The sequence below is a fragment of the Vibrio injensis genome (assembly GCF_001895205.1).
In the GTDB taxonomy this organism is placed as follows: Bacteria; Pseudomonadota; Gammaproteobacteria; order Enterobacterales; family Vibrionaceae; genus Vibrio; species Vibrio injensis.
In genome coordinates this window covers 1-57,671 of the sequence record NZ_BDJF01000022.1, presented here as the reverse complement: position 1 = coordinate 57,671, position 57,671 = coordinate 1, and the positions used below count along the sequence as shown (strand labels likewise).

59 protein-coding genes and 1 riboswitch (1 of these 60 running past the window's edge) are annotated in these 57,671 nt (G+C 45.6%); of the genes, 29 read left to right on the top strand and 30 right to left on the bottom strand.

Features of this window, described 5'->3' with window-relative positions:
• The 19 genes from atpD to BSR11_RS17295 form a co-directional block, all read right to left on the bottom strand.
• On the bottom strand, positions 1-682 hold the 5' portion of the coding sequence (gene atpD / locus BSR11_RS10045) for a F0F1 ATP synthase subunit beta (RefSeq protein WP_072670271.1). The gene continues 722 nt to the left of window position 1, outside the view; only the first 682 of its 1,404 coding nucleotides appear in the window; it begins with the start codon at positions 680-682; its stop codon lies off the left edge, out of view.
• 31 nt (positions 683-713) lie between these two features.
• Positions 714-1,580 (bottom strand): F0F1 ATP synthase subunit gamma, encoded by an 867-nt coding sequence (atpG, locus tag BSR11_RS10040; RefSeq protein ID WP_072670270.1) that lies wholly within the window; start codon positions 1,578-1,580, stop codon positions 714-716.
• A 34-nt stretch (positions 1,581-1,614) separates the two neighbouring features.
• Positions 1,615-3,156 (bottom strand): F0F1 ATP synthase subunit alpha, encoded by a 1,542-nt coding sequence (atpA, locus tag BSR11_RS10035; protein ID WP_072670269.1) that lies wholly within the window; start codon positions 3,154-3,156, stop codon positions 1,615-1,617.
• A gap of 17 nt (positions 3,157-3,173) precedes the next feature.
• The gene (locus BSR11_RS10030) at positions 3,174-3,704 is read right to left on the bottom strand and encodes a F0F1 ATP synthase subunit delta (RefSeq protein ID WP_072670268.1); all 531 of its coding nucleotides are present in this window, start codon (positions 3,702-3,704) and stop codon (positions 3,174-3,176) included.
• Positions 3,705-3,718: 14 nt separating this feature from the next.
• Positions 3,719-4,189: a F0F1 ATP synthase subunit B gene (gene atpF / locus BSR11_RS10025; protein WP_004397535.1), complete on the bottom strand. Its 471-nt coding sequence runs from the start codon at positions 4,187-4,189 to the stop codon at positions 3,719-3,721.
• Between the two features lie 70 nt (positions 4,190-4,259).
• On the bottom strand, positions 4,260-4,490 hold the full coding sequence (atpE, locus tag BSR11_RS10020) for a F0F1 ATP synthase subunit C (protein WP_040905771.1): 231 nt from the start codon (positions 4,488-4,490) through the stop codon (positions 4,260-4,262).
• 27 nt (positions 4,491-4,517) lie between these two features.
• The gene (gene atpB, locus BSR11_RS10015; RefSeq protein ID WP_004397537.1) at positions 4,518-5,342 is read right to left on the bottom strand and encodes a F0F1 ATP synthase subunit A; all 825 of its coding nucleotides are present in this window, start codon (positions 5,340-5,342) and stop codon (positions 4,518-4,520) included.
• Positions 5,335-5,739, bottom strand: a complete 405-nt coding sequence (locus BSR11_RS10010) for an ATP synthase subunit I (protein WP_072670267.1) — start codon at positions 5,737-5,739, stop codon at positions 5,335-5,337. The genes atpB and BSR11_RS10010 overlap by 8 nt, the downstream gene beginning before the upstream one ends.
• A gap of 158 nt (positions 5,740-5,897) precedes the next feature.
• Positions 5,898-6,791 (bottom strand): ParB/RepB/Spo0J family partition protein, encoded by an 894-nt coding sequence (locus tag BSR11_RS10005; RefSeq protein ID WP_072670266.1) that lies wholly within the window; start codon positions 6,789-6,791, stop codon positions 5,898-5,900.
• 22 nt (positions 6,792-6,813) lie between these two features.
• On the bottom strand, positions 6,814-7,587 hold the full coding sequence (locus BSR11_RS10000; RefSeq protein ID WP_072670265.1) for a ParA family protein: 774 nt from the start codon (positions 7,585-7,587) through the stop codon (positions 6,814-6,816).
• Positions 7,588-7,601: 14 nt separating this feature from the next.
• On the bottom strand, positions 7,602-8,234 hold the full coding sequence (gene rsmG / locus BSR11_RS09995; RefSeq protein ID WP_072670264.1) for a 16S rRNA (guanine(527)-N(7))-methyltransferase RsmG: 633 nt from the start codon (positions 8,232-8,234) through the stop codon (positions 7,602-7,604).
• Positions 8,234-10,129 carry a tRNA uridine-5-carboxymethylaminomethyl(34) synthesis enzyme MnmG gene (mnmG, locus tag BSR11_RS09990; RefSeq protein ID WP_072670263.1) on the bottom strand — a complete coding sequence of 632 codons (1,896 nt, stop codon included), beginning with the start codon at positions 10,127-10,129 and terminating at the stop codon, positions 8,234-8,236. Before mnmG ends, rsmG begins: the two co-directional genes overlap by 1 nt.
• Before the next feature lie 477 nt (positions 10,130-10,606).
• Positions 10,607-11,044, bottom strand: coding sequence for an Hsp20 family protein (locus BSR11_RS09985; RefSeq protein ID WP_072670262.1), 438 nt, complete (start codon positions 11,042-11,044; stop codon positions 10,607-10,609).
• 405 nt (positions 11,045-11,449) lie between these two features.
• Positions 11,450-11,875, bottom strand: coding sequence for a GreA/GreB family elongation factor (locus tag BSR11_RS09980; RefSeq protein WP_072670261.1), 426 nt, complete (start codon positions 11,873-11,875; stop codon positions 11,450-11,452).
• 380 nt (positions 11,876-12,255) lie between these two features.
• On the bottom strand, positions 12,256-14,673 hold the full coding sequence (gene gyrB / locus BSR11_RS09975) for a DNA topoisomerase (ATP-hydrolyzing) subunit B (protein WP_072670260.1): 2,418 nt from the start codon (positions 14,671-14,673) through the stop codon (positions 12,256-12,258).
• A gap of 18 nt (positions 14,674-14,691) precedes the next feature.
• Positions 14,692-15,771, bottom strand: a complete 1,080-nt coding sequence (gene recF, locus BSR11_RS09970; protein WP_072670259.1) for a DNA replication/repair protein RecF — start codon at positions 15,769-15,771, stop codon at positions 14,692-14,694.
• A 21-nt stretch (positions 15,772-15,792) separates the two neighbouring features.
• Entirely contained in the window at positions 15,793-16,893 is a 1,101-nt protein-coding gene (dnaN, locus tag BSR11_RS09965) for a DNA polymerase III subunit beta (RefSeq protein WP_072670258.1), read from the bottom strand.
• A gap of 68 nt (positions 16,894-16,961) precedes the next feature.
• Positions 16,962-18,374 carry a chromosomal replication initiator protein DnaA gene (gene dnaA / locus BSR11_RS09960; protein ID WP_072670257.1) on the bottom strand — a complete coding sequence of 471 codons (1,413 nt, stop codon included), beginning with the start codon at positions 18,372-18,374 and terminating at the stop codon, positions 16,962-16,964.
• Between the two features lie 226 nt (positions 18,375-18,600).
• Positions 18,601-18,747 carry a hypothetical protein gene (locus BSR11_RS17295; protein ID WP_167363657.1) on the bottom strand — a complete coding sequence of 49 codons (147 nt, stop codon included), beginning with the start codon at positions 18,745-18,747 and terminating at the stop codon, positions 18,601-18,603.
• Between the two features lie 218 nt (positions 18,748-18,965).
• Here BSR11_RS17295 and rpmH point away from each other — a divergent pair, with 218 nt between their 5' ends.
• From rpmH to mioC, 6 genes are all read left to right on the top strand, one after another.
• The gene (gene rpmH / locus BSR11_RS09955; protein ID WP_072670256.1) at positions 18,966-19,103 is read left to right on the top strand and encodes a 50S ribosomal protein L34; all 138 of its coding nucleotides are present in this window, start codon (positions 18,966-18,968) and stop codon (positions 19,101-19,103) included.
• A gap of 46 nt (positions 19,104-19,149) precedes the next feature.
• The gene (gene rnpA / locus BSR11_RS09950; RefSeq protein WP_233268204.1) at positions 19,150-19,473 is read left to right on the top strand and encodes a ribonuclease P protein component; all 324 of its coding nucleotides are present in this window, start codon (positions 19,150-19,152) and stop codon (positions 19,471-19,473) included.
• A complete protein-coding gene (gene yidD, locus BSR11_RS09945; RefSeq protein WP_072670255.1) occupies positions 19,440-19,697 on the top strand; it encodes a membrane protein insertion efficiency factor YidD in 258 nt (85 codons plus the stop codon). The genes rnpA and yidD overlap by 34 nt, the downstream gene beginning before the upstream one ends.
• Before the next feature lie 2 nt (positions 19,698-19,699).
• Positions 19,700-21,322, top strand: a complete 1,623-nt coding sequence (yidC, locus tag BSR11_RS09940) for a membrane protein insertase YidC (RefSeq protein ID WP_072670254.1) — start codon at positions 19,700-19,702, stop codon at positions 21,320-21,322.
• Positions 21,323-21,416: 94 nt separating this feature from the next.
• Positions 21,417-22,778 carry a tRNA uridine-5-carboxymethylaminomethyl(34) synthesis GTPase MnmE gene (gene mnmE / locus BSR11_RS09935; RefSeq protein ID WP_072670253.1) on the top strand — a complete coding sequence of 454 codons (1,362 nt, stop codon included), beginning with the start codon at positions 21,417-21,419 and terminating at the stop codon, positions 22,776-22,778.
• Between the two features lie 107 nt (positions 22,779-22,885).
• Positions 22,886-23,326 carry an FMN-binding protein MioC gene (mioC, locus tag BSR11_RS09930; protein ID WP_072670252.1) on the top strand — a complete coding sequence of 147 codons (441 nt, stop codon included), beginning with the start codon at positions 22,886-22,888 and terminating at the stop codon, positions 23,324-23,326.
• A 17-nt stretch (positions 23,327-23,343) separates the two neighbouring features.
• On the opposite strand, the gene BSR11_RS09925 is transcribed toward mioC, so the two are convergent.
• From BSR11_RS09925 to BSR11_RS09910, 4 genes are read right to left on the bottom strand one after another with little or no spacing between them, the layout of a single operon-like run.
• Positions 23,344-23,916: a DNA topoisomerase family protein gene (locus BSR11_RS09925; RefSeq protein WP_072670251.1), complete on the bottom strand. Its 573-nt coding sequence runs from the start codon at positions 23,914-23,916 to the stop codon at positions 23,344-23,346.
• A 6-nt stretch (positions 23,917-23,922) separates the two neighbouring features.
• Entirely contained in the window at positions 23,923-24,399 is a 477-nt protein-coding gene (locus tag BSR11_RS09920) for a DUF494 family protein (RefSeq protein ID WP_072670250.1), read from the bottom strand.
• The gene (gene dprA / locus BSR11_RS09915) at positions 24,396-25,529 is read right to left on the bottom strand and encodes a DNA-processing protein DprA (protein ID WP_072670249.1); all 1,134 of its coding nucleotides are present in this window, start codon (positions 25,527-25,529) and stop codon (positions 24,396-24,398) included. Before dprA ends, BSR11_RS09920 begins: the two co-directional genes overlap by 4 nt.
• Positions 25,530-25,533: 4 nt before the next feature.
• The gene (locus BSR11_RS09910; protein WP_240004062.1) at positions 25,534-26,649 is read right to left on the bottom strand and encodes a LysM peptidoglycan-binding domain-containing protein; all 1,116 of its coding nucleotides are present in this window, start codon (positions 26,647-26,649) and stop codon (positions 25,534-25,536) included.
• A 137-nt stretch (positions 26,650-26,786) separates the two neighbouring features.
• On the opposite strand from BSR11_RS09910, the gene def reads away from it, so the two are divergent.
• The 5 genes from def to BSR11_RS09885 all read left to right on the top strand — a co-directional run bounded on the left by def (position 26,787) and on the right by BSR11_RS09885 (position 32,527).
• Positions 26,787-27,299: a peptide deformylase gene (def, locus tag BSR11_RS09905; protein WP_208604781.1), complete on the top strand. Its 513-nt coding sequence runs from the start codon at positions 26,787-26,789 to the stop codon at positions 27,297-27,299.
• Positions 27,300-27,315: 16 nt separating this feature from the next.
• On the top strand, positions 27,316-28,263 hold the full coding sequence (gene fmt / locus BSR11_RS09900) for a methionyl-tRNA formyltransferase (protein ID WP_072670247.1): 948 nt from the start codon (positions 27,316-27,318) through the stop codon (positions 28,261-28,263).
• A gap of 56 nt (positions 28,264-28,319) precedes the next feature.
• The gene (rsmB, locus tag BSR11_RS09895; protein WP_072670246.1) at positions 28,320-29,600 is read left to right on the top strand and encodes a 16S rRNA (cytosine(967)-C(5))-methyltransferase RsmB; all 1,281 of its coding nucleotides are present in this window, start codon (positions 28,320-28,322) and stop codon (positions 29,598-29,600) included.
• An 86-nt stretch (positions 29,601-29,686) separates the two neighbouring features.
• Positions 29,687-31,063 (top strand): Trk system potassium transporter TrkA, encoded by a 1,377-nt coding sequence (gene trkA / locus BSR11_RS09890; RefSeq protein ID WP_004397573.1) that lies wholly within the window; start codon positions 29,687-29,689, stop codon positions 31,061-31,063.
• A gap of 18 nt (positions 31,064-31,081) precedes the next feature.
• Positions 31,082-32,527 carry a TrkH family potassium uptake protein gene (locus tag BSR11_RS09885; protein WP_072670245.1) on the top strand — a complete coding sequence of 482 codons (1,446 nt, stop codon included), beginning with the start codon at positions 31,082-31,084 and terminating at the stop codon, positions 32,525-32,527.
• Positions 32,528-32,555: 28 nt separating this feature from the next.
• Here BSR11_RS09885 and trhA read toward each other — a convergent pair whose 3' ends face one another.
• Positions 32,556-33,200: a PAQR family membrane homeostasis protein TrhA gene (gene trhA, locus BSR11_RS09880; RefSeq protein WP_072670244.1), complete on the bottom strand. Its 645-nt coding sequence runs from the start codon at positions 33,198-33,200 to the stop codon at positions 32,556-32,558.
• A 282-nt stretch (positions 33,201-33,482) separates the two neighbouring features.
• On the opposite strand from trhA, the gene BSR11_RS17155 reads away from it, so the two are divergent.
• The 4 genes from BSR11_RS17155 to BSR11_RS09865 all read left to right on the top strand — a co-directional run bounded on the left by BSR11_RS17155 (position 33,483) and on the right by BSR11_RS09865 (position 35,870).
• Positions 33,483-33,650, top strand: a complete 168-nt coding sequence (locus BSR11_RS17155) for a hypothetical protein (protein WP_110168332.1) — start codon at positions 33,483-33,485, stop codon at positions 33,648-33,650.
• Between the two features lie 225 nt (positions 33,651-33,875).
• Positions 33,876-34,145 carry a YihD family protein gene (locus tag BSR11_RS09875; RefSeq protein ID WP_072670243.1) on the top strand — a complete coding sequence of 90 codons (270 nt, stop codon included), beginning with the start codon at positions 33,876-33,878 and terminating at the stop codon, positions 34,143-34,145.
• Between the two features lie 105 nt (positions 34,146-34,250).
• Positions 34,251-35,237, top strand: coding sequence for a serine/threonine protein kinase (locus BSR11_RS09870; RefSeq protein WP_072670242.1), 987 nt, complete (start codon positions 34,251-34,253; stop codon positions 35,235-35,237).
• 33 nt (positions 35,238-35,270) lie between these two features.
• Positions 35,271-35,870, top strand: a complete 600-nt coding sequence (locus BSR11_RS09865; protein ID WP_072670241.1) for a thiol:disulfide interchange protein DsbA/DsbL — start codon at positions 35,271-35,273, stop codon at positions 35,868-35,870.
• 145 nt (positions 35,871-36,015) lie between these two features.
• On the opposite strand, the gene BSR11_RS09860 is transcribed toward BSR11_RS09865, so the two are convergent.
• Positions 36,016-37,539, bottom strand: a complete 1,524-nt coding sequence (locus BSR11_RS09860; RefSeq protein WP_072670240.1) for a YifB family Mg chelatase-like AAA ATPase — start codon at positions 37,537-37,539, stop codon at positions 36,016-36,018.
• Positions 37,540-38,042: 503 nt separating this feature from the next.
• Here BSR11_RS09860 and ilvG point away from each other — a divergent pair.
• The 7 genes from ilvG to tusA all read left to right on the top strand — a co-directional run bounded on the left by ilvG (position 38,043) and on the right by tusA (position 46,142).
• Positions 38,043-39,689 (top strand): acetolactate synthase 2 catalytic subunit, encoded by a 1,647-nt coding sequence (ilvG, locus tag BSR11_RS09855; RefSeq protein ID WP_072670239.1) that lies wholly within the window; start codon positions 38,043-38,045, stop codon positions 39,687-39,689.
• Positions 39,689-39,973, top strand: a complete 285-nt coding sequence (gene ilvM / locus BSR11_RS09850; RefSeq protein WP_072670238.1) for an acetolactate synthase 2 small subunit — start codon at positions 39,689-39,691, stop codon at positions 39,971-39,973. Before ilvG ends, ilvM begins: the two co-directional genes overlap by 1 nt.
• A 12-nt stretch (positions 39,974-39,985) precedes the next feature.
• On the top strand, positions 39,986-40,927 hold the full coding sequence (gene ilvE / locus BSR11_RS09845; RefSeq protein WP_072670237.1) for a branched-chain-amino-acid transaminase: 942 nt from the start codon (positions 39,986-39,988) through the stop codon (positions 40,925-40,927).
• A 13-nt stretch (positions 40,928-40,940) separates the two neighbouring features.
• The gene (gene ilvD, locus BSR11_RS09840; RefSeq protein WP_072670236.1) at positions 40,941-42,782 is read left to right on the top strand and encodes a dihydroxy-acid dehydratase; all 1,842 of its coding nucleotides are present in this window, start codon (positions 40,941-40,943) and stop codon (positions 42,780-42,782) included.
• Positions 42,783-42,785: 3 nt separating this feature from the next.
• Positions 42,786-44,315: a threonine ammonia-lyase, biosynthetic gene (gene ilvA / locus BSR11_RS09835; protein WP_072670235.1), complete on the top strand. Its 1,530-nt coding sequence runs from the start codon at positions 42,786-42,788 to the stop codon at positions 44,313-44,315.
• Positions 44,316-44,555: 240 nt separating this feature from the next.
• A complete protein-coding gene (gene acuI, locus BSR11_RS09830) occupies positions 44,556-45,536 on the top strand; it encodes an acrylyl-CoA reductase (NADPH) (RefSeq protein ID WP_072670234.1) in 981 nt (326 codons plus the stop codon).
• A gap of 357 nt (positions 45,537-45,893) precedes the next feature.
• Complete coding sequence (gene tusA, locus BSR11_RS09825; protein WP_072670233.1) at positions 45,894-46,142, top strand: sulfurtransferase TusA; 249 nt, start codon at positions 45,894-45,896, stop codon at positions 46,140-46,142.
• 141 nt (positions 46,143-46,283) lie between these two features.
• Here tusA and BSR11_RS09820 read toward each other — a convergent pair whose 3' ends face one another.
• Positions 46,284-46,544 (bottom strand): hypothetical protein, encoded by a 261-nt coding sequence (locus tag BSR11_RS09820; protein WP_072670232.1) that lies wholly within the window; start codon positions 46,542-46,544, stop codon positions 46,284-46,286.
• Between the two features lie 144 nt (positions 46,545-46,688).
• Positions 46,689-47,243: a TMEM165/GDT1 family protein gene (locus BSR11_RS09815; protein ID WP_072670231.1), complete on the bottom strand. Its 555-nt coding sequence runs from the start codon at positions 47,241-47,243 to the stop codon at positions 46,689-46,691.
• 89 nt (positions 47,244-47,332) lie between these two features.
• Positions 47,333-47,447, bottom strand: a riboswitch (yybP-ykoY riboswitch).
• Between the two features lie 212 nt (positions 47,448-47,659).
• On the opposite strand from BSR11_RS09815, the gene glyQ reads away from it, so the two are divergent.
• The 3 genes from glyQ to BSR11_RS09800 all read left to right on the top strand — a co-directional run bounded on the left by glyQ (position 47,660) and on the right by BSR11_RS09800 (position 52,117).
• A complete protein-coding gene (gene glyQ, locus BSR11_RS09810; RefSeq protein ID WP_072670230.1) occupies positions 47,660-48,577 on the top strand; it encodes a glycine--tRNA ligase subunit alpha in 918 nt (305 codons plus the stop codon).
• A gap of 1 nt (position 48,578) precedes the next feature.
• Entirely contained in the window at positions 48,579-50,645 is a 2,067-nt protein-coding gene (gene glyS, locus BSR11_RS09805) for a glycine--tRNA ligase subunit beta (protein ID WP_072670229.1), read from the top strand.
• Positions 50,646-50,848: 203 nt separating this feature from the next.
• Positions 50,849-52,117, top strand: a complete 1,269-nt coding sequence (locus BSR11_RS09800; RefSeq protein ID WP_072670228.1) for a valine--pyruvate transaminase — start codon at positions 50,849-50,851, stop codon at positions 52,115-52,117.
• A gap of 73 nt (positions 52,118-52,190) precedes the next feature.
• Here the strand turns inward: BSR11_RS09800 and BSR11_RS09795 are convergent, their stop codons facing one another.
• Complete coding sequence (locus BSR11_RS09795) at positions 52,191-53,309, bottom strand: 5-(carboxyamino)imidazole ribonucleotide synthase (protein WP_072670227.1); 1,119 nt, start codon at positions 53,307-53,309, stop codon at positions 52,191-52,193.
• Positions 53,310-53,313: 4 nt separating this feature from the next.
• Positions 53,314-53,799 carry a 5-(carboxyamino)imidazole ribonucleotide mutase gene (purE, locus tag BSR11_RS09790; protein ID WP_072670226.1) on the bottom strand — a complete coding sequence of 162 codons (486 nt, stop codon included), beginning with the start codon at positions 53,797-53,799 and terminating at the stop codon, positions 53,314-53,316.
• Between the two features lie 198 nt (positions 53,800-53,997).
• On the opposite strand from purE, the gene tsaC reads away from it, so the two are divergent.
• From tsaC to BSR11_RS09770, 4 genes are read left to right on the top strand one after another with little or no spacing between them, the layout of a single operon-like run.
• A complete protein-coding gene (tsaC, locus tag BSR11_RS09785; RefSeq protein ID WP_072670225.1) occupies positions 53,998-54,555 on the top strand; it encodes an L-threonylcarbamoyladenylate synthase type 1 TsaC in 558 nt (185 codons plus the stop codon).
• Between the two features lie 15 nt (positions 54,556-54,570).
• Entirely contained in the window at positions 54,571-55,485 is a 915-nt protein-coding gene (hemF, locus tag BSR11_RS09780) for an oxygen-dependent coproporphyrinogen oxidase (protein WP_072670224.1), read from the top strand.
• Positions 55,486-55,545: 60 nt separating this feature from the next.
• Positions 55,546-56,382, top strand: coding sequence for a shikimate dehydrogenase (gene aroE, locus BSR11_RS09775; protein WP_072670223.1), 837 nt, complete (start codon positions 55,546-55,548; stop codon positions 56,380-56,382).
• Complete coding sequence (locus tag BSR11_RS09770; RefSeq protein ID WP_072670222.1) at positions 56,379-56,648, top strand: DUF1488 family protein; 270 nt, start codon at positions 56,379-56,381, stop codon at positions 56,646-56,648. The genes aroE and BSR11_RS09770 overlap by 4 nt, the downstream gene beginning before the upstream one ends.
• 51 nt (positions 56,649-56,699) lie before the next feature.
• Here the strand turns inward: BSR11_RS09770 and BSR11_RS09765 are convergent, their stop codons facing one another.
• Positions 56,700-57,245, bottom strand: coding sequence for a gamma carbonic anhydrase family protein (locus BSR11_RS09765; protein WP_072670278.1), 546 nt, complete (start codon positions 57,243-57,245; stop codon positions 56,700-56,702).
• Between the last annotated feature and the right edge of the window lie 426 nt (positions 57,246-57,671).

The following is a 57,671-nucleotide window of genomic DNA, read 5'->3' as shown; positions in this document are numbered from 1 at the left end:
CAACACGTAGACGGTTACCTGGTGGCTCGTTCATCTGGCCATAAACCATTGCTACTTTTGATTCTTCTGGCTTTTCGATGTTAACAACACCCGCTTCCTGCATTTCGTGGTAGAAGTCGTTACCCTCACGAGTACGCTCACCTACCCCTGCAAATACCGAAAGGCCTGAGTGTTGTAGTGCGATGTTATTGATAAGCTCCATCATGTTAACGGTCTTACCTACACCAGCACCACCAAAGAGACCGATTTTACCGCCTTTAGCAAACGGACAAATCAAATCAATTACTTTTACACCAGTTTCAAGTAGCTCTGTCGAGTTAGATTGCTCTTCATAGCTTGGCGCTAAACGGTGAATAGAGTAAGTCTCTTCTGCACCAATTTCTCCGCGCTCGTCAATCGCATCACCGAGTACGTTCATGATACGACCAAGGGTTTTCATCCCTACTGGTACTGATATTGGACCGCCAGTATTTTCAACTGTCATTCCACGACGTAAACCATCTGAGCTGCCCATTACAATACAGCGAATGATACCACCGCCTAACTGTTGTTGAACCTCAAGAACAAGACGCTCTTTTGAGTCTTGAACGTTAAGTGCATCATAAACGCTAGGCACTGAGCTCTGTGGAAACTCTACGTCGACTACCGCACCGATGATCTGTACGATCTTACCTGTAGCCATCGTTAATCCTCTAGTCTGTTAATTACCTTTGTTAAACCGCTGCTGCGCCGCTAACAATCTCTGACAATTCTTGGGTGATGGCTGCTTGGCGAGCCTTGTTATACACCAGTTGTAAATCATCAATCAGATTACCTGCGTTATCCGATGCTGCTCTCATCGCAACCATTCGGGCAGACATTTCACACGCTAAGTTTTCCACTACGGATTGATATACTTGTGCTTCGATATAACGAGTCATCAAAGTATTCAGTAGTTTGTTCTGATCAGATTCAAACATGTAACTCCAAGCATGCTTGCGACCTGAATCATCCTCTTGCGTTTTCGGCAAAGGTAACAATTGTTCCATCTTTGGTTGTTGAGTCATCGAGTTAACAAACTCGTTGTACACTAGGAACAAACGATCGATTTCACCTTCTTTGTACTTAGTCAGCATAACGCTGATAGAACCGATCAAATCATCTAACTGTGGCTCATCACCGATACCGGTTTTCTGAGCGACAATTTTTGCTCCTATGCCTCGGAAATAAGAACTACCTTTACTTCCAATCATCGCGATTTCAATCGCACTGCCACGGCTTGAATATTCATTCATATGCGCAACGGCTTTTTTAAACATATTGATGTTTAAACCACCACACAAACCGCGATCGGTGGATACGACGATATACCCAACACGTTTAGCTTCACGTTCTTCTAAGTAAGGATGAGTAAACTCCAAAGTACCGTTTGCTAAATGACCAATGACTTTACGAATTGTTTTTGAATATGGACGAGGCCCTTCCATCGCATCTTGAGTTCGACGCATTTTAGAAGCCGCAACCATTTCCATTGCTTTAGTAATTTTTTGAGTGCTTTTAACACTCCCAATCTTACTGCGAATCTCTTTTGTATTGGCCATCGTTACTCTCCGTTAATTACAATGTGGCTTGTAATTACCAAGTCTGAGTTGCTTTAAAATCTTCCACTAACTTTTTCAACTTAGCTTCAATTTCATCGTTGTAAGCACCCGTCTTGTCAATTTCCGTTTTAAAATCGGCATATTGAGAATGAGCATACGACAGAAGTGCAGATTCAAAATCCAACACTTTATTCAATTCGACATCGCTTAAGTAACCGCGCTCAGCAGCAAAAATAACCAACGCCTGATCAAAAACTGACATCGGCGCATATTGCTTTTGCTTCATCAATTCAGTCACTTTTTGACCATGATTAAGCTGACGTTTCGTCGCTTCATCCAGATCAGAAGCAAACTGCGCAAACGCTGCAAGTTCACGGTAGGCCGCTAGAGCAGTACGAATACCGCCAGAGAGCTTTTTGATAATTTTTGTCTGTGCAGCACCACCTACCCGAGAAACCGAGATACCGGGATCGACCGCAGGACGAACACCAGCATTAAACAACTCAGTTTGTAGGAAGATCTGACCATCGGTAATCGAGATTACGTTGGTTGGTACGAAAGCTGAAACGTCACCCGCTTGAGTTTCAATGATCGGTAATGCCGTTAAAGAACCAGTTTTACCTTTCACTTCACCATTAGTGAAACGTTCTACATAGACTTCACTCACTCGAGCAGCACGCTCTAGGAGACGAGAGTGGAGGTAAAAAACGTCACCAGGGAAAGCTTCACGACCCGGTGGACGACGTAACAATAGCGAGATTTGACGATAAGCCACCGCTTGCTTTGATAAGTCATCATAAACAATCAGGGCATCTTCACCACGGTCACGGAAGTATTCACCCATAGCACAGCCAGAATAAGGCGCTAGATATTGTAGTGCTGCTGATTCAGAAGCAGAAGCAACCACAACGATGGTGTTTTTCAATGCACCATGCTCTTCCAATTTACGCACCACGTTCGCGATAGTTGACGCTTTTTGGCCAATCGCTACGTAGATAGAATAGATACCTGAATCTTTCTGGTTAATGATCGCATCAATCGCCAACGCAGTTTTACCTGTCTGACGGTCACCGATAATTAGCTCACGCTGACCACGACCGATAGGAATCATCGCATCAACCGATTTATAGCCTGTTTGTACTGGTTGATCGACCGACTTACGATCGATAACTCCAGGAGCAATAACTTCTACTGGAGAAGTTAATTTTGCTTCAATCGGACCTTTACCATCAATTGGCACACCTAACGTGTTCACCACACGACCCAAAAGCTCAGGGCCGACTGGGACTTCAAGAATACGCCCAGTACTGGTCACTTTCATACCCTCACTGAGATCAGTGTAAGGGCCCATGACAACAGCACCTACCGAATCACGTTCGAGGTTAAGTGCGAGAGCAAAATTGCCGCCCGGCAGTTCAATCATTTCACCTTGCATCACGTCCGCTAGGCCGTGAATACGGATGATACCATCGCTTACTGATACGATAGTACCTTCATTGCGAGCATCAGAAACAACGTTGAAACCTTCAATTCGCTTTCTGATGATTTCGCTGATTTCCGTGGAATTAAGTTGCATTGCTCCAATTCCCCTAATTAAGACTTCATCACGTCTTTCAGACGATTAATACGACCCAGTAACGAGTTATCAAGGATATTATCCTCTACTCGAATAACGGCTCCGCCAATAAGATTGCTGTCAATTTGGCAATTCAGCTTTACTTTACAGTCATAGCGTTTTTCTAAGTTACTGGTTAAAGTTTCAACCTGTTCATCGCTTAACTCATAAGAGCTCACCACTTGAACTTCTTTAGTACCAGAAGATTCCGTAGCAAACTTTTGAAACTGCTGACATATATCACCGAGCGCCGCTATGCGACGATTTTCCATCAACACCAATAAAAAATTAAGCATGGGTTGATCAAACTGCTCACCCGCAACATCAGCGTACACCTGCAACAATTGTTGCGATTGTAAGCTAAAAGCGGCCGATGATAATTCAGGCACCAACGACATTGTTTTTGCCAATTCGAGCATAGTTGACCACTGTTCAACCATACTGTGTTCACTGGCGTAACTGAATGCAGCCTTAGCGTATGGACGAGCAATCGTTGTCAAATCCGACATACAAATGCACTCCTTTATAGCTTCGCAGAAATACTATCAAGTATGTCTTGGTTAGCTGCCTTATCGACAGTTCGTTGAACAATCTTCTCAGCGGCAAGTAAAGCAAGAGTAGAAACTTCTTTTTGCAGCTCATTACGAGCACGCAAAATTTGCGCTTCTAGTTCTGCTTGGCCTTGAGCCAAGATATGCTCACGCTCGTGCGCTGCTTCTTGACGAGCTTCGTCTAAAATTTGAGCTTTGCGTTTGTTCGCTTGCTCAATAATGACTAGCGCCTCTTTTTTAGCAATTTTAAGCTGGTCTGCAGCATTGCTTTTAGCCAGATTAAGGGCTTTATCAGCACGCTCAGCAGAAGCTAAACCGTCAGCGATCGTTTTCTGACGCTCTTCTATGGCACTCATCAAAGGAGGCCATACATACTTCATGCAGAACCAAACAAAGATTAAAAATGCGATGGTTTGGCCCAACAGAGTTGCATTGATATTCACACTAACTCTCCTTTATTTTGCTTCTGTTTACCCAATCATCTGTGCGTTTGGGTGACACAAAAAGGACAAGTTATGCAAACAGCATGTACATAGAGATACCAACACCAATCATAGGAACCGCATCAAGCAGACCAGCAATAATAAACATGTTAGTTTGTAGTACAGGGGCCATTTCTGGTTGACGAGCAACAGATTCAAGGAATTTACCACCAAGGATAGCAAAGCCAAAAGCAGTCGCTAGAGCACACATACCTAGTAGTAGAGCAACAACGAAATAAGTTTCCATAATAAAAGTCTCCAGTTTTCTTGGGTTGTTTAAATTAAGAGTTTAATGAGAGTCATTACTTGCCATGCTGAGATAAACTATCGTCAACATCATAAAAATAAAGGCTTGCAGAGTAATAACCAGTACATGGAAGATGGCCCAAATGACATGCGCGACAACGCCTAAGCCACCGAGTACGAAACCAGCACCGTAGGTGATTGCGATCAAAACAAAGATCAGCTCACCCGCGTACATGTTACCGTACAGACGTAGCGAAAGGGATACCGGTTTTGCCAAAAATGACACCGTCTCAAGAACTAAGTTGAAAGGAATCAACGCCCAATGGTTAATTGGATGTAGGGTAAATGCCTTAACAAACCCCTTAAATCCTTGGTATTTGATGTAATAAGCAATTACCAATATCATGACCCCAATAGCCATTGCCAAGGTGATATTCAAGTTAACCGTAGGGAGAATCTTGAAATATTCGACACCAGCCAATGTCATTGCTGTAGGGACATAATCCACTGGCACTAAGTCCATTAAGTTCATCAAGAAAATCCAGACGAAAATGGTTAATGCTAATGGTGCGACCAACTTATCCTTGCCATGAAAAGTTCCTTTGACTAAGCCGTCAACCTGCTCAACGAGCATTTCAACAAAGCATTGCCATTTACCAGGAACTCCCGTGGTTGCATTTTTCCCAACACGATAAAACAACCACAAAAACAGCACGCCTAGACCCACTGAGAACAATAACGCATCCCAGTTTAACGTCCAAAATCCAGCATCCGCACAGCCGTAATTTGTGGTGATGTTGCCATCAACCAAACAAACTTGAGCGCTTGTGAGGTGGTGCTGAATATATTCCTTCGGAGTATCAGCCATGGTGGTTCCCATTTTTTGCGGTAAGTAGTATAGGTGCAAACCAAAACATCAAGATGGTCAGTTTATAACCTGACATCATGGCACCAGGGTGATGCACATCAGTGAGATTAAAAATCAGCACAAACATGATAACGGTTAACACCAGCTTTAAAGCCCACCCCATCATAATAAACCCGAGCATAACCGTACCGTCAGCATCTGGTTTTGGGAGAAAGGCAAACAGTGTATAGACATAGTTACCGATGAGGGCAATCGCTCCACCTTTTAAGATAAAACGCGCTTCATCGGGTCCCCAGTACATATACGTCACGCCCCCGATCAGCAACAAAAAAACCAGCTGAAGGTGAACAACTCGAAATGCCGCCTTAGCTTGCTGACTCTGTGTTGCTATAAACATCAAAAGCACCTGTTTTCTGTATTATTCGCCAAGTTACAGTACGTTAATAAAACATTGCAACTCGGTGAAAAAAGCTTCGAAATTATATATAGGTATCGTAAAAACTCAACTGAAAGCGGGTGAGCCAAGCCGCAGAAAATATATTCTATAACCGATTTTTATGATGCAATCGTATCTAATTGTTTCAATAGCTCGATCAATTGTTCTTGATTTGTAAAATCAATCGTTAAACGCCCTTTACCATTGACTTGTAACTTTACTGCCATCTTTTTTTGTAACCGTTCAGCCAGTGCAGATAATTGCTGCTCAACCTCCGTCGCTAAGACGGGTAAAACGGGAGCTGTAGGAGTGTCACTAGACCAACGTTTAACTAAAGATTCAGCCTGACGTACCGTTAGTTGCTTGTCGACCATCACTTGTGCACAAGGCTGCTGTTGCTCTATAGGCAAAACCAGTAAACTGCGAGCATGACCCATTTCCAGTTGTTTACTTTCAACAAAACGCTTAACAGCATCATCCAACTGATTTAAACGCAATAAGTTACTTACTGTGGTGCGCGATTTGCCGATCACATCTGCCACTTGCTGATGGGTTAACTTAAATTCATCTTGTAACCGTTCTAACGCTTGAGCTTCTTCGATCGCGTTAAGATCTTCACGTTGAATATTTTCGATCAACGCCATGGCGATCGCGGCACGATCATCGACCCGTTTGATCAAACAGGGGACTTGCTTTAATCCCGCCTGTTTAGCCGCACGCCAACGACGCTCACCAGCGATGATCTCAAAGCCACCAAATTCAAGTGGCCTCACCACGATAGGTTGAATAATACCTTGCGACTGGATAGAAAGAGCAAGTTCTTCCAGTGCTTCAGATGACATATCTTTACGAGGCTGATAAATGCCTGGTTTCAGACTGGTAATCGATAACTCGATTAACTCGCCATCGCTTGACATCGCTTGGCTGTGTGAAGCGGTTTGTTGCTTTTCTCGCGCCATAGAGCTGGTTGCGAGTAAAGCGTCTAAGCCTTTTCCTAAACCACGTTTCGACATCTCAGAGCGTTCCTTTTCGGTATTATGCAGGGATTTCTTCGCGACGCAGCATTTCGCCCGCTAAAGCAAGATAAGCCTTAGAGCCCGCAGAATGCTTATCATAATACATGGCAGGTTTACCATGACTGGGCGCTTCAGCAAGCCGAACGTTGCGCGGAATAACAGTACGGTACACTTTATTACCAAAATGCTTTTTCAGTTGATCAGAGACTTCATTCGCGAGTCGATTACGTGGATCATACATGGTGCGTAATAAGCCTTCGATCTTCAGATTCTCATTAACTACAGCGGCAAGTTTACTGATGGTATCCATCAGAGCTGTTAACCCTTCTAACGCAAAATACTCACACTGCATGGGCACTAACACCGAATCGGCGGCAGCCATCGCATTGATTGTAAGTAGGTTTAAAGAAGGGGGGCAATCAATAAAGATGAAATCATAGTTATCGCGAACTAATGCCAATGCATTTTTTAAACGCACTTCTCGAGCGAATACTTCCATCAGCTTAATTTCGGCCGCGGTGACATCGCCATTAGCGGCAATCAAGTCATAGTAACCCGATGTTTTTTTGCATACCACTTGTTCAAATGGCGCTTCTTCGACAAGTAATTCATAGGCGGTAGCATCGACTTGGTATTTATCCACGCCACTGGCCATCGTTGCGTTGCCTTGCGGGTCAAGATCAACCACCAAAACCTTACGTTTTGTAGCTGCCATTGAAGCCGCTAAATTAATGCACGTTGTTGTTTTACCTACGCCACCTTTCTGGTTGGCGATCGCTACGATTTTGCCCACGGTATGCCTCGCTATTATCCCTTGCGCGATAAGATTACAAGATGACGCTCACCTTCCAACTCAGGAACCTTCAAAGCTTTGATGTCGATCACACTGCACCATTCAGGAAGTGAGTTTAGCTCCTCTTGCGGACGTTGGCCCTTTAAAGCTAAAAACACCCCTTGTTTAGCACAAGGTAGGTGATGACACCACTCTACCATATCTAACATGGAAGCAAAGGCACGACTGAGTACGCCATCAAAACCGTGCTCTGGCTTAAACTCTTCTACTCGACTTTGCAGTGCGGTGACATTATCGATTCTCAGCTCATGCAAAACTTGCTTAATAAAGCGGATTCGCTTACCTAAACTATCGAGTAAAACAAACTCTCTATCCGGATTCATGATCGCCAGAGGAATACCGGGTAATCCAGGGCCTGTCCCGACATCAATAAAGCGTTGCCCCTGTAAATATGGGCTGACCACAATACTATCGAGAATATGCTTAACCAACATTTCCTGTGGATCGCGTACAGAAGTTAGATTATACGCTTTATTCCACTTATTGAGTAACTCTACGTAACCGACCAGTTGCTCACGCTGCTGATCGGTAACGACCAAATCCGTTTGTGCAATCAATGCATCGAGTTTACTTCGTAATGGGTTCATTACGCAGCCTCTCCTTTTTTCAAGAGACCTTGTTTTTTCAGATGCACTAATAAAATTGAGATCGCGGCAGGAGTTATCCCTGAAATACGCGATGCAATCCCCAATGTTTCAGGCTTCGCTGCGTTCAATTTGAGTACAACTTCATTCGATAAGCCTTTGACTTGCTTATAATCTAAATCTGCAGGCAATTTGGTGTGCTCATAGCGCAGTGATTTTTCGATCTCATCTCGCTGACGCTGAATATAACCTTCGTATTTAACTTGAATCTCAACTTGTTCCGCCGCTTCACTATCTTCAATCGCTGGCGAAAACGTCGCGATAGACGTCACCTGTTGATAGCTCATTTCTGGACGACGCAACAAGTCTTCTCCGTTAGCTTCACGGGAAATAGGGGTTTTCAATAATGCATTCAACGCCTCAGCATCTGCAGAGGTTGGATTAATCCAAGTCTCTTTTAGACGCTGGCGTTCCTGCTGCATATGCTCGACTTTTTGATTAAAACGAGCCCAACGTTGTTCGCAAACTAACCCAAGTTGATAAGCTTTTTCTGTCAAGCGGAGATCGGCGTTATCTTCACGTAGCAACAAACGGTATTCAGCACGCGAAGTAAACATACGATACGGCTCTTTAGTGCCCATTGTCGAAAGATCATCAATCAATACGCCCATGTAAGCTTGATCACGGCGCGGACTCCAACCTTCTTTGCCTTGACTGTACAAGCTGGCATTTAAACCAGCCATCAAGCCTTGAGCGGCCGCTTCTTCATAACCGGTAGTACCATTAATTTGTCCAGCAAAAAACAAGCCGTTGATAAACTTAGTTTCGTAAGTTTGTTTTAAATCCCGTGGATCAAAGAAATCGTATTCAATCGCATAGCCAGGTCGAACAATATGCGCATTTTCGAAGCCCTGCATTGAGCGGACTATTTGCACTTGAACATCAAACGGCAAACTGGTCGAGATACCGTTAGGATAGAGCTCGGTTGTCGTCAATCCTTCAGGCTCAATAAAAATCTGATGGCTATTTTTGTCTGCAAAACGCATCACTTTATCTTCGATGGATGGGCAGTAACGCGGCCCAATCCCTTCGATCACTCCGGCATACATCGGACTGCGATCTAAGTTATTGCGAATCACATCATGGGTTTTTTCATTGGTATGGGTAATAAAACAAGGAATTTGACGCGGATGTTGCTCACGTTTACCCATAAATGAGAAAACAGGCGTTGGATTATCGCCGTGTTGTGCTTCTAACTGAGAAAAATCGACACTACGTGCATCAATACGTGGAGGAGTGCCCGTTTTTAAACGATCCACCCGAAATGGCAGTTCACGTAAACGATGGGCTAAAGCGATCGACGGAGGATCCCCAGCTCGACCACCTGAAAAATTCTCTAATCCTATGTGGATCTTACCACCAAGGAAAGTCCCTACCGTCAATACCACCGATTTGGCATGAAACTTTAGGCCCATTTGCGTGACCACACCACGCACATGATCTTGCTCAACGATCAAGTCGTCGGCTGCTTGCTGAAATAAGGTTAAATTCGGCGTATTTTCTAGTGCATGACGAACATAAGCTTTATAAAGCGCACGATCCGCCTGCGCCCGAGTAGCTCGAACTGCTGGGCCTTTAGAAGCGTTTAATGTTCTAAATTGAATACCTGCATGGTCAATAGCTTGTGCCATTAAACCACCCATCGCATCCACTTCTTTGACTAAGTGACCTTTACCTATTCCACCAATGGCGGGATTGCAAGACATCTGGCCTAAAGTATCGATATTATGCGTCAGAAGTAACGTACGCTGTCCTGTACGAGCGGCTGCGAGTGCGGCTTCCGTTCCTGCGTGACCGCCACCAACCACAATGACGTCAAATGTTTCGTGATAAAGCATGAACGACCTCAGGTATTTATTGAGATAGGGATAAACAAAAGAGACGTATTCTACCTTCTTTCCTAAGCAGAGAAAATCGCTTTTCTACTTTTTTAGCTTACGTGTTAATTAATAATATAAAGAAGATCTATAAAGAGATCTTTTATTAGATCTATTATTACGCAAGAGGATCTCTGTGGATAAGTAGGAAATGATCAACAAGATCATGATCATGTAAGCGATCGGATCATGTGTTCAGACACTGATCAAATCGCGTATTAGCTGGGATCAAAAAATAAACTTATGCACAGGCATAAAAAAGATCTTCGTTTATTAAATAATAACTACCGGTTAATCACCGTATAACGATTAACTTATCCACAGATGTTCGATGGAAAAACAGGGGGAAAATGAATAAGAGTCGATAGGATAAATGAGGAGAAACTAAAAAAGCGGCCCAAGCCGCTTTTTTATCATGTCTACGAACGAAAATCAGAGTTATTGATTTTCTAATAAATGAGGTTTATTGATGGCAATTTTACGTGGTTGCATTGCTTGAGGTATTTCTCGTTCTAAGTCGATGTGCAACAAACCGTTTTCAAGCCCAGCACCAATGACTTTTACATAATCAGCCAGTTGGAATTTTCGTTCAAAATTACGTTCAGCAATGCCTTGATAGATATAATTACGGCTCTCTTCTGGCTGACGTTCACCACGGACAATTAAGGTATTTTCTTGTTGAGTGATATCGAGTTCTTGCTCTGCGAAGCCAGCGACCGCCATTGTGATACGGTACTTATTGTCTTCTTGTTGCTCGATATTATAAGGAGGGTAACCCCCTTGAGTATTTTTATTGTTGTTAGCTTCCATCATATTCAATAGACGATCAAAGCCAATCGCGTTGCGGTATAAAGGAGTAAAATCGACAGTTCTCATAATGCTATCCTCTTAGTAAGCAATAGTCTTAACGAGTTTCGTTAAGGATGAAGCTTATTGTTAACAACTAAGCTCATCAAGGTTGATATTGAGTGACGGGCTTACCTCAGTCAGTGAGCATAACGCCAGTCCAAGTCGAGGTCCTTACGGCATCCTCTTCACTATTTTATATAAGGTCGGTGGTTGAACTTTCAAGTGTAGAAAATCAATTTTTTAAAAAAGCCTAATCAGGTGATTAGGCTTCTTGATAATCAATAAGTTAGAAAAAGGTTATCTGGCGCGACTTTTACGTGCTTTTTCTACTCCGTTCTCAGAGGCTTTTTCTTGTTTCAATTTACGCTTTTCCTTTAAGCTTAATTGAGGTTTTTTCAGGTCTTTTTTACTCATGAGTGAGATCTCCTTCATTTACTGACAAAGTAAGCAACCACATGGCACGGATGTGCGCTGAGGTTGGTATGACTGACGGGTAACTTGAGTGATAACAAAAGAGCGTCGTTGGCCGAGCAGTAGCAGATCAATGACTTCTTGCTCGGTTCGACCAAACAGTGCGGCACCTAAGTAAGAATCGACCGCAATATAGCCTACGGTATGATCACAACGATGATCAGCAACCAGCTTGATTTTAAAGGGACTATTGGTTTCTATATCCAATAGGTGCACGGTATCACCTAAACGAATGCTGGTGGTTCGCGGGCAGCATGGGACATTTTGTTGAGCTTGTCGCTCGAACAATTGAATAAGTAGCAAAGGGGATTGATAGGTGATAAACCCACTGGTTAACCACCACATACGCAACGTTTGTAACCATGATCGGTAAAAGCGGTAAAGCATAGTGATTTTCCTCACTCCTGATAACAAGACAGCCGTTAAGTGCCTCCCGAGAGCAAGTTTGCTCTCGGTCTAAACCAGAAATGCCATCACTATTCCTCCTGCAAACGTTATGTGATTCCCTGTCACCGCTAGTGGCGATTGGGCTATATCGATGAAGTCAGTTGACTATAGCGGGTTAAAAAAAGAAAGCAAAAGCGGTTAGCCAGAGAAAATGGCGTTTTTAAGCAGTAAAGGACAGAAAATGGTAAAGGTAAGATTAATACTAGGACTAAAGGCCAGTTTTATCGAAATAAGAGAATAAAATGGTTATTTTCGCTGTTTATATAAACAAAAACGCAGTGCCAAAGCACTGCGTTAGAGAACTAGGATGTTATGAAAAACTACACATCTAAGTTTGCTACTCTTAATGCGTTGTTCTCAATAAAGGCCCGACGAGGCTCAACTTGATCGCCCATCAATGTAGTAAATAACTCATCAGCCCCAACCGCATCTTCAATGGTGACTTGCATCATGCGGCGCGATTCAGGATCCATTGTGGTTTCCCAAAGTTGATCCGGGTTCATTTCTCCTAGACCTTTATAGCGCTGAATGGCTAAACCACGACGCGATTCTTTGATTAACCAGTCGAGGGCGGCGGTGAAACTGGAAACCATTTGTGTGCGTTCACCACGTTGAATGTATGCCCCTTCTTCTAGAAGCCCGTCGAGCGCCTCAAAAAGATCCGCCAACCGGTTGTATTCTTTAGAATTAAGCAAATCAACACTGAGTAGATAATCGTACGTTACCCCATGGGTACGGACGATTATTTTTGGAGAATAAACACCAAGAGCAGGATTATGTTCGATTGCAAAGTGATACTGACTTGCACCGACCTCTTTCGCGTTTAATTGAGCAACTAAACGTTCTGTCCACGCCTCTACTGCGTCGCTATCTTGGCATTGTTGCTCAGTTAAGCGTGGCATGTAGGTAAACTCATTGAGCATCGCCAGTGGATAACGACGACTCATACGTTCAACCAGTTTCATGGCGGCATTATATTGAACGACAAGTTTCTCTAGTTGTTCACCTGCGAGAGCGGGAGCACTGGTGTTGACGTGTAAAGAGGCATTATCTAATGCTAAAGCGATTTGATACTGCATCATCGCTTCTTCATCTTTGATGTATTGCTCTTGTTTGCCTTTTTTGACTTTATACAATGGAGGCTGAGCAATATAGATGTAGCCACGTTCGATCAATTCTGGCATTTGACGATAGAAGAAGGTCAATAATAGCGTTCGGATGTGCGAACCATCGACGTCAGCATCGGTCATGATGATGATATTGTGATAACGCAGTTTGTCTGGGTTGTATTCATCGCGGCCAATACCACAGCCCAGTGCGGTGATCAGCGTGGCCACTTCCTGTGAAGAGAGCATTTTATCAAAACGCGCTTTCTCAACGTTAAGGATTTTGCCTTTTAGCGGTAAAATAGCTTGATTCTTACGGTTACGCCCTTGTTTAGCAGAGCCTCCGGCTGAATCACCCTCGACAATATACAGTTCAGACAGCGCTGGATCTTTCTCTTGGCAATCGGCTAGCTTACCTGGTAAGCCTGCTAGATCGAGTGCGCCTTTACGGCGCGTCATTTCACGCGCTTTACGTGCCGCTTCGCGAGCTCGAGCAGCATCAATAATTTTACTGCACACCATTTTTGCTTCAGAAGGATGCTCGGCTAAAAACTCATTAAGCTTTTCACCCATCGCCGATTCAACCGCCGATTTCACTTCAGAAGAGACCAATTTGTCTTTGGTTTGGCTGGAGAACTTAGGATCGGGAACTTTAACAGAAACAACCGCCGTTAAGCCTTCACGAGCATCATCGCCTGAGGTCGCGGTTTTGGCTTTCTTGCTGTAGCCTTCTTTTTCCATATAGGTGTTAAGCGTTCGAGTCAGTGCGGCACGAAATCCAGCTAAGTGAGTCCCGCCATCACGCTGTGGGATGTTATTGGTAAAGCAGTAGATGTTTTCTTGGAAGCCATCATTCCACTGCATTGCTACTTCAACGCTGATCCCATCGTCACGTTCTTGGTTAAAATGGAAAACCTTTTCATGAATGGGGGTTTTGTTTCGATTCAAATGGGTAACAAATGCTTGAATTCCCCCTTCGTACATAAAGTGATCGTGTTTATCCGCTTCACGTTCATCTTGTAGACGAATAGAGACGCCTGAGTTTAAAAAAGACAGTTCACGCAGACGTTTGGCTAGAATTTCATAATGAAATTCAATATTGGTAAATGTCTCAGCACTTGGCCAAAAACGCAGTGTAGTACCTGTACGTTCGGTATCACCAACCACCGCTAACGGGGCTTGAGGTACACCATGACGATAAGTTTGGGTATGAACTTTGCCACCACGATAGATGGTTAACACGACTTTTTCAGACAACGCGTTGACGACAGAAACCCCAACGCCGTGCAAGCCGCCAGATACTTTATAAGAGTTATCATCAAACTTGCCCCCAGCATGCAAGACGGTCATGATGACTTCCGCAGCAGAGACGTTTTCTTCAGAATGCAGTTCCGTTGGGATACCACGGCCATCATCGCTGACCGATACCGAGTTATCTTCATGAATTGTCACGACGATATCTTTACAGTGACCCGCTAACGCTTCATCTATTGAGTTATCCACCACCTCAAAAACCATGTGGTGAAGACCGGTGCCATCATCGGTGTCGCCGATGTACATTCCTGGACGCTTACGTACCGCGTCTAGACCCTTCAGTACCTTAATACTCGATGAATCGTAATTATTCGACATGAGTGACTCTCTCAGTAGTTATCCTTGCTCTATTGTGCCATGTTCGACATGAAACATCTTGCTATTCGGCTCGATCATGTCGGTGACTTGACTTTCAGTAATAGAACTTACAAAAACTTGAGCCCCCGTCGTTTTTAAGCAGTCTGCAAGACGCTGACGACGTTGGCTATCGAGTTCGGAAGCAAAATCATCAATCAGATAAATGCATTGCTTCCCGGTCAGCTCGGTTAAATGTTGACCTTGTGCTACGCGCAGGGCGCAAACCATCAACTTAAGCTGGCCGCGAGATAGAACATCTTCTACAGGTGTCCCATTAACTTTTATTTTCAAATCCGCTTTGTTTGGACCACTGAAGGTGTAACCTAACAATTGGTCACGGGCAAAGTTGTTTTGTAATATCTCTTTATAAGGCGTTTGTTTATCCCAACCTCGATAATAGGTTAAGCTTATCGAAAATTCGGGTAAGAAGCTTTGACACAATGCTTCAGCCACTTTTTTCATTTGTTCAACATAGATCTGACGCCACTGATCTATCTGCTCGGCAAGTTGAGCTAACTCTTGATCCCAGTAGCTGATCTCACGATAGCTTTTGGCGGTTTTAAGTAATGCGTTGCGTTGTTTATTTAAGCGTTTAAATCGCCCCCAAGCATCAAAAAAAGCCGGTTGAGAATGAAAAACTCCCCAATCAATAAAGGCTCGACGTTGTTTCGGTCCATCGGTTAACAGTTCAAATCCTTCCGGATGAATTAACTGTAATGGTAAGACCTGTGCCAGTTGAGCTAACTTCTGTCCTGATTGACCGCCTATTTTAACCTCTGTAGAGCCATCTCGCTGCTTATTAATGCCAATCGGTAGCTCAAATTGATCCGAGTTCAAAAAACGGCCATGAACAAATAGCTCTGAGCACTCATTTTGAATCACTCTTCCAGTTAATGAGCTCTTAAATGAGCGACCATGGCCCAATAAATAGATAGCTTCTAGTACACTGGTTTTACCGCTGCCATTGGGCCCAATGAGAAAGTTAAAGCCTGATGACAGGGTTATATCACAGGCTTTAATGTTACGAAATTGCTGAACGACTAAGCGAGTCAATGGCATGATATGTTCTTTATCGGTCAATTAAAGACGGATAGGCATGACCACGTACATAGCACTGTCGTCCTCAACGTTTTCGATGAGCGCACTGGCATTGGCATCTGACATTGAGATGCGAACCTGGTCACAGCGTAAGGTATTGAGCACATCAATCACATAGCTGACGTTAAAACCAATTTCTATCGCTTCACCGCTAAAGTTCACATCGAGCATCTCTTCTGCTTCTTCTTGCTCTGGGTTATTAGCGGTAATGCGCATCGTACCTTGAGCAAGATTCACGCGCACACCACGAAATTTTTCATTGGATAAGATAGCCGCACGTGAGAAAGCTTGACGTAATTCATCACAGCCGGTGAGCAATGTTTTATTGGTATTTTGTGGTAAAACTCGGCGATAATCTGGAAAACGGCCATCAACGAGCTTCGATGTGAAGACAAAATTATTGACTTCAGCACGGAGGTTGGAGGCACCAATTTGCAACACAACGGGTTGTTCTGGCGCATCAAGCAATTTTACGAGCTCTAAAATACCTTTACGAGGAACGATGATTTGTTTGTTTGCCAACGCTTGAGTGATGGTTGTTTGAGCGACAGCCATACGGTGACCATCTGTCGCTACGGCACGTAAGGTTGTCCCATCGATTTCAAACAGCATACCATTGAGATAATAACGTACGTCTTGGTTGGCCATAGAAAACTGAGTCTTCTCAATCAGCCCACGCAATTCAGCTTGGGTGACAGTAATATCGATATCGCTCTGCCAGTCTTCAATGTTTGGGAAATCATTGGCTGGTAAGGTGGCTAAAGAAAAACGGCTACGACCAGAGCGAATCGAAATGCGGTCCCCTTCAAGTAGTACGGTAATCACCGCACTGTCTGGTAAACCACGGCAGATATCCAAAAACTTACGCGCTGGAACGGTAATACTACCGGCTTCAAAATCGCCTTCCAACGTCACTCGACTGATTAACTCTACTTCTAAGTCGGTTGCGGTGATCGAGAGTTGGTCATTCTCAATTTTTAATAATAAATTACTTAAAATGGGTAATGTTGCTCGCCCACCTAATGTACCGGAGACCTGTTGCAGGGGTTTAATAAAGTGACTACGTTCAATGGTAAATTTCATAGTGAGATCTTAACCTAACGATATGGAATAAAACGGTACCAAGTGAGCCTTCAATATAGCGCAAAAACTTATGAAGAAAGGGTACGAATTAAATTGGAATAATCTTCTTTTATGTCGTGACTTTCTTCACGCAATTGTTCGATTTTTCGGCAAGCATGCAGGACCGTCGTATGATCTCTACCACCGAACGCATCGCCGATTTCTGGTAGGCTATGGTTGGTCAGTTCCTTCGACAGTGCCATCGCCAGTTGGCGAGGACGAGCCACAGAGCGAGAGCGACGCTTAGATAACAAATCAGCGACTTTGATTTTGTAGTATTCAGCGACGGTCTTTTGAATGTTATCAATAGTGACCAGTTTCTCTTGTAAAGCGAGCAGATCGCGCAACGCTTCACGGACAAAATCAATGGTGATCGGTCGACCGGTAAAATTGGCATTGGCGATCACTCGGTTAAGTGCCCCTTCCAATTCACGAACATTAGAACGTAAGCGTTTGGCAATAAAGAACGCGACTTCATCAGGAAGATGAATTTGATGATCTTCCGCTTTGGTCATTAATATGGCTACGCGAGTTTCTAATTCCGGAGGCTCAATCGCAACGGTTAATCCCCAGCCAAAACGAGATTTCAGGCGATCTTCTACCCCATTGATCTCTTTAGGATAACGATCCGATGTTAAAATGATCTGTTGATTACCTTCAAGTAATGCGTTGAAGGTATGGAAAAACTCTTCTTGTGAACGTTCTTTGTTGGCAAAAAATTGAATGTCATCGATCAATAAAGCATCGACGCTACGATAGTAACGTTTAAATTCTTCAATCGCGTTATTTTGTAGTGCTTTAACCATATCTTGCACAAAACGCTCAGAGTGCATGTAGACCACTTTCGCATTGGGTTTGTTATCGACAATCGCATTGCCCACCGCGTGCAGTAGGTGAGTTTTACCCAAGCCAGTTCCCCCATATAAAAACAATGGGTTATAAGCTGCACCTGGGTTATCGGCCACTTGACGCGCGGCAGCAAGGCCGAGTTGGTTCGACTTACCTTCAACAAAATTATTAAACTTATGTTTAGGGTTTACGTTAGAGCGATGATTAATATCGCTAGCGGCAGAATCGTCGTCCCATGTTTTATTTACTGGTCTGCGCTGAGCTAATTGCGCTGGTGCTGAGGATTCAGCCGCGACATCTGCCGCGGTTCTCACTGGCGTGGCAGCGACTGGCACCGAGGCTGTTACTCGTCGGCTACCGACTTCAAAGCGTAAACTCGGCGCATTGTGACCACAATGCTCTCTAAGCAACCGGTTGATGTTATTTATGTATTTATCACGTACCCAATCGAGAACAAAGCGGTTTGGGGCGAACAAAGTGAGAGTATTGTCATTGAGCTCCGCTTGTAACGGACGAACCCACATGCTGAATTCTGTGGCTGGTAGCTCTTCTTGAAGCTGTTGCAAACACTGCAACCAAAGCGAAGATGACACGGTTCCCTCACTCTAAAATTAATGGCTGATAAAGAAGGTGATTCTACCTGTTGATAACTTAGATCGCCAGTGATTGATCGATAAACTCTTGAATAAGATCGAAGTTATACACAAGCTTCTGGGGGTATTTACGAGGATCCTCACAGGGATCGGGGTAATTACCCCCATTATGATCCACATATACTAAGATCTTGTTAAGTTATCCCCAATAGCGATTTTTACTATCTTACTTTGTATTAATCGCCAATAAGCTATGGCTAACTCGGTATAAGATGTGCATCAGATGCAGTGGGATCCGTAAATTAAGAGTATGGAGAAAAAGTAGATTGAGTAAAAAAGCGTGAAGATCGACCGAGGATCCTTGAGATTTCATCGATACTCCGTATAATCGCCCGACCGGAAAGAATGGGGAGGTAAAGGACTTATTGAAAAATGAGTAACACTTCGCCACCCCAAGTCATTGACACTTTTTGTGACTGTGATTACAATTCCGCCTCTTTGTTGAGAGGCGTCGGCGTCTTTACGAAGACACATATCCCACGCCGGGTTAACTTAAGAACCTAACACTACTGATCAGTAAAGGTAATAATAATGTCTAAACGCACTTTTCAACCTTCAGTTCTAAAGCGCAAGCGTACTCACGGCTTCCGTGCACGCATGGCGACTGCGAACGGTCGTAAAGTAATCAATGCACGTCGTGCAAAAGGCCGTAAGCGCCTGTCAAAATAATCACTGAATTATTTTGAATACGTACGCGTTCAATCGGGAGTTACGTCTGTTAACTCCCGAGCATTATCAAAAAGTCTTCCAGCAAGCGCATCGTGCTGGCTCTCCTCACTTTACCATCATTGCTCGCGATAATAACCTTTCTCATCCTCGTTTAGGATTAGCTGTCCCAAAGAAGCAAATTAAAACGGCTGTGGGTCGTAATCGCTTTAAACGCATTGCTCGTGAAAGTTTTCGTCTCCATCAACATAAACTTGCTAACAAAGATTTTGTTGTGATCGCGAAGAAAACCGCGCAAGATTTAAGCAATGAAGAACTGTTTACTTTATTCGACAAGTTATGGCATCGCCTATCTCGCCCTTCACGTGGTTGACTATTGGTTTAGTTAAACTTTACCAATGGATCATCAGTCCGCTCATCGGCCCTCGTTGCCGGTTTACGCCGACTTGCTCAAATTATGCGATAGAAGCATTGAGAGCTCACGGTTTTATAAAAGGGTGTTGGTTATCTGGCAAACGTCTATTAAAATGCCACCCTTTGAACGAAGGGGGATATGACCCCATTCCACCAGTCAAAAAACCAGACAGAGACAAATAACGATGGATTCTCAACGTAATATCCTGTTAATTGCTTTGGCGCTTGTTTCTTTTTTACTTTTCCAGCAATGGCAAGCAGCAAAGAACCCAGCCCCACAAGTGATTGAGCAGGCTCAAACCAGCACCACGGCCCCAGCACCTTCATTTGCAGATGAATTTGATCCTGCTCCTGAGCAACATCGTGCTGCTGCACAAACCGTGACGGTCACCACGGATGTTTTGACTCTGTCAATTGATACCGTTGGTGGGGATATTATTCATGCTCAGCTCAATCAGTACGCTGATGAACTTAATTCATCAACCCCATTTACTTTGCTAAGAAATGACCCGAATCACTTGTTTATCGCTCAAAGTGGTTTGATTGGTCCGCAAGGTATCGATTTGAGTAGTAATCATCGTCCGGTTTATCACGTTGATAGTGATCATTTTGTTTTGGCGGATGGTGAGCAGGAACTGCGTATTCCGATGACCTATCAAGCAAATGGCATTGAGTACGTGAAAACCTTTATTGTCAAACGCGGTGATTATGCAATTGATGTTACTTTTGATGTGATCAACCGTTCTGGTAATAACGCGACACTGGGCATGTATGCGCATTTACGCCAAACCTTGCTTGATTCAGGCGGCAGTTTAGCGATGCCAACTTATCGTGGTGGCGCTTACTCTACCGAAGATACGCGTTATAAAAAATTCAGCTTCAAAGATATGCAAGATCGTAACTTGTCACTTCCTTTACCCAATGGTCAGGGATGGGCAGCGATGATCCAGCATTACTTTGCTAGCGCATGGATCCCTCGCAATGAACCTGGTACTAATCTGTATTCTCGCGTGATTGGTAACGTTGGTGATATTGGGGTTCGCATGCCGAACAAAACTATTGCTGATGGTGATGCGACTCAGTTTACCGCGACCTTATGGGTTGGCCCTAAATTGCAAAATGAAATGGCCGCTACCGCTCCGAATCTAGATTTGGTGGTCGACTATGGTTGGTTATGGTTTATTGCTAAACCGCTGCATACTTTGTTGTCATTTATTCAGAGCTTTGTTGGCAACTGGGGTGTCGCAATCATCTGTTTGACCTTTATCGTCCGTGGTGCCATGTACCCACTGACCAAAGCGCAATACACTTCGATGGCTAAAATGCGTATGCTGCAGCCTAAGTTGCAAGCTATGCGTGAGCGTATTGGTGATGATCGCCAGCGCATGAGTCAAGAAATGATGGAATTGTACAAGAAAGAGAAAGTGAACCCTCTGGGTGGCTGTCTGCCTATCTTGTTACAGATGCCAATCTTCATTGCGCTTTACTGGGCACTGATGGAATCGGTTGAATTACGTCATTCACCGTTCTTTGGTTGGATTCATGACTTATCGGCGCAAGACCCATATTACATCTTGCCACTCTTGATGGGTGCCAGTATGTTCCTGATTCAGAAAATGAGTCCGAACACTATTACTGACCCTATGCAGCAGAAGATCATGACCTTCATGCCAGTGATGTTTACCTTCTTCTTCCTGTTCTTCCCATCAGGCTTAGTGCTTTACTGGTTGGTATCGAACATCGTAACGTTAATTCAACAAACGTTGATTTACCGTTCACTTGAGAAGCGCGGTTTGCATTCTAAGTAAGGCTATATATCGTGAATGAAGGCGACCTTTTGGTCGCCTTTTTGTTCGCCGCTGATTACAATAATCACTCATCGATCGTTAAGTAGGTAATAGTATGACCACCGATACCATTGTCGCGCAAGCTACCGCTCCTGGGCGAGGCGGCGTTGGCATCATTCGTGTTTCTGGCCCACAAGCCGCTTTTGTGGCCAAACAAGTAACCGGGATGGACCTTAAGCCTCGTTATGCGCAGTATCTGTCTTTTAAGGATGCTGATGGTACTGAACTAGACCAAGGCATCGCGCTGTATTTTCCAAACCCCCACTCCTTTACTGGTGAAGATGTACTAGAACTACAAGGTCATGGCGGACCTGTGGTGATGGACATGTTGATCAAGCGTATCTTAGCGATTCCAGGTCTTCGTCCAGCACGCCCTGGAGAGTTTTCCGAGCGCGCGTTTTTAAACGATAAGTTAGATTTAACTCAAGCCGAAGCGATAGCGGACTTAATTGACGCCAGTTCAGAGCAGGCGGCAAAATCCGCTCTTCAATCGCTGCAAGGGCAGTTTTCTAAACGCATTAATACTCTAGTCGAGTCGTTGATTCATTTACGCATTTACGTCGAAGCAGCGATCGATTTCCCGGAAGAAGAAATTGATTTTCTAGCCGATGGGAAAGTTTCTGCCGATTTACAAACCATCATTGATAATCTGGCCGCGGTTCGCCAAGAAGCCAACCAAGGCGCGATTATGCGTGAAGGGATGAAAGTGGTGATAGCTGGGCGTCCTAATGCCGGTAAATCGAGTCTGTTAAATGCGTTATCGGGTAAAGACTCGGCAATTGTCACCGATATTGCTGGTACCACGCGTGATGTATTGCGTGAACACATTCATATTGATGGTATGCCGCTGCATATTATTGATACTGCAGGTTTACGTGAAGCATCGGACGAAGTGGAAAAAATTGGTATTGAACGCGCGTGGGAAGAAATTAAACAAGCCGATCGCGTTTTATTTATGGTTGATGGTACAACGACTGAGGCAACCGATCCGAAAGAGATTTGGCCTGATTTTGTCGACCGTTTACCGGATCATATGGGTATGACAGTGATCCGTAATAAAGTCGATCAGACCGGTGAAACTCTTGGTGTATGTCAGACAAGCCAACCAACCTTGATCCGTCTTTCGGCCAAAACAGGTCAAGGTGTCGAAGCGCTACGCACGCATTTGAAACAGTGCATGGGCTTTACCGGTAATCAAGAAGGTGGTTTTATGGCGCGACGTCGCCATCTTGATGCGTTAGAGCGTGCCGCTGAACACTTAGCGATTGGCCAGCAGCAACTGGAAGGTTACATGGCTGGTGAGATTCTTGCCGAAGAGTTACGCATTGCTCAGCAGCACTTAAATGAGATCACCGGCGAGTTCAGTTCTGATGATCTCCTTGGCCGTATTTTTTCTTCGTTTTGTATTGGTAAATAGATTAGTCAGTTGTTGTCTGCCATTATGAACTGTAGGGGTATTCGTCCTAATTCAGACCATCTTAAGGCAAACAACCTCTTTTTATATTCGTTAATCGAGTAATGCACATGATTCATATTATTACCGGAAGTACCTTGGGTGGGGCTGAGTATGTAGGCGATCACATTAGTGACGTACTGCAGCAAGCGGGGTTGGATACTCAGATTCATAACCAGCCCGTATTGGCGGATATTCCAGCACAAGGCACATGGCTGATTGTGACCTCAACCCACGGTGCTGGGGATTATCCTGATAATATTCAGCCTTTTATTCATGATCTGCAGCAAACGCCACCGAATACTCAGCTGTTATCTTACGCGGTGGTTGCGATTGGTGATTCAAGTTATGACACCTTTTGTGCGGCGGGAAAACACGCTGATGATTTATTGGAAGACATTGGCGCAACACCGATTGTAGATTGCTTAACCATTGATATTCAGCAACATCCTGTCCCTGAAGATGCGGTTGAAGAGTGGTTAAGTGAATTTATTCAGCGTGTGGCGAAGTAACCTGAATATGCGGTAAGTTAGTCGGCGGATTGAACCTGGGCGCATTTACGGTTTGCACATAAGTGTTTCGTTCCGCTGGCAAATTTTTTCTCTACCAGTAACGGAAAGCCACAAGCTTGGCATTGTCCTGCTAATGGCTTCTGGTTGACGGCAAATTTGCATTTTGGGAAGGCATCACAGGCATAAAAGGTTTTACCAAAGCGTGATTGACGCTCCACTAGATGGCCTTGATGACATTCAGGACAAACTAGGTTCGTCGTATGGTTTTCGTTCGGTGTTGTCGCGGTTGGTGACTCGATATGGTGACAGATTGGGTAGTGACTACAACCGATAAACATGCCGTAGCGACCTTGGCGTAGCACCAGTTCATGTTGACATTCAGGGCAAGCGACTCCGAGTTGTTTGACAATTTGTCCATCGTTGTGATGTAAGGGTTTAATATAGTCACAGTCGGGGTAGTGCTCACAGCCTAAAAATGGACCAAGCTTAGCACGACGAAGCTGCAACGCTCCGCCGCACTTAGGGCATGGTTGATGGCTGAGTGCCTGTTCATGAGCCGAAAACAGCGCAGGATCTATAGAGTTACTCATAGCTGTCTAATGCAAAATACCTTGTTCTTTGCTGTATAGCAGCTCTTCCATCATGGTATAGGCATTTTCATTGCCTGGAACATTAAACAGCACCATTAAGATAATCCATTTCAAGTCATCGAGTTCGAATTCATTGGTTTCTAAGCCCATGACTCGATCAATAACCATTTCTCTGGTATCAGAGGTTAATACTTTGATTTGTTCTAAAAACAATAAGAATCCACGCGCTTCAATATCCAAACGTTCCATTTCTTGGCCAGTGAATATTCGCATTGACGTGGTTGCACTGCTGGCAATGGCGGAGTGAGTATCGGTTTGTTGCAACGCCGCCAGCTCTTCGAGCCAATGTAGTGCCTTGTATATGTCTGGTTGATGAAAGCCTGCTCTTAACAATTCATCTTCGAGTTCGTCTTGATCCACTTGCAATTCAGCATCGCTATGGATATACGTCTCAAATAGATACATCAAAATATCCATCATCATAGCTTGCCTCTCCCCTTACGAATATAGCCACCGGAAACGGCAACAACATGGCCTAAAAGCTCTAACTCTAGTAGCTGCATCATGACTTCTTGCACGGGGATATGGGTCCGTTGTGCCAAAATATCAACTGGTGTCGCTTCTACTCCTACGTTAGCTAACAGCTCGGGAAATGGCAATTGTTCTTCATCATTTGGGCAAGAAAAAAGTTCACCTTGTGTCGTCGAGGATGAATCTTTGCACCAATTGAGCACGTTTTCTACTTCTGCCAAAATATCCTCAACATTTTGTACGAGGCAGGCTCCTTGACGGATCAGTTGATTACTGCCTTGGCTATTGGCGCTGGTGATTGGACCGGGAATCACAAAAACGTCTCGCCCTTGCTCTATTGCATAGCGGGCGGTGATTAATGAGCCACTTTTTTCAGCCGCCTCTACGATCAACACCCCAAGTGATAAGCCACTGATAATGCGATTACGCCGAGGAAAATGCTCGGCACGCGGTGGCGTATTCGGGCGAAATTCAGAGATTAATGCTCCATTGGCTTTGATCCGCTCAGCAAGAGTCTTATGTCGGGCAGGATAAAGATAATCAAGCCCTGAGCCTAATACGGCTAAGGTTGCGCCCCCCGCTTTCAGGGCACCATCATGCGCATAACCATCAATACCTAAAGCCAGTCCACTGGTGATCACGACATCGTGTGCGACTAATTCACCAGCAAATTGTTGGGCGATGTGTTGATTATCAATCGTCGCATTGCGGCTGCCAACAATGGCGATTTGAGGTTGTTTTAACCAGTGTCGTTGCCCTTCAACAAACAATACTTTGGGGGGCGAGGGAATTTCACGCAATAAGGGAGGATAATTGACCTCATCATAGAGAGAGATGATATGACGCTGTGTGGCTTGTTGCTGCCAGATTAAACACTGTTCAACGTCCTTCTTACTTTGGTTAAGCAGATAATCCACTTGTTGAGCGGTTAATCCCAGAGCCAGCCATTGTTCGGCACTGTAACCAGCAAGGTTGGTCAATCCATCACGACTCAGTAATCGGCTTAAGTTCTTTTGGGTTAACTTAGGCGTAAAACAGAGCGCAAGCCATATGGCTAAATCATGCTGGTTGGTTGGCATCATGGCTCTATTGAAGAAGTGAACTGAATGTCGATGTTGCGGTATCCGATACTTCGGGAGGCAGGAGCAATGTCTGATTATCAATCGCAGCTTGGCTACTGGTGATCAGCGCTAAACTCATGGTTGGATAAGGACGAATGACCATGAGAGTACCGATTTTTTTCTCTGGTAACGTAATTGCTTTGCTAGCACGCTGTGCTACGTCGCTATATTGCCCTCCTTTTTGGTAAACCGTTTGGCCGACTTGATAAAGTTCAAACATACTGCCTTGCTCTAGACCTTCTTGTTGTCCATGGTCGATGACCACCACATGGTGTTTAGCTGCATATTGACTGCCTTCCAACGTGCCGAGTAATCTAGGGCGTGCATCACGTGGTGCTGGGTGAGGGAAAAAAGTCGTGCTTAGTAACGACTCTAGATTGATTTCTGGCAAAGCGATATCGTTGGTTCGGATCTCTTGGTTCATTTCGTCAATGGTTAAGGCTGTGATTGAGTCCGTACTGCTAACTCGCTGTGCAGTTGCCAAGCGCCGTAAAGCCCACATCGAGTGATCAGCGTGATGAAACTCATTCATCGCTCGATAGATACCCCAATGTTGCGCCTCATGTTGACCTTCAAGGTATAGCGTATCTTGTTGACTCAGGTATTGTTTGCCTTGATTCGATCCAAGAATGCGTAACTGGTCGTTCAACTCTTGGGAGGGAATCAGTCTATCAACCTGTAAATAAGGTAATAGTAATTGTTCTTTGATGGTGGTGACGGGGGACTTTTCGAGTATCCGAGCCTGTGGGCTGAGTTTGATCATCGGCTTGAGAGTTAGAGCCGGTTGACCGCCGCGCCAGATTAACGTCAGTTGATCGCCAGGGTAAATTAAATGTGGATTTTTGATCTCAGGGTTTGCTTGCCACAGGCGTGGCCAGAGCCACGGACTGTCTAAATACAGGGCAGAAATATCCCACAGTGTGTCGCCTTTGACCACGGTATAAGTTCGTGGTGCAGAGTCTTTAATGGTTAAGGGGGATGCATAAGCTAACGTATTGATGGATAAACTGAGAACAACGAAACCGAGCGATCTGAACAATAACCACAGAGAGCGATGTCGAGTCATTAATACGGCCATCATCTGACTTCCTTGCTGGATGAATGAGAAAAAGGTTTGTGAGAAATATGGCAGGATGCTGTCATTTAGGTCATAAAATGTCTAGAATTGACCCAACCAGCATTAAGCTGTTTCGGCACAGTTCAATTTTTCGAGTGTATATGTCTGTATTACAAGTATTAACATTCCCTGATGATCGTCTTCGCACCGTTGCCAAGCCGGTTGAAAAGGTCACGCCTGAGATCCAAAAAATCGTTGATGACATGTTAGAAACCATGTACGACGAAGAGGGCATCGGGCTTGCAGCGACTCAAGTCGATATTCATCAACGTATCGTAGTGATTGATGTCTCGGATAGCCGAGATCAACCTATGGTGTTGATTAACCCGCAAATTATTGAAAAGCGCGGTGAAGATGGTATCGAAGAAGGTTGTTTATCGGTACCGGGTTCGCGAGCTTTAGTGCCTCGTGCCGCTGAAGTGACCGTAAAAGCGCTTAATCGCGATGGCGAAGAATATACCTTTGAGGCTGATGATCTATTGGCTATCTGTGTTCAGCATGAGTTGGATCACTTAGAAGGTAAGCTATTTGTCGATTACCTATCGCCATTAAAGCGTAAGCGTATCAAAGAGAAGTTAGAAAAGATTAAGCGTTTCAACGAGAAACGCGCTTAATACAAGAGAGGTCAGCGTGAACCAATCATTACGTATTGTGTTTGCAGGAACTCCGGACTTCGCCGCCCGTCACTTGGCGGCGTTGTTGTCTTCGGAGCATGAGGTTATCGCGGTGTATACTCAGCCCGATCGACCAGCCGGGCGCGGTAAAAAACTCACTGCCAGCCCAGTTAAACAGATGGCGCTTGAGCACTCCATTCCTGTCTATCAGCCTGAGAATTTCAAAAGTGATGAAGCCAAACAAACCTTAGCCGATCTTAATGCCGATGTGATGGTGGTGGTGGCTTACGGTTTGTTATTACCGAAAGCTGTGCTCGATATCCCTAAATGGGGTTGTATTAATGTCCATGGCTCAATTTTACCTCGCTGGCGTGGTGCAGCGCCAATTCAGCGCTCGATTTGGGCCGGTGACAGTGAAACGGGCGTGACCATCATGCAGATGGACGTTGGTCTTGATACCGGTGATATGCTGAGTATCGTTCGCTTGCCAATAGCAGCCAGTGACACCAGTGCCTCAATGTATGACAAATTGGCTGAGCTTGGCCCACAGGCTTTGGTTGCTTGCCTTGATAAGTTAGCTTTAGGTCAACTTAGTCCAGAAAAGCAAGACGATGCTTTGGCAAATTACGCCCAAAAACTGAGTAAAGAAGAAGCGAAAATCGATTGGACCCAAGAGGCAACGTTCATTGAGCGCTGCGTGCGAGCCTTTAACCCTTGGCCAATCAGCCATTTTGATGTCGCTGATAACACGATTAAAGTGTGGCAAAGCCGTGTCGATGAGCGCGAGTCTACTCATGCGCCCGGTACTATTATTCAAGCAGATAAATCGGGTATTTATGTGGCGACAGGCCGTGGTGTGTTAGTACTAGAGCAGATCCAAGTGCCAGGTAAAAAAGCCATGCCAGTACAAGATATTCTTAATGCTCGTGCCAGTTGGTTTACGGTGGGTACCCAACTTAGCTAAACCTTTACGAGGGCAGAGATGCTCTAATTGATTTTCTTTTTAATGTGGTATTACTCATGAATGTTCGCGCAGCTGCGGCCAATGTTTTATTCCAAGTGGTAGATAAAGGCCACTCTCTGTCACACGCTTTGCCTGCGGCGCAAAAAACCATCCGTCCCCGCGATCATGCTTTATTACAAGAGATTTGCTACGGAGCATTACGTTATTTGCCTCGTTTAGAGTCGATAGCCGGCCAGTTAATGAATAATCCATTAAAAGGTAAAAAACGCGTCTTTCATCATCTGATCTTAGTCGGTTTGTATCAGTTGAGCTTTATGCGTATTCCTTCCCATGCCGCGGTGGCGGAAACGGTAGAAGGCACCAAAACTTTGCGGGGCCCAAGTTTAAGCGGTCTGATTAATGCCGTATTGCGTAGCTACTTGCGCGATCAAGAAGCCCTTGATGCTTTTTCGGTTAGTCATAATGCAGGATTATATGCCCATCCAAGTTGGTTATTGAAACTACTGCAAGAGGCTTATCCTCAACAATGGCAAGCGATCATTGAAGCCAACAACAGTAAAGCCCCGATGTGGCTACGGGTTAATCGCCAGCATCATAGTCGTGAAGCATACCTTGCGCTGCTTGATAATGAGCAGATCGCATATAGCGTACATCCACAGGCGGCAGACGCGATTAAATTGGCAACTCCTTGTGATGTGACGCTATTGCCCGGTTTTGATCGTGGCTGGGTATCAGTGCAAGATGCCGCTGCTCAGTTGGCGGTGGATTACTTACAACCGCAAGATGGTGAGCTGATTTTAGATTGCTGCGCGGCACCTGGTGGTAAAACCGCGCATATTTTAGAGCATACTCAAGATACTGAAGTGGTGGCGATTGACAGCGATGCGACACGTTTGGAGCGAGTCTACGATAATTTAGAGCGTCTACAACTGCGCGCAGATGTGATTTGCGGCGATGCGCGTTACCCCGAAGAGTGGTGGCAAGGTGAGCAGTTTGATCGTATTTTGCTGGATGCGCCATGTTCAGCCACGGGAGTGATTCGTCGTCATCCTGATATAAAATGGCTCCGTCGCGCCAGTGATATTGAGGCTTTGGTTGAGCTACAGAGTGAAATTCTCGATGCGATGTGGAAGCAACTCAAAGTCGGTGGCACTTTAGTCTACGCAACGTGCTCGATTACTCCGCAAGAAAACAGCCAGCAAATCAAAGCCTTTTTGGCGCGCACGTCTAAGGCACAGCTGATCGACTCTGATCCCGATCAGCCGGGGAGACAAATTTTGCCGGGTGAGCAAGATATGGATGGCTTCTACTACGCCGTTTTACGCAAACAAGCCTGATCACAGAAGACTTTTTTAGTGAAGGCTCAAGGTAATCAGAGCGCAAGGTACATCCGTTGGATTACGTGAAGACAAGAGAGTAAGGTATGAAAATCATCATTCTTGGTGCTGGGCAGGTCGGTGGCACGCTAGCAGAAAACTTGGTCGGTGAAAATAATGATATTACCGTTGTTGATCGTAATCCTGAACGGCTGCGTGAGTTACAAGATAAATACGATCTACGAGTCATCAATGGTCATGCTAGTCATCCGAGTGTGCTACGTGAAGCGGGTGCACAAGATGCTGACATGTTAGTGGCCGTGACCAATACTGATGAAACCAATATGGCCGCTTGCCAAGTGGCGTTCACTTTGTTTAATACCCCAAATCGAGTGGCGCGCATTCGTTCACCTGAGTACTTGTTGGAGAAAGAGGCACTGTTTCAATCGGGCGCGGTGCCCGTTGACCATTTGATTGCTCCAGAAGAGCTGGTAACCAGCTATATTGAGCGTTTGGTGCAGTATCCGGGGGCATTGCAGGTGGTGAGTTTTGCCGAGGAAAAAGTTAGCCTAGTAGCGGTAAAAGCCTATTATGGCGGCCCGCTAGTGGGCAATGCATTATCGGCATTACGTGAGCATATGCCGCATATCGATACGCGCGTGGCGGCGATTTTTCGACAAGGTAGACCGATTCGACCGCAAGGTACGACGATCATTGAAGCTGACGATGAGGTCTTTTTCGTCGCGGCAAGCAATCACATTCGTGCCGTCATGAGTGAGCTACAACGGTTAGAAAAGCCTTATCGACGGATCATGATCGTTGGCGGCGGTAATATCGGCGCGAGCTTAGCCAAACGTTTAGAGCATACCTATAGCGTGAAACTTATCGAGCGTAATTATCAACGGGCGGAGCAGTTGTCTGAAGAGCTGGAAAATACCATTGTATTTTGTGGCGATGCGGCGGACCAAGAGCTACTGTCGGAAGAAAACATCGATCAAGTGGATGTATTTATTGCTCTGACTAACGAAGATGAAACCAATATTATGTCCGCCATGCTAGCAAAACGCATGGGCGCGAAAAAAGTCATGGTGTTGATTCAGCGTGGCGCTTACGTTGATTTAGTACAAGGAGGCGTGATTGATGTGGCGATCTCGCCTCAACAAGCGACCATCTCGGCGTTATTGACCCATGTGCGTCGTGCCGACATTGTTAACGTTTCATCTTTACGACGCGGTGCCGCGGAAGCGATTGAAGCCATTGCTCACGGTGATGAAACCACCTCTAAAGTGGTTGGACGCACGGTGGGTGAAATACGCTTGCCACCGGGAACGACCATTGGAGCGATTGTCCGTGGTGAAGAGGTGCTGATCGCTCATGATCGCACCGTAATTGAGCAAGATGATCACGTCGTCATGTTCTTAGTCGATAAAAAATACGTGCCTGACGTGGAAAGCTTATTCCAGCCAAGCCCTTTCTTCTTATAGTTATAGGTAATTGGCGTTATGTTGAATATACGCCCGATTTTATTCGTGGTAGGGCTGGTGCTGTCAAAGCTAGCGCTATTTATGTATGTCCCGACATTGGTGGCCTTTTTTACTGGCACTGAAGGGTTTATCGATTTTGCGCAAGCGTTAGTGATCACCCATCTTGTGGCATTTGTTTGCTTGAGTGTGGGTCGCACAGCCATATTTCGTCTTAATGTCCGGGATATGTTTTTGATCACCAGCTTGGTTTGGACGATTGCCAGTGCCTTTGCGGCATTACCGTTTGTGTTCATCAACCACATCAGTTTTACCGATGCGTATTTTGAAACCATGTCCGGTTTGACCACCACAGGCTCTACTGTGCTCTGTGGCTTGGATTCTATGGCTCCGAGCATCCTACTCTGGCGATCGATTTTACAATGGTTAGGTGGTGTCGGTTTTATCGTTATGGCGGTGGCGGTGTTGCCGATGTTGAACGTTGGTGGGATGCGTCTGTTCCAGACTGAATCATCCGATTGGTCTGATAAAAGTAGCCCGCGCGCTAAAACGGTAGCGAAAAATATTGTCGGGGTTTACTTAGTATTAACTGGCCTGTGTATCCTCGGTTACTTATTGACGGGCATGGGATGGTTTGATGCGGTTAACCATGCGTTCACCACCTTATCCACCGGAGGTTATTCAACCTCTGATGGCTCAATGAACCATTTCTCTCATGGTGCTCACTGGGTAGCGATTGTGTTTATGTTTTTGGGTGGGCTGCCTTTCCTATTATTTATTGCCGCCCTGCGTAAACGCAGCCTACAAACCATCATTCAAGACGCTCAAGTTCGCGGTTTTTTCTTATTATTCATCATTACCAGTTTGGTGATTGCGTTGTGGTTAACGATACATAATGGTTACTCGTTATTAGATGCACTGCGTGTGGCGATGTTCAATATTGTCTCGGTGGTGACTACCACAGGATTTGGACTGGATGACTTCACCGCATGGGGGGCCTTGCCTGCAACGTTGTTTGCTTTTTTGATGGTGTCAGGGGCATGCTCCGGATCCACCTCCGGTGGGATCAAAGTCTTTCGTTTTCAAATCGGTTTTGCTTTGCTCAATAAACAAATGTTGAAACTGGTTCATCCGTCGGGTGTGTTTGTGCAGCGCTATAATCAGCGACCAGTTAACGAAGATATTGTGCGTTCCGTCGTCGCTTTTGGTTTGGCATTTTTCATTACCATTATCTTGCTTGCTGGTGCTTTATCGGCGATGGGGTTGGATGCCGTAACCAGTATTTCTGGAGCGATCACGGCCGTCGCGAATGTGGGTCCAGGCATGGGCAATGTGATTGGCCCAAGTGGCAATTTTGCCCCGTTACCCGATGCGGCGAAGTGGCTGCTCAGTATTGGTATGCTGATGGGGCGATTGGAAATATTGACGATTTTAGTGCTATTTTTTCCGGCTTTTTGGCGACGGTAGAGGGTTGAGCCTATCCTTCGCTGTGTCTTTATGATGCTGGCACATAAAAATAAATCGCTAAAAAGTGGCAAGCGCAGCCGACCAAAACAAACACATGCCAAATCGCATGATGATAAGGGATGCGCTTAGCAACATAAAAAATAACGCCCAATGAATAAATCAACCCGCCTAATGCCAATAGCAATAAGCCCCCGAAAGGTAAATTAGCGGTTAGTTGATAAATCACGATCAACGATAACCAGCCCATACTTAAATAACTAAACAATGAAAAGCGTTTAAAGCGCTGCATAAACGCGACCTTCATGATGATTCCTACCACAGCAATCGACCAAATGATCACCATTAAGCCTATCGCTAAAGGCGTACGTAAGCTGACCAATAAAAAAGGCGTATAGCTGCCAGCGATCAACAGATAAATCGCGCAGTGGTCAAATACTTTCAAGCCTTGTTTGATTTTTTGATCAGAAACCGCATGGTATAAAGTGGAAGCAAGAAACAGCACTATCATGCTACTGCCATACAGCGCCATACTGGTAATAGTGAGTGGATCAGCCTCATAAGCGAGAGCTTTATTGATCAGCAAAATCAAACCAATAATCCCCATCAATAGGCCAATCGCGTGACTGATGGTGTTGGCGATCTCTTCTTTATAAGGATAAGTGTGTGTGGCCATGCTCTTTTTACCGATGAGTGTATTTGTTTTTTGAGTATCGCACATTAAGCTTACACGTGTAAGTTGATTTTTTGTTAGCAAAAATGTTGGTTAACTATCGATCAATGGTTGAGTTGGTGCTAATCTATCATTGATATGCAAACATATCGTCATTCCTAAATAGTTATTTGGATTGGCACTGCCAGAATGAGCCACTTTTTAGCCATGATTGGATAAAAATTAACTCATAATTATTTAGGCTATACCATTGGCAATGGATATGCCTGACCGTTAGGTAAGTTAATGCGCCCAACAGCTGTCAGGTTTTCGCACACTAACCGTAGTGCAATGCGCCGTCGTAGTGGTTTTACTACTGCATTGGTTGCAAAAAAAATCGCGTCTGCACCGACTCTTGTCGAACAACGTGCGTTTATCGCATCGAATGAAACAAAAGTGGTTCAGGCCGCTTAAGTTAAAAAGCGCAGCTTATTTTCTGCGCTTTTTTTTGTCTTTTGCTCCCGACTTTCGAGTTTTTCCACTCTGGCTATCTCCATAGATAGGACTATGGCTGATTGATTTTGCGTTGATGGCGCTTTATCTCTCTACTTAACTCGCTTACGCTTCCCTTGCTGATTGTTTGCTCGAAAGCAATTTGCTACTTTAGTGAAAAACCATCACAACCATGTGGAGACGAGCATGAAATGCCATCGTGTTGAAGAATTATTAGCTTTATTAGAGCCAGAATGGCACAAGCAGTCTGAACTAAATTTGGTTCAGTTTATTGAACTATTAGCTCAAGAGGCTGGTTATCAAGGCGATCTGAGTGAGTTAACCGATGATGTACTGATTTATCATTTAAAAATGCGCAATAGCAGTAAAGATGAAGTGATCCCTGGCCTTAAAAAAGACTACGAAGATGATTTTAAAACAGCGATCTTACGTGCGCGTGGGATTTTGCCAGAATAAAAATAAATGAATAATTAGCAATGGCTACCTTGAGTTTTCCTTGGTATAAGCCGACCAATACGTTTTCACTATGGCAAAGGGCCCAGTAATGATCCCTTTTATGCAATGACGCAAGCAACTTTCCATTTTGATGCTCTGACACCGGATTTAATTTGGTATGCGCTAGAAAGTATCGGTATTCGTGCCGAATCAGGCTTTTTAGCCCTTAATAGTTATGAAAACCGAGTCTATCAATTTACCGATGAAGAGAACCGACGCTTTGTCGTTAAGTTCTATCGGCCCCAACGTTGGACAGAACAACAAATCCAAGAAGAGCACGATTTCGCTTTAGAACTCGCTGCGGCAGAAATCCCATTAGCGCCCCCTTTAGTGATCAATGGCAGTAGTTTACATCGCTATCAAGGTTACTACTTTGCACTGTTTACTAGCATGGGTGGACGTCAGTTTGAAGTAGATAATCCGCAGCAATTAGAGTGGGTGGGGCGTTTTTTAGGGCGAATTCATAAAATAGGGGAGAGTAAAACCTTTATTCATCGCCCAAACTTAGGATTAGATGAGTATTTATATCAACCGAAACGGATCTTAGAGCAAGCGTCGTTTATTCCATCACATTTACAAAATACTTTTTTTAATGATCTCAATTTGTTAATAGAGCGCATTGAACAGTATTGGCAACCAACGCAGAGCGCTATTCGCTTGCATGGTGACTGTCATCCCGGCAATATTTTATGGCGAGATGGGCCAATGTTTGTTGATTTAGATGATGCGCGTAATGGGCCTGCGGTGCAAGATTTATGGATGTTGCTCAGTGGCGACCGCCAAGAGAAGCTCGTTCAACTGGATATTTTATTGGAAGGTTATCAAGAGTTTTGTGATTTTAATCCACAGCAATTGAAACTTATTGAGCCATTGCGTGGTCTACGCATGGTGCATTATATGGCTTGGTTGGCTAAACGCTGGCATGATCCAGCGTTTCCACTCGCTTTCCCATGGTTCAATGATCCAAAATATTGGGAAGGTCAAGTGCTTGCGTTTAAAGAGCAGTTATCTGCCTTAGAAGAACCGTCTCTATCACTGATGCCAAATTGGTAACTTGCCTCATCAAAGGAATAATGGAGTTTAATCATGAAAAAGCTGTTTGCACTGGTTGCAACCCTAATGTTAAGCCTTTCAGTTCACGCTGCTCAGTTTAAAGAGGGAGTGCACTACAAAGTGCTTGATTTACCCAAGGCTAGCCAGCCTAGTGTCAGTGAATATTTTTCGTTTTACTGCCCACACTGCTACTCGTTTGAACCTATTATTCAACAGCTTAAAGAACAATTACCTGCAGAAGTGCGTCTACAAAAGAATCATGTATCTTTTATGGGCGGTAATATGGGTAAGTCGATGAGTAAAGCGTACGCGACGATGTTGGCTTTAAATGTTGAAGAGCAAATGTTGCCAGTGATGTTTAATCGTATCCATAACCAACGTAAAGCACCGAAAAACGATCAAGAGTTGCGTCAAATATTCACCGATGAAGGGATCGATGGCGCAAAATTTGATGCGGCGTTTAATGGTTTTGCGGTCGATTCTATGGTACGTCGTTTTGATAAACAGTTCCAAGATAGCGGTTTAACTGGTGTACCTGCTGTGGTGGTGAACAACCGTTACCTAGTGCAAGCTCAGGGTATCAAAACCGTTGATGAGTATTTTGAGCTAGTCAACTATTTGTTAACACAGTAATTATTTATTAACGCAATAGTTTTTCAGGCATCTCACATTGTCGTTGGTCAACCGAATCATGCATTGCTGAGTAGAGCAATGCATGATTTTTTATACACAACTCCACGGTGTCATTTAGCCATATTTTCCGATTATTGAGTGATGGTTAAACGGCCTGCGCAACCAATTGTTTGAGCAGCCTATCCATTGCACGGTAACCGAGCGCTTCCGCCAGATGTGATCGCTGAATATCGGCTACGCCCTCTAAATCTGCGATAGTCCGTGCCACTTTAATGATCCGGTGATAAGCGCGGACGGATAAGCCTAAGCGATGCAATGCGGCTTCTAAGAACTCTGCATCCGAACGAGCTAATGGGCAAAAAATATCAATCTCACGACTTTGTAGCAGCCCGTTAACCTTGCCGCTGCGTGCCAGCATCCGCTCGCGCGCTATCTGTACTCGTTGCCGTACGACTTCTGTTGTTTCTCCTCGATCACCGCCTTGAGATAGCGTCCCTTTTGGTAGCGCGGGAATTTCAATCGACATATCAAATCGGTCTAGCAAAGGGCCAGAAAGTCGACTTAAATAGCGCAGGATCACTTGCGGGTTAACCCTTGCTTGATTGCCTTCATAGTAGCCGGTAGGACTGGGATTGAGTGCGCCCACCAGTTGAAAGCGGGCCGGAAAGCGAGTCTTACCTTGGGCGCGTGAAATAATGATCTCTCCTGATTCAAGGGGTTCGCGGAGTGAATCAAGCACTTTTCGTTCAAATTCCGGCATCTCGTCGAGAAATAATAGGCCGTTATGGGCTAAGGAGATTTCTCCTGGCCGTGGAATCGTACCGCCGCCCACCAAGGCCGCCATCGAGCTTGAGTGGTGTGGTGACCGAAAAGGACGACGTTTCCAGTTGTATTGATTGATTTCTTGTTGAGTCAGTGAGGCAACCGACGCGGTTTCCATCGCTTCCTCTTCATTCATTTCTGGTAGTAAATCACACAGCCGCGAAGCAAGCATGGTTTTGCCTGTACCGGGAGGCCCTAAAAACAGTAGGTTATGATTACCTGCTGCGGCAATTTCCAGTGCTCGTTTACCTTGTTGTTGGCCAATAATATCTTGTAGATCTCGAGAGTGATCGGGTGGTTGTACAATCGGTTCGCTTTGAAAGAGCGTTAAGTTTTTTTGACCACATAAATCCGCGCAAACTTCTAACAGGGTTTGTGCTGATTTATGGTTGCTTTCACCGACTAACGCCGCTTGATCACCGTTATCTTGTGGTACCACCAAACTGCGTTGAGCATGATTCGCTGCCAATGCTGCGGGCAAAACCCCCTTCACGCGCCGTATTTCTCCTGACAATGCCAGCTCACCAATAAACTCATAAGCGGCTAAATGAGTGTGAGGAATTTGTTCTGAAGCCGCTAAAATCCCTAGTGCAATGGGTAAATCAAACCGTCCTCCCTCTTTGGGGAGATCGGCAGGTGCCAAGTTAACCGTGATTCGTTTAGCGGGAAACTCGAAGCGTGAGTTAATGATCGCACTGCGCACTCGGTCTTTGGATTCTTTGACCGTGGTTTCGGGTAGACCGACTAAGGTGAAGCCTGGCATGCCGTTACTGATGTGTACTTCCACCGTAACTTCTGGTGCTTGGACGCCAATGCTGGCTCGGCTATGAATAATCGCAAGGCCCATTTTTTCTCTTTATCGTTAGGTTGATTTCTAGTGGCAATGTGCCTGAAAAACGTTTGAATAATCAGCATGCTGAGGATAAAAATGGTGATATTTCGATAGAAGCCGCACAAATAAGCTTAAGAGAATGTGAAAAAATAATCAGTTTTTGCTTGTCATGTAACAGATATGTGTGTTACCACTAGAACTGCAAACAATTACGTACTCAGTACGGCAACATATAGAACGATTATTATGAATTTTAACGCTCGCATTAACGCACTAATTAACCTGCTGATCGTGGTCATTATTATGACGGCGCGGGGGCTTGTGGGCGCAAAATAACACACAAATTTAAAAAGACCCCCGCACTGAAAAGTTCGGGGGTTTTTTTTCAACTATTTAACGACATAGTGCAGTCTGCTGGGTGATTATCCAATCAGATATGGACAGGAAGAATGGGAGCGGCACATGAAGTGCAAACACAACAACGTTAATGGCGCAATGCGCGTTTCAGGAGGGGCACAATGACGGGAGCACAACTTGTCGTTGCCGCCTTACAGCAGCAGGGCATCAAAACCGTTTTTGGTTACCCTGGTGGTGCCATCATGCCTATTTATGATGCACTCTATGATGGTGGGGTGGAACATATCCTTTGTCGCCATGAACAAGGAGCGGCGATGGCGGCCATTGGTATGGCTCGCTCAACCCAAAGCGTGGCGGTCTGTATGGCAACCTCGGGACCTGGAGCGACCAATTTAGTCACCGGCCTTGCGGATGCTTTTCTTGACTCGGTGCCTCTAGTGGCGATTACTGGCCAAGTGGCGAGCTCGCACATTGGTACGGATGCTTTCCAAGAGATGGATGTGATAGGGATGTCGCTTTCTTGTACCAAACACAGTTATCTGGTGACCGATATTGGTGAATTGGCGGCGACATTGGCGGAAGCGTTTGAGGTGGCAAAAACCGGTCGTCCGGGGCCGGTTATCGTTGATATCGCGAAAGATGTTCAGTTAGCCCAAGCGCCAAGTTTTACCTTGCCTGTATTTACACCACCAGCGATGCCTGAAGCTTGCCCTGAGCAATTGCACACGGCGCAGCAGCTATTGTCTGCCAGTCAGCGTCCAGTGTTGTATGTGGGTGGTGGTGTGCAATTGGCGAAAGCGACTGCTACGGTGCGCGAGTTCTTGCGTTTAAATCCCATGCCTTCAGTGAGTACCTTAAAAGGGCTCGGTACGATAGAACGGCATGACCCGCATTATCTGGGTATGTTGGGTATGCATGGTACCAAAGCCGCTAATTTAGTGGTGCAAGAGAGTGATTTATTGATTGTGGTGGGCGCGCGTTTTGATGACCGAGTCACTGGCAAGCTGGATACTTTTGCACCGCATGCGAAAGTGATTCATATCGATATTGATGCCGCTGAATTTAATAAATTACGCCGAGCCAACGCCGCTTTGCGTGGCGATATTAATCGCATTCTTCCACAACTGGAGTTAAACCATGATATTTCCTCATGGGCCGATTACAGTGAGAACTTACGCCGTGATTTCACTTGGCGTTACGATCATCCCGGAGAGCTGATTTTTGCGCCACTGCTACTTAAACAACTCTCCGATATGATGCCCGACAGTGCGATGGTTTCCACCGATGTTGGTCAGCACCAAATGTGGGCCGCGCAGCATATTCAGCCCCGAGCGCCAGAAAACTTTATTACCTCTGCGGGTCTTGGCACCATGGGCTTTGGTTTACCTGCTGCCATGGGTGCCGCGGTTGCTCGTCCAGAAGACCAATCAATCCTAATCTCAGGCGATGGCTCTTTTATGATGAATGTTCAGGAGCTAGGCACACTTAAGCGGCGTCAGATCCCAGTAAAAATGGTGTTACTTGATAACCAGCGCTTAGGCATGGTTCGCCAATGGCAATCGCTGTTTTTTGATGGTCGTCATAGTGAAACGATTTTGGATGACAACCCAGACTTCGTGATGCTGGCCCAAGCCTTCGGTATCCCGGGTAAGACCATCACTAAAAAAGAGCAAGTGGAGCCGGCATTGCAAGAGATGCTGGCCAGTAAAACCGCTTATCTATTGCATGTTTTGATCGATGAAGAAGAAAATGTTTGGCCTTTAGTACCGCCTGGCGCCTCAAATAGTGATATGTTGGAGAACACCTAATGGAAAGATATTTATTAGACATCAAGGCCGATGATAAACCGGTGTTACTAGAGCGCGTTCTGCGGGTGGTGCGTCATCGCGGCTTCATTATCAGACAAGTGGCGGCAACACAAAACCATATTAGTCAAGTCGCCAGTGTTGAAATCATTGTCGATAGCGATCGGCCGATCAGTACCTTGGTTAACCAAATTGAAAAATTATGGGATATTCGTAGTGTCGACGTTACCCCTTTAAATCTCGATGAACTCCCCAACAACAATTTACAACAAAAGATTTGTGCATAAGGAAGGCAAGCAATGGCAACAAAAACAGCAGATTACATTTGGTTCAACGGTGAAATGGTGCCATGGGCCAATGCCAATGTCCATGTACTGACTCACGCAATGCATTACGGTACCTCAGTCTTTGAAGGCGTGCGTTGCTATAACACCCCGAAAGGTCCAATCGTTTTCCGTCATCGCGAGCATGCTCAGCGTCTGAAAGATTCGGCAAAAATTTATCGTTTTCCAATTCCCTATACAATTGACGAAATCATGGAAGCAACACGGGAAACGTTGCGAATTAATAAGCTCGATTCGGCTTATATTCGCCCGTTGGGTTTTGTGGGCAATGTCGGCCTTGGGGTTTGCCCGCCGGTGAATACTGAGATGGAGTTGATCATCGCCGCTTTCCCTTGGGGCGCTTATTTAGGTGATGAAGCATTAGAAAATGGTGTCGATGCGATGATTTCTAGCTGGCACCGCGCTGCGCCGAATACTATCCCAACCGCCGCTAAAGCGGGCGGTAACTACTTATCCTCTCTGCTTGTCGGCGGTGAAGCGCGTCGTCATGGCTATGCCGAAGGTATTGCCTTAAGTGTGGATGGTTATTTATCTGAAGGTGCAGGCGAAAATATCTTTGTGATCAAAAATGGCGTACTGCTGACTCCGCCAACTACCAGCTCCATTCTGCCTGGCATTACCCGCGATTCGATCATGACCCTTGCCAAAGACATGGGCTACGAAGTGCGTGAAGTGAATATTGCCCGTGAAGCGCTGTATTTGGCGGATGAAATATTCATGACCGGAACGGCAGCGGAAATCGTTCCGGTACGCAGTGTCGATCAAATCACGGTTGGTGAAGGTAAACGCGGACCGATCACTAAAGTGATGCAAGAGGCGTACTTTGGCCTATTCAACGGCACCACAGAAGATAAGTGGGGTTGGTTGGATTATGTCTACCCAGAGAAGCAATCATAGAGGATAACGGACAATGCCAAAGTATCGTTCAGCAACGACCACTCATGGTCGTAATATGGCCGGAGCACGTGCCCTATGGCGTGCAACCGGTGTTAAAGAAGAAGATTTTGGAAAACCGATCATTGCGGTGGTCAACTCATTTACCCAGTTTGTACCGGGTCATGTGCATCTTAAAGACATGGGACAATTGGTGGCGGGGGAAATAGAGAAAGCTGGCGGTATCGCCAAAGAATTTAATACCATTGCGGTGGATGATGGTATTGCCATGGGCCATGGTGGCATGCTGTATTCCTTGCCATCACGGGAGCTAATTGCCGATTCGGTGGAGTATATGGTTAATGCGCATTGTGCTGATGCCATGGTCTGTATCTCGAACTGTGACAAGATCACTCCAGGAATGATGATGGCGGCGCTGCGCTTAAATATTCCGGTGATTTTTGTCTCCGGCGGTCCGATGGAAGCGGGCAAAACCAAATTGTCCGATCAAATTATCAAACTTGATTTGGTTGATGCCATGATTCAAGGAGCCGATCCTACGGTTTCTGATCAGCAAAGTCAGCAAATTGAGCGCTCGGCTTGTCCGACTTGCGGCTCTTGCTCGGGGATGTTTACCGCTAACTCAATGAATTGTTTAACCGAAGCATTAGGGCTTTCCCAGCCTGGTAATGGTTCGATGCTGGCGACTCATGCCGATCGCGAAGCGTTATTTATCAATGCCGGTAAACGGATTGTTGAACTGACCAAGCGTTACTATGAGCAAGACGATCACTCGGCGCTGCCACGTAATATCGCCAATAAAGCGGCGTTTGAAAATGCCATGGCGCTGGATATCGCTATGGGCGGCTCCACCAATACGGTTTTGCATCTCTTAGCGGCGGCGCAAGAGGGAGAGATTGATTTCGATATGACGGATATTGACCGCATGTCACGTCAAGTGCCGCATCTCTGTAAAGTGGCGCCATCGACCCAGAAATATCACATGGAAGATGTCCATCGCGCTGGAGGCGTTATGGCAATTTTGGGCGAGTTAGATCGCGCAGGATTGATCAATAACCAAACCCATACTGTGTTGGGGATGACCTTGCAACAGCAATTGGCCCAATACGACATCATGCAAACGGACGATCAAGCGGTGCTCGACTTTTTCCGTGCTGGTCCGGCTGGCATTCGTACCACCAAAGCATTTTCACAATCTTGCCGTTGGGATCGATTAGACGATGATCGCACCTCAGGTTGCATTCGCAGTAAAGCCCATGCCTTTAGTCAAGATGGTGGTTTGGCGGTGCTTCGTGGCAACATTGCCCTTGACGGTTGTATTGTTAAAACTGCGGGCGTCGATGAAGACAATCTCACTTTCACGGGACCAGCGATTGTGTTTGAAAGCCAAGATACGGCGGTAGAAGGTATTTTAGGTGGCCAAGTTAAAGCTGGGGATGTAGTCGTGATTCGCTACGAAGGCCCTAAAGGCGGCCCGGGTATGCAAGAGATGCTTTACCCAACCACTTATCTTAAATCAATGGGGCTTGGTAAGGCTTGTGCCTTATTAACCGATGGCCGTTTTTCTGGTGGTACTTCTGGCTTATCGATTGGTCATGTCTCTCCTGAAGCCGCTAATGGTGGCACGATAGGTTTGGTCAATAATGGCGATAAGATCGCGATTGATATTCCTAATCGTTCGATTCGCCTACTGGTTTCAGAAGATGAGTTGGCTGAGCGTCGAGCCGCGCAAGATAAGCAAGGCTGGAAACCGGTTAATCGTCAGCGTGAAGTCTCTTTAGCGCTCAAAGCTTACGCGAGTCTGGCAACCAGTGCTGATAAAGGCGCAGTGCGAGATAAATCGAAACTTGAGGGGTAGTGGATGAGTGCAAGCAAGCAAACCGGCGCGGAGTATTTACGGCAAATTTTGCGTGCACCTGTTTACGACGTGGCGTTAGTGACGCCACTGCAAGCAATGCCGCGCCTATCAGCGCGCATTCAAAACCGAGTGCAATTAAAACGAGAAGATCGCCAGCCAGTACATTCTTTCAAATTACGTGGTGCTTACACCATGTTATCCAGTCTATCTGATGCGCAGAAACAAGCCGGGGTGATTGCCGCCTCCGCCGGTAATCATGCGCAAGGAATGGCATTATCCGGTACCAAGCTAGGCATCAAAACCACCATCGTCATGCCCAAAACTACCCCTGATATTAAAGTGGAGGCGGTTCGTGGATTTGGCGGTGTCGTGATGTTACATGGCAATAATTTTGATGAAGCGAAAGCAGAAGCTGAACGTTTGGCAGCGCAGCATGGCTATACTTTTGTGCCGCCCTTTGATCATCCATTAGTCATTGCTGGGCAAGGAACCATAGGCATGGAGATGCTGCAGCAAAATGGTCATCTCGATTATATTTTTCTGCCCGTGGGCGGCGGCGGACTTGCGGCCGGAGTGGCGGTGCTGATCAAGCAATTGATGCCGGATATCAAAGTCATTGCCGTTGAACCAGAGGATTCAGCATGTCTGAAAGCTGCGTTAGATGCTGGTGAACCTGTGGTACTTGAACAAGTGAGTTTGTTTGCTGATGGGGTAGCGGTGAAGCGGATTGGTGATGAAACCTTCCGTTTGTGCCAACAATACCTCGATGGCCATATCACCGTTTCTAGCGATGAAATTTGCTCGGCAGTGAAAGATATTTTTGAAGACACGCGCGCGATTGCCGAGCCTTCAGGGGCACTGGCTTTAGCTGGGTTGAAGAAATTTGCCGAGCGTCACCAACTGGTGGATAAACAACTGGCTACGGTATTATCTGGTGCCAATACCAACTTCCATGGTTTACGCTATGTCTCTGAACGGTGTGAACTCGGTGAGAAGCGTGAAGGTTTGCTGGCGGTGACCATTCCTGAACGTCCTGGGGCATTTTTTGAGTTTTGCCATATTATCGGTGGTCGAGCGGTTACTGAGTTCAACTATCGCTATAACGATGACCAACTGGCTAATATCTTTGTTGGTGTTCGTTTATTAGGAGGGCAAGAAGAATTACAGCATATCGTCCATGATTTGCGACAGGGTGGTTATCCGGTGGTCGATCTGTCTGACGATGAAATGGCTAAGCTGCATGTGCGTTACATGATAGGCGGTAAACCTTCGAAGCCACTCAAAGAGCGTTTATATAGCTTTGAATTTCCAGAGTATCCGGGAGCCTTACTCAAGTTTTTGAGTACCTTAGGCACTCATTGGAACATTAGCTTATTTAATTATCGTAACCATGGTGCGGATTACGGACGAGTATTGTGTGGCTTCGAGTTAGCAGAAAGTGATTTAGTGCGATTTTCTGCTCATCTCTATGAGCTTGGCTATCAGTATAAGGATGAGACTAATAATCCGGCTTATCAATTCTTCTTATCCTAAGTCCATTTTACTTTCACATGCCAGTCATACGACTGGCATTTTTTATCCGTTCGCTTTGTGATCATGGTAGCGGTAATCTAATTGTACATAACAACATTTCATTATGGGTTTGCGTATACTGAAGCCATTGTGTGGTGATTATCCCCTTTATACTTGAAGCTGCAGGATGTTGGCTAGGTTCGTTTATGCCAATCACAGGCTATTGCACTTTCACTCGTTATATTCAGCCCGGAGACCAATATGTTTAAAGCGCTAATCCTCAACCAGCAAGAAAAAAACACAACCGCGACCATCGAATCACTCGATGAGATTCAATTGCCTGATGGCGACGTTTTGGTTGCCGTGGAGTACTCTTCACTCAATTATAAAGACGGTTTAGCCATTACTGGTAAAGGTAAGATCATTCGTAACTTTCCCATGGTGCCTGGGATCGACCTCGCGGGCCAAGTGATTGAGTCTAAGGATGCTCGTTACCAAAGCGGCGACCAAGTGGTATTAACCGGATGGGGAGTCGGCGAAAACCATTGGGGGGGGATGGCTGAAAAGGCTCGTCTGCAAGCTGATTGGTTGGTGCCTTTAGTGTCTGGATTGGACAGCAAACAAGCGATGATGATTGGTACTGCTGGCTTTACCGCGATGCTCTGTGTTCAAGCTCTGTTAGATGCAGGCATTAAAGCAGAACAAGGTGAAATCCTAGTGACTGGTGCCAGCGGCGGCGTTGGTTCCGTTGCGGTAACACTATTAGCTAACCTAGGTTATAAAGTTGCGGCGGTAACCGGTCGTGTTGAACAAAATGGTCCACTACTAGAAAAACTCGGTGCCAGCCGAATTATTGATCGCAGCGAGTTTGAACAGCCCGCTCGGCCATTAGAAAAGCAGCTTTGGGCTGGGGCGATTGATACCGTAGGCAGCAAAATATTAGCTAAAGTGCTCGCTCAAATGGACTATAACAGTACCGTTGCGGCATGCGGTTTAGCCGGCGGCTTTGATTTACCGACGACAGTGATGCCATTTATTTTACGTAATGTACGTTTGCAAGGGGTCGATTCAGTCTCTTGCCCAGCAGAAAAGCGCCTTGCGGCATGGCAAAGTCTCGCGCAATATTTACCTGCCAGTTATTTTGAGCAAGCGTGTCACGAGATCTCTCTTGAGCAGGTACCTGAATTTGCACAAGCGATTACGCAAGGCCAAGTGACAGGCCGCGTAGTGATTAAACTCTAACAGAAAGGAGACGTGGTTAATGACAACCAAGACGCTGCACGGTTTGCTACGTCTTAGTTTTGCGCTTAGGGTCTGTTTATCTTTCACGGTTAAATTTTGTTCGAGATAAAAGTGTTTTAATCGCGGCGAGAGGGTTTTGCCTAGCTATTCTAGGCAAAACCCTAAATAAATAGCAAAAAAAATCCCGCCATACAGCGGGGAAGCCCAAGAAAAATGGAGAGTTATTATATTGGAGCGCTTGTTAAATGTATGTTAATAAAGGTAGTGGTTAAAATGAGTTTTGCCAAGTGATTATTGAATATTTTTCTTTCAGTCGTATTATCTACGCCTTATTTTGCTACTCGATTAGGTTTTTGCATGACATTTGACTCAACATTAGCGACCCATTCCCTTGATGCGCAAGGACTGCGTTGCCCTGAACCAGTAATGATGGTGCGCAAGACCATTCGTACCATGCAAGCTGGCGATGTGTTATTGGTGATGGCGGATGATCCTTCCACGACTCGAGATATCCCCAGTTTTTGCCGCTTTATGGATCATCAATTGTTGGCGCAGCAAACCGAGCAACTACCTTATCAGTATTTGATCAAAAAAGGCTTAGCTTAATCTTGCAGTCTTTGGCAGCCATGGTTGATTGCTGGGGATTTAGCCGATGAAAGAAAGTAAGGCTAGATAATTCGCCCTACTTTATTATCTTTAGAGTAATCAGCATGCATATTGATGATATGTGCTGATTGCGGGTTAAGTTTATTCTTGGTACTCAATCGCTCGGATTTCTGCTTGTAGTTTATTCACTTGTTGTTGCAGTGCTCTTAACTCATTGTGCATTGGAATAATGTAAGCGACTCGGATCCAAGCCTCGACCGTTAAGGCCGCCATAATAATCGCTCCCGCGACCATGGGTAGCCACATATTGGTTAACGTCATACCTAATAAGGTGAGTAGAAACCCAAAAGTGAATAAGTAGCTCTGACTTTTGGCTGTCATTCCCGTATAGCGTGTCAGCATAATCAACCCTCTTACCGCATCACGATATGGTTAACCTAGCATGGCAATAGTGATACGAATATGGCGAACATCACGCTCTTAATGGCTTTTGGTCAAGAGCGTGATCCAGTGCTAACAATTTTTATCGAAACAACGAGATCTGTTCTAGAACAGCGCGGCAGCAATCGCTAAGCCGATAAATAAAACAGCGGTGACTTTGCGGATCAAACCAAGTGGCAGCTTATTGGCCGACAATTTGCCGATCATCACCACAGGAACATTAGCCAGCAGCATGCCAATCGTGGTGCCTAAAATGACCCACAATAAAGCATCAGCATATTGAGCTCCTAAAATGGAAGTGGCTATCTGGGTTTTGTCGCCGATTTCAGCAATAAAAAAGGCGATAAAGCTGGCAACAAAAGGCCCACGGTTAGAGATAGACTCCTCTTCATCCAATTTATCAGGGATTAATACCCATCCGGCCATGATTAAAAAACTCACCACTAAAACCCATTTTAAAATGTCGGGCGACAAATAGTCGGCAACAACCACACCAAGCCAAGCGGCTAAGGCATGATTCGCTAAAGTGGCAAGAAATATCGCCGCGATGATAGGAACAGGTTTTCGGTATCGACTGGCTAACAACAAAGATAGCAGTTGAGTTTTATCGCCAATTTCAGCTAAGGCGACGGTAGTAATTGAAATAGCTAATGCGCTCACGACAGGCTCAGTGGGGCGGGATAATTATAATAACCATAGACAAACGCCACGCCCCACCCCGGTTCGCTTTGTTTGTCTAAGGTCTTGCTAAGCTAAAAAGATTTTTAGCCTCGAACGCCATGGTGATGTGGCACCAATTATGTTGACGAACGAATCGTTAAGATTAGGTATCTTAGCGATAAGCTACTCCCCAAAGACGGCGCAATTCTAATCAGGCTGGCAATAAATCTCAAGCCACAAATGACCCCAAAGTTTACTTTTGGCATAATTTGCCACAATCGATGGGAAAAATTGCCTTAAAAGGGATTTTTGACCATTAATTAAGCAAGATTACCCCTACTCGCTGAGCGAATATCTCGGTATACTTGTTCGCTATTTCTTATCAATTCAGACAGAAGAATCGCGCGAACCTGACTATGCAAAAATACGACATCAAAACCTTTCAGGGTATGATCCTCGCGCTGCAGGATTATTGGGCCCAACAAGGCTGTACCATTGTTCAACCATTAGATATGGAAGTTGGTGCAGGTACCTCTCACCCAATGACATGCCTGCGAGCTATCGGCCCAGAGCCTATCGCTACGGCGTATGTTCAACCTTCTCGTCGTCCAACCGACGGCCGTTATGGTGAAAACCCGAACCGCCTACAGCACTACTATCAATTTCAAGTCATCATCAAACCATCGCCGGATAACATTCAAGAGTTGTACCTTGGATCACTGGAGGTATTAGGTGTTGACCCGCTGGTTCACGACATTCGTTTTGTTGAAGACAACTGGGAAAACCCAACCTTAGGTGCATGGGGATTGGGCTGGGAAGTATGGCTGAACGGCATGGAAGTGACTCAGTTCACTTACTTCCAACAAGTTGGTGGTCTTGAGTGCAAGCCGGTAACCGGTGAAATCACTTACGGTATCGAGCGTCTAGCGATGTACATTCAAGGTGTTGATTCTGTTTATGATTTAGTCTGGACAGATGGTCCATTAGGTAAAGTAACCTATGGCGATATTTTCCACCAAAATGAAGTAGAGCAGTCAACCTACAACTTTGAGCACGCGGACGTGGATTTTCTGTTCACTTTCTTCGATCAGTGCGAGAAAGAGTGTCAATACCTGCTTGAGCTTGAAAAACCACTGCCACTACCGGCTTATGAGCGGATTTTAAAAGCGGGCCATGCCTTTAACTTGCTTGATGCTCGTAAGGCTATTTCGGTCACTGAGCGCCAACGTTATATCCTGCGTATTCGCAACCTCACGAAGGCGGTTGCTGAAGCGTATTACGCTTCTCGCGAAGCGCTAGGCTTCCCAATGTGTAAAAAGGGTGAGGAGCAATAACATGGCCAAAGAATTTCTAATTGAACTGGGTACGGAAGAGTTACCACCGAAGCAGTTGCGCACTTTAGCAGAAGCGTTTGCCGCCAATTTTAGTGCAGAGCTCGCCGCGGCAGAGCTGACTCATGATGGCGTAAAATGGTTTGCCACTCCCCGTCGTTTGGCGCTGAAAGTGACTAATCTTGCTGAAAAACAAGCGGATAAGGTACTTGAAAAGCGTGGCCCTGCGGTGTCAGTGGCTTTTGATGCAGAAGGTAATCCGACGAAGGCAGCACAAGGTTGGGCACGTGGTAATGGGATCACGGTTGAGCAAGCTGATCGCCTCAAAACTGAGCAAGGTGAGTGGTTGCTGTTCAAACAAGAAGTGAAAGGCCAAGCAGCGAAAGCGATTGTGGTTGAGCTGGCTGCGAAAGCATTGGCCAACTTACCTATCGCTAAACCAATGCGTTGGGGCGATAAAGAGACTCAATTTATCCGTCCAGTAAAAACCTTGACCATGCTGCTTGGTGAGGAGTTGATCGAAGGCGAAATTTTAGGCGTGGCATCAGCACGTACCATTCGTGGTCACCGTTTTATGGGTGAGAAAGAATTTACTATCGATTCTGCCCAGCAGTACCCAGACATTTTAGAGCAACGCGGTAAAGTGATTGCCGACTACGAGACGCGTAAAGCGACGATCATTGCTGGTGCTCAGCAAGCGGCACAACAAGTGGGTGGTATTGCAGAACTCGATGACGATTTAGTGGAAGAAGTCACCGCGCTAGTCGAATGGCCAGTGGTTTTAACGGCTAAATTTGAAGAGAAGTTCCTCAATGTACCATCGGAAGCCTTGGTGTACACCATGAAAGGTGACCAAAAATACTTCCCAGTGTATGACGCCAATAAGCAATTATTACCTAACTTTATCTTTGTGACCAACATTGAGTCTAAAGAGCCACGCCACGTTATCGAAGGTAACGAAAAGGTGGTACGTCCACGTCTGGCTGATGCTGAATTCTTCTTTAATACCGACCTCAAGAGCAAGCTGATTGATCGCTTGCCACAGCTTGAAACGGCTATTTTCCAGCAGAAATTGGGCACAATTAAAGATAAGACTGACCGCATCACAGAGTTAGCCGGTTATATTGCAGAGCAAATTGGCGCTGACGTTACACAAGCCAAACGTGCAGGTTTGCTCGCTAAATGTGATTTAATGACCTCAATGGTGTTTGAGTTTACCGACACTCAAGGTGTGATGGGCATGCATTATGCTCGCCATGATGGTGAGCCAGAAGCGGTAGCATTGGCGATGAACGAGCAGTATATGCCGCGCTTTGCTGGTGATCAGTTGCCGAGTGACGGAGTTTCTTCTGCGCTAGCGATGGCAGATAAACTGGATACCATCGTCGGTATTTTCGGGATTGGCCAAGCACCAAAAGGTTCTGATCCTTTTGCTTTGCGCCGCGCTTCTTTAGGTGTACTGCGGATCATCGTTGAATACGGCTACAAGCTTGACTTAGTGGATTTGGTCGCGAAAGCGAAATCCCTCTTTGGTGATCGTTTGACTAATGAAGCGGTTGAACACGATGTGATTGAATTCATGCTGGGTCGCTTCCGCGCTTGGTATCAAGACGAAGGCTTCAGTGTTGATGTTATTCAAGCGGTGTTGGCGCGTCGTCCAACCAAGCCGGCTGATTTCGATCAGCGGGTAAAAGCCGTGTCACACTTCCGTGAACTCGAAGCGGCAGAAGCGTTGGCAGCAGCCAATAAGCGGGTTGGGAATATCCTCGCGAAATTTGCTGGTCAGTTACCTGCTGAGGTTGATCTCGCGTTATTGCAAGAACCCGCAGAGAAAGCCTTGGCACAAGAAGTCGCGGTGATGAGCGAAGCCCTTGAACCAGTCTTTGCGTCAGGTGATTATCAGCAAGCACTGAGTCAATTGGCCTCACTACGTGAACCCGTTGATGCGTTTTTTGATAATGTGATGGTGATGGCTGACGATGAAGCGCTAAAGCAAAACCGTTTAACTTTGCTTAACGACTTGCGTAACTTATTCCTGCAAATTGCTGACATTTCTCTGTTACAAAAGTAATCATTAGCAATAAACCATACGGTTTGTGATTGAAGCCCAACTCAAATGAGTTGGGCTTTTTTTCAACTGAATACTCTGGTGTTCAAAAATAGTACTTTGATAGGTAAAAGCATTGCGGTATGTTCAAGGATTGATCGATGAGCATGGCATCGTTTTATGCTCCTTTAGGCAAGTTAATACAATTATGAATTAGGCAGTCAGCAATGCAGTTTTCAAAATTTGGTGAAAAATTTAATCAGTATTCCGGTATTACCCAATTAATGGATGATTTGAATGATGGTCTGCGCACCCCCGGAGCTATTATGCTCGGTGGCGGAAATCCTGCCGCTATACCAGCGATGATCGACTATTTTCATCAAACCAGCGCTGAGATGCTGAGCAACGGTGAGCTGATCGCTGCGCTGAGTAATTACGATGGTCCGCAAGGGAAAGATCGTTTCGTTAAATCGCTCGCTGCGCTGCTAAAAACGACTTATGGCTGGGAAATTAGTGAGAAAAACATCAGCTTAACCAATGGTAGCCAAAGTGGTTTTTTCTATTTATTTAACTTATTCGCCGGTCAGCAGCCCGATGGCTCTCATAAGAAGGTTTTACTGCCGTTGGCTCCGGAATACATTGGTTATGGCGACGCAGGGATTGATGACGATCTGTTTATCTCTTATCGACCCGAGATTGAAATGCTTGATGATGGGTTATTCAAATACCATGTCGACTTTAACCAGTTAAAGGTGGATTCTTCAATTGCAGCAATCTGTGCCTCTCGACCGACCAATCCAACCGGTAATGTCTTGACCGAAGATGAGATCCATAAGCTCGATCAGTTAGCGCGGGATAATGGTATTCCGTTGATCATAGACAATGCTTATGGTGTGCCATTTCCTAATATCATTTTTGAACAGGTTGAACCGTTTTGGAATGACAATACCATTTTATGCATGAGCTTATCCAAACTTGGATTACCAGGCGTACGTTGCGGCATTGTCATCGCCAATGAAATGGTGACTCAAGCTTTAACCAATATGAATGGCATTATTAGTTTAGCCCCCGGCAGTGTTGGCCCCGCGATAGCTCAGCATATGATTGAGCGAGGGGATTTACTGCGCTTGAGTGATGAAGTTATTCGCCCATTTTATCAACAAAAATCACAAACCGCGGTGAAGTTACTTCAGCAGGCGATACCTGACTCGCGCTTTCGGATCCACAAACCTGAAGGGGCGATTTTCCTATGGCTGTGGTTTGATGAATTGCCGATCAGCACTATGGCGCTGTATCAGCGTCTTAAAGATCGAGGAGTATTGGTTGTTCCTGGTGAATATTTCTTTATTGGCCAACAGGAAGACTGGCCACATACTCATCAATGTCTACGGATGAACTATGTGCAAGATGATCAGGAAATGCAAAAAGGTATTCAGATTATCGCCGAAGAAGTCGCTAAGGCTTATCAGCAAGTTGAGCAGTCATCGATCTGCTGAAGGTGTTAGGGGCTGTTATCACCACCGCCAGCCTAATGTGTGGCTGGGGTGGTTTTAGGCGATGAGTCAGCGTTTAATCATGTTTGTGCAGCGCTGGAAAATTCTCTTTATCTAATAGCTGGCTAAGGCGCGCAAGGCGTCTTTGCAGTTCACCGCTATAATCGGCACTGATATTAATATGGCCCATCTTACGCCCCGGGCGTTTTTGTTTGCCATACCAATGGACATGACACCCTTCCATAGCAAGCAACGCGTCCGGCAGGCTATCAAGGCCTAAGACGTTAATCATGGCTGTCGGGCGGATCAGTTGCGTGCTGCCTAATGGTAAACCACATACGGCGCGCAAATGATTTTCAAATTGACACGTTTCGGCACCTTGTTGTGTCCAGTGGCCGGAGTTATGTACTCGAGGTGCAATTTCATTGACCAGCAGCTGCCCGTTGACATCAAAAAATTCTAAAGCCAGCACACCCACATACTCTAATTGCTCAGCTACCGCGCGAAAGATGCTTTCGGCTTGTTGTTGTAGCGCGAGATCATCCAACGAGGTGGATAAACTCAACACGCCATTGGTGTGCACATTTTCCGTCAGGGGATAGGTCACTATGCTGCCATCTTGTCCTCTCGCGCCAATTAACGAGACTTCGCGATCAAAAGCGATAAATTGCTCGGCAATGATGGTTTGTTGCGCTGAGCTTGCTAAGCAGTCTTGTAGTTCGGGCCAAAGACTATCAATATCTTGTGCTTGTTTGAGACGCCATTGCCCCTTGCCATCATAACCACCAAGCGCGCTTTTTAAAACCATCGGTAGTCCAATGGTTTCGATAGCAGTGAGCAAATCGTCACGAGATTGTACGATGGCGTATTGAGCACTATTTACAGCCGCTTGCTTAAGTAATGCTTTTTCACGTTGTCGATTGCCACCAGCTTTAATCGCGGTTTGATTGGGAAGCAGCTTGCCACTTTGCGCGCATTGCTCAAGTATATCATCAGGAATATGTTCAAATTCAGCGGTAATCACATCCGCTTGCTCAATGGCCATCGCTAGCCCTTGGCCGATGACTTGGCCTGTGATCGGCTGCACGATATTACCGGTTGTTACATCAAACGCATGGATCTCAATATTCAGCGGAGTGCCTGCTAGCGCCATCATGCGGGCTAATTGGCCAGCCCCTAAGACTAAAACTTGCATCTGATTAGTCCTCTGCTGGATTAGGGTTGGCGAGCACGGTTTCGGTTTGCGCTAAACGAAAGGCATCGATTTTCGCCATGATCTCTTGATCATGGGTGGCGAGGATTTGTGCGGCTAATAAGCCGGCATTAGCGGCCCCCGCTTCGCCGATAGCCAGCGTTCCTACCGCAATGCCTTTTGGCATTTGCACGATAGAGAGTAGTGAGTCCATCCCGTTAAGGGCTTTTGATTGTACAGGCACGCCAAGTACAGGCAAGCTAGTAAAGGCAGCCGTCATGCCTGGTAAATGCGCCGCGCCGCCGGCGCCAGCGATGATAACTTTAATACCTCGTTGCTGAGCGCTGCTAGCATAATCCGCCAGTAGTTGAGGAGTTCGGTGAGCAGACACCACCTTGGTTTCATAATCGATCCCAAATTGCTGCAACATTTCTGCTGCTAGCTTCATGGTTGGCCAATCGGATTTCGAACCCATAATAATCGCCACTTTCATTGTAAACTCCTTCAAACATCATCACATTAGGGTGAATGGGTTATTTGCGCGCATTATACGAGTATTTTTTTCTTAGGAAAACGTTTGCGTTGTGGTTATTTTGTCAAAGATACCATTTGTCAGTAAATAGCTTTAGCCTGTTTTAACCAGAATTTGTAAACTCAGTGGGTCGACTAGATTTCACAAGAGAAAGGTATCGTGGATAATTTTCAACTCTGTTTACAGGCATTACGTGATGGTGATGTTATCGCCTATCCAACCGAGGGGGTATTTGGTGTTGGATGCGACCCAGATAACTCACAAGCGATTGAAAAGTTATTAGCTTTGAAGCAGCGACCGGTAGAAAAAGGCTTGATTTTGATTGCGGCCTCTTATCAGCAATTGTTGCCATATATTGATGAAAGCCAGCTAAGCGCCGAACAATTGGCGACGATTCATGCGACTTGGCCGGGCCCCGTTACATGGGTGATGCCTGCTAGTCAGAAAGTCTCGTCATGGGTCAGCGGTCAGTTTGACTCGATTGCGGTGCGAGTGACGGATCATCCACTAGTACAACAGTTATGTAATGCGTTCGGTAAACCGCTTACCTCGACCAGTGCTAATTTAACAGGGCTGCCGCCGTGTATGACCACTGAGCAAGTTGAGCAGCAACTGGGTGAGCACCTGCCAGCTATTTTACGTGGTGAAACTGGTGGTAGAAATAAACCGAGTGAAATTCGTGACGCGAAAACGGGTCAAATTTTAAGACAAGGTTAAGCAAGGAAATCGACGATGCCAGACATTGATAAGCAAGCGGTAAAGCAGTTTTTGCTTGAGTTACAAGACAGTATTTGCCAGCAATTAGAACAGGCCGATGGCAAGGCTAAGTTTGTCGAAGAAATCTGGCATCGTGAGCCGAGCGAACGCTTAGGTGGCGGTGGGCGAACACGAGTCATGACCGACGGTTTGGTTTTTGAACAAGGCGGCGTTAATTTTTCTCATGTTACTGGTCAACAAATGCCAGCATCCGCCACCGCACACCGTCCTGAGTTAGCTGGTCGGCGTTTTGAAGCGATGGGGGTGTCGTTAGTGATGCATCCGCATAATCCTTATGTGCCTACCTCTCATGCTAATGTGCGCTTTTTTATTGCTGAAAAAGAGGGAGAAACGCCCATTTGGTGGTTTGGCGGTGGTTTTGACTTAACGCCGTTTTACCCATTTTTAGAGGATGTGCAAGCATGGCACGCGACGGCGCGGACCTTATGTGCGCCTTTTGGTGATCAGGTTTATGCTGAACATAAGGCTTGGTGTGATGATTATTTCTTCTTACCGCACCGTAATGAAACTCGCGGTGTGGGTGGGCTCTTTTTCGATGACTTAAATCAATGGCCATTTGCTCAGTGTTTTGCCTACATGCAAGCGGTTGGTAAAGGTTACACAGAGGCTTACTTGCCGATTGTTGCGCGGCGTAAAGACACAGCTTATGGTGAAGTACAGCGACATTTTCAGTTATATCGGCGCGGGCGCTATGTTGAATTTAACTTAGTCTATGACCGAGGGACGTTATTTGGTTTACAAACCGGGGGCCGAACAGAGTCGATTTTAATGTCGATGCCTCCGTTAGCGCGTTGGCAATATAACTACCAGCCAGAGCCTAATAGCGCTGAAGCGCATTTGGCCGAATTTTTAGTGCCAAGAGAGTGGTGACAGTCAAGCATGGCAGTGATAGGGTCAAGTCAGACCCTTTTTGTTAATTAGGTTAATGATATGGAATTTCAATACGATCGTTATGCGGTCTTCGGTAACCCTATTGGCCACAGTAAATCGCCTTTTATTCATACCTTATTTGCGCGTCAAACCAATCAAAACATGACTTACACTGCTCAATTGGCAGCGGTCGACGGTTTTGAGCAGGCAATGAATGATTTTTTTGCGCATGGTGGTAGAGGGTGCAACATCACCGTACCATTTAAAGAACAGGCTTTTCAGTTAGCGGATCGCTTAACAGAACGCGCCCAGTTAGCCGGCGCGGTCAATACCTTGAAAAAACTGGATGATGGTGTGCTACTTGGTGATAATACCGATGGTGAAGGGCTGGTTCAAGACTTACTGCAGCATCAAGTTGCGTTGACGGGGGTGAAAATCTTATTGATTGGTGCCGGCGGCGCAGCGCGAGGCGTCATCAAACCTTTGTTAGATCAGCATCCTGCTGATTTGGTGATCACTAATCGCACTTTCTCTAAAGCGGAAGTGTTGAGTCAACAGTTCGCTGCCTATGGTTCAGTGGTGGCTCAGCCGATGGAGACACTGGCAACCTCATTTGATGTTGTGATTAACTCCACCTCTGCCAGTTTAGAGGGGGAGATCCCTCAGATATCGCCACTGATTTTTGCTAACCATAGCGTCGCTTACGATATGATGTATGGCAATCAGCTTACGGTGTTTAATCAATGGGCAAAGGACAATGGCTGCTACTCAGTTTATGATGGTTTAGGTATGTTGGTTGCCCAAGCGGCAGAAAGCTTTATGTTGTGGCGTGGCCTGCGCCCTGGAACTAAGCAAGTCTTACGTGAATTAAGAAAAAATTTATCTGGTGGCGTATGAACCAAGCGATTTTATTTACCGATGATCAAAAGTGGAATGAGCAGCTACAAGCGGTTGATTTTTCCGCGCAGCAGAGTGGCGCGCTCATCGGCTGTTTTATTTCGTTATCTGAGCTGCAATCTTGGTCTGGGGTGACGATTACCAGCCCACAGCAGGCACTGACGGTGTTTAGTGAGTGGCGCTTTGATATTGAAGAACAAGCGGAGCAGCTAATTGAAGAAGAGTGCTTCACTTCAGCCGGTATGATTGAGGTGCTAAAACCGTAAACACCTCATGGGCGGGCTCGAAAGGTCAATAGACCTAGAACAATGATGTAGCTAGAGTTGCGATGGTTCAGCTAAGTACTCATTTTTAGTTTGTACATAGTTACTTGCTGATTGCAGTAAAAATTGTCGCTCTGCTTCAGTTAGCTTACGGGCTTGTTTCACCGGACTTCCGACGTACAGATAGCCGCTGACCAAGGTTTTTCCGGGCGGCACTAAGCTACCCGCACCTATCATTACCTCACTTTCAATGATGGCACCATCAAGAATAATCGATCCCATCCCCACCAGAACTCGATCGTGAATGGTGCAGCCATGCAGCATGACTTTATGGCCAATAGTGACATCATTACCGATCAAGAGCGGATAGCCATTAGGATTGTGGCTATTTTTATGGGTGACGTGTAAAACGCTACCGTCTTGTATATTGGTGCGTGAACCGATACGGATGTGGTTAACGTCACCGCGTGCAGCAACTAAAGGCCAAATACTGGAATCACTCTCGATAGTGATATCGCCCACTAAAACCGAACTGTTATCTATATAGACACGTTCATTTAGCGTCGGTAATACCCCTTTATAACTTCGGATAGAACTCATCAAACCATCCTCAATAGGCTTAAATTGCGGTAAATAAGCTAAGAATAGCACTAGAAATGGCATTTTTGAGCAATAATCGCTCTGTTGAGCGAGAAATCATAAAAAAAGTAAAAAAGCACTTGCCAAGTTAAACAAACTCCCTATAATGCGCCCTCACTGACACGGCAGATGCCACAAGGCTTCAAGCAATGTTAGTTGAGAGAAAGCTTCTAAAAAAGAAAATTTGAAAAAGTGTTTGACTCTTCAAATTAACTCGCTAGAATTCACCTCCGCTTCGAAGCTCAGTGAGCCTCACAAGCAAGCTCTTTAACAATTTAAACCAATCAATCTGTGTGGGCACTCGTTGATGATAATCAAAATGCTTAGCAATAAGCACTTAGGTATCAATGAACTGAGTGACCAATTGATAGCGCTTTTAGCACTATC

Bases quoted from the DNA above. Each gene is read 5' to 3' on its own strand.
- yidC (WP_072670254.1), top strand. From the start codon at position 19,700: ATGGATTCTCAACGTAATATCCTGTTAATTGCTTTGGCGCTTGTTTCT.
- trhA (WP_072670244.1), bottom strand. From the start codon at position 33,200: ATGGCCACACACACTTATCCTTATAAAGAAGAGATCGCCAACACCATC.
- tusA (WP_072670233.1), top strand. From the start codon at position 45,894: ATGACATTTGACTCAACATTAGCGACCCATTCCCTTGATGCGCAAGGA.
- ilvA (WP_072670235.1), top strand. From the start codon at position 42,786: ATGAGTGCAAGCAAGCAAACCGGCGCGGAGTATTTACGGCAAATTTTG.
- rsmG (WP_072670264.1), bottom strand. From the start codon at position 8,234: ATGAACCCATTACGAAGTAAACTCGATGCATTGATTGCACAAACGGAT.
- BSR11_RS09795 (WP_072670227.1), bottom strand. From the start codon at position 53,309: ATGCAAGTTTTAGTCTTAGGGGCTGGCCAATTAGCCCGCATGATGGCG.
- atpG (WP_072670270.1), bottom strand. From the start codon at position 1,580: ATGGCCAATACAAAAGAGATTCGCAGTAAGATTGGGAGTGTTAAAAGC.
- ilvM (WP_072670238.1), top strand. From the start codon at position 39,689: ATGGAAAGATATTTATTAGACATCAAGGCCGATGATAAACCGGTGTTA.
- BSR11_RS09765 (WP_072670278.1), bottom strand. From the start codon at position 57,245: ATGAGTTCTATCCGAAGTTATAAAGGGGTATTACCGACGCTAAATGAA.
- BSR11_RS09885 (WP_072670245.1), top strand. From the start codon at position 31,082: ATGTTGAATATACGCCCGATTTTATTCGTGGTAGGGCTGGTGCTGTCA.
- BSR11_RS09980 (WP_072670261.1), bottom strand. From the start codon at position 11,875: ATGCTTTACCGCTTTTACCGATCATGGTTACAAACGTTGCGTATGTGG.
- BSR11_RS17295 (WP_167363657.1), bottom strand. From the start codon at position 18,747: ATGAAATCTCAAGGATCCTCGGTCGATCTTCACGCTTTTTTACTCAAT.
- BSR11_RS09800 (WP_072670228.1), top strand. From the start codon at position 50,849: ATGCAGTTTTCAAAATTTGGTGAAAAATTTAATCAGTATTCCGGTATT.
- BSR11_RS09910 (WP_240004062.1), bottom strand. From the start codon at position 26,649: ATGATGGCCGTATTAATGACTCGACATCGCTCTCTGTGGTTATTGTTC.
- gyrB (WP_072670260.1), bottom strand. From the start codon at position 14,673: ATGTCGAATAATTACGATTCATCGAGTATTAAGGTACTGAAGGGTCTA.
- def (WP_208604781.1), top strand. From the start codon at position 26,787: ATGTCTGTATTACAAGTATTAACATTCCCTGATGATCGTCTTCGCACC.
- aroE (WP_072670223.1), top strand. From the start codon at position 55,546: ATGGAATTTCAATACGATCGTTATGCGGTCTTCGGTAACCCTATTGGC.
- ilvE (WP_072670237.1), top strand. From the start codon at position 39,986: ATGGCAACAAAAACAGCAGATTACATTTGGTTCAACGGTGAAATGGTG.
- BSR11_RS10010 (WP_072670267.1), bottom strand. From the start codon at position 5,739: ATGTTTATAGCAACACAGAGTCAGCAAGCTAAGGCGGCATTTCGAGTT.
- BSR11_RS09770 (WP_072670222.1), top strand. From the start codon at position 56,379: ATGAACCAAGCGATTTTATTTACCGATGATCAAAAGTGGAATGAGCAG.
- hemF (WP_072670224.1), top strand. From the start codon at position 54,571: ATGCCAGACATTGATAAGCAAGCGGTAAAGCAGTTTTTGCTTGAGTTA.
- trkA (WP_004397573.1), top strand. From the start codon at position 29,687: ATGAAAATCATCATTCTTGGTGCTGGGCAGGTCGGTGGCACGCTAGCA.
- yidD (WP_072670255.1), top strand. From the start codon at position 19,440: ATGGCATCGCCTATCTCGCCCTTCACGTGGTTGACTATTGGTTTAGTT.
- BSR11_RS09820 (WP_072670232.1), bottom strand. From the start codon at position 46,544: ATGCTGACACGCTATACGGGAATGACAGCCAAAAGTCAGAGCTACTTA.
- mioC (WP_072670252.1), top strand. From the start codon at position 22,886: ATGATTCATATTATTACCGGAAGTACCTTGGGTGGGGCTGAGTATGTA.
- BSR11_RS09925 (WP_072670251.1), bottom strand. From the start codon at position 23,916: ATGAGTAACTCTATAGATCCTGCGCTGTTTTCGGCTCATGAACAGGCA.
- BSR11_RS09875 (WP_072670243.1), top strand. From the start codon at position 33,876: ATGAAATGCCATCGTGTTGAAGAATTATTAGCTTTATTAGAGCCAGAA.
- BSR11_RS09860 (WP_072670240.1), bottom strand. From the start codon at position 37,539: ATGGGCCTTGCGATTATTCATAGCCGAGCCAGCATTGGCGTCCAAGCA.
- BSR11_RS17155 (WP_110168332.1), top strand. From the start codon at position 33,483: ATGCGCCCAACAGCTGTCAGGTTTTCGCACACTAACCGTAGTGCAATG.
- mnmE (WP_072670253.1), top strand. From the start codon at position 21,417: ATGACCACCGATACCATTGTCGCGCAAGCTACCGCTCCTGGGCGAGGC.
- mnmG (WP_072670263.1), bottom strand. From the start codon at position 10,129: ATGCTTTATCACGAAACATTTGACGTCATTGTGGTTGGTGGCGGTCAC.
- atpA (WP_072670269.1), bottom strand. From the start codon at position 3,156: ATGCAACTTAATTCCACGGAAATCAGCGAAATCATCAGAAAGCGAATT.
- rpmH (WP_072670256.1), top strand. From the start codon at position 18,966: ATGTCTAAACGCACTTTTCAACCTTCAGTTCTAAAGCGCAAGCGTACT.
- atpB (WP_004397537.1), bottom strand. From the start codon at position 5,342: ATGGCTGATACTCCGAAGGAATATATTCAGCACCACCTCACAAGCGCT.
- BSR11_RS09865 (WP_072670241.1), top strand. From the start codon at position 35,271: ATGAAAAAGCTGTTTGCACTGGTTGCAACCCTAATGTTAAGCCTTTCA.
- recF (WP_072670259.1), bottom strand. From the start codon at position 15,771: ATGCCATTGACTCGCTTAGTCGTTCAGCAATTTCGTAACATTAAAGCC.
- glyS (WP_072670229.1), top strand. From the start codon at position 48,579: ATGGCCAAAGAATTTCTAATTGAACTGGGTACGGAAGAGTTACCACCG.
- acuI (WP_072670234.1), top strand. From the start codon at position 44,556: ATGTTTAAAGCGCTAATCCTCAACCAGCAAGAAAAAAACACAACCGCG.
- BSR11_RS10030 (WP_072670268.1), bottom strand. From the start codon at position 3,704: ATGTCGGATTTGACAACGATTGCTCGTCCATACGCTAAGGCTGCATTC.
- purE (WP_072670226.1), bottom strand. From the start codon at position 53,799: ATGAAAGTGGCGATTATTATGGGTTCGAAATCCGATTGGCCAACCATG.
- BSR11_RS09920 (WP_072670250.1), bottom strand. From the start codon at position 24,399: ATGATGATGGATATTTTGATGTATCTATTTGAGACGTATATCCATAGC.
- dprA (WP_072670249.1), bottom strand. From the start codon at position 25,529: ATGATGCCAACCAACCAGCATGATTTAGCCATATGGCTTGCGCTCTGT.
- glyQ (WP_072670230.1), top strand. From the start codon at position 47,660: ATGCAAAAATACGACATCAAAACCTTTCAGGGTATGATCCTCGCGCTG.
- ilvD (WP_072670236.1), top strand. From the start codon at position 40,941: ATGCCAAAGTATCGTTCAGCAACGACCACTCATGGTCGTAATATGGCC.
- ilvG (WP_072670239.1), top strand. From the start codon at position 38,043: ATGACGGGAGCACAACTTGTCGTTGCCGCCTTACAGCAGCAGGGCATC.
- dnaN (WP_072670258.1), bottom strand. From the start codon at position 16,893: ATGAAATTTACCATTGAACGTAGTCACTTTATTAAACCCCTGCAACAG.
- rsmB (WP_072670246.1), top strand. From the start codon at position 28,320: ATGAATGTTCGCGCAGCTGCGGCCAATGTTTTATTCCAAGTGGTAGAT.
- BSR11_RS09870 (WP_072670242.1), top strand. From the start codon at position 34,251: ATGACGCAAGCAACTTTCCATTTTGATGCTCTGACACCGGATTTAATT.
- BSR11_RS10005 (WP_072670266.1), bottom strand. From the start codon at position 6,791: ATGTCGAAACGTGGTTTAGGAAAAGGCTTAGACGCTTTACTCGCAACC.
- BSR11_RS09985 (WP_072670262.1), bottom strand. From the start codon at position 11,044: ATGAGAACTGTCGATTTTACTCCTTTATACCGCAACGCGATTGGCTTT.